The 40,636-nt window shown below is 39.0% G+C and carries 34 protein-coding genes and 1 pseudogene; 27 read left to right on the top strand and 8 right to left on the bottom strand.

What is annotated here, in order from left to right:
* The coding region (locus ATS71_RS05485) for a hypothetical protein (protein WP_235591415.1) at window positions 1-459 on the top strand (459 nt) is incomplete at its 5' end.
* Between the two features lie 67 nt (window positions 460-526).
* Here the strand turns inward: ATS71_RS05485 and ATS71_RS05490 are convergent.
* Window positions 527-865, bottom strand: coding sequence for a zinc ribbon domain-containing protein YjdM (locus ATS71_RS05490; protein ID WP_058403907.1), 339 nt, complete (start codon window positions 863-865; stop codon window positions 527-529).
* Window positions 866-1,182: 317 nt separating this feature from the next.
* Here ATS71_RS05490 and ATS71_RS05495 point away from each other — a divergent pair, with 317 nt between their 5' ends.
* Genes ATS71_RS05495 through ATS71_RS05505 form a run of 3 tightly spaced genes read left to right on the top strand, consistent with a single transcriptional unit; the run spans window position 1,183 to window position 4,221 of the window.
* Window positions 1,183-2,577 (top strand): RimK family protein, encoded by a 1,395-nt coding sequence (locus ATS71_RS05495; protein ID WP_058403908.1) that lies wholly within the window; start codon window positions 1,183-1,185, stop codon window positions 2,575-2,577.
* A 4-nt stretch (window positions 2,578-2,581) separates the two neighbouring features.
* Window positions 2,582-3,691 (top strand): GNAT family N-acetyltransferase/peptidase C39 family protein, encoded by a 1,110-nt coding sequence (locus ATS71_RS05500; RefSeq protein WP_058403969.1) that lies wholly within the window; start codon window positions 2,582-2,584, stop codon window positions 3,689-3,691.
* 17 nt (window positions 3,692-3,708) lie between these two features.
* Window positions 3,709-4,221 carry an MgtC/SapB family protein gene (locus ATS71_RS05505; RefSeq protein ID WP_058403909.1) on the top strand — a complete coding sequence of 171 codons (513 nt, stop codon included), beginning with the start codon at window positions 3,709-3,711 and terminating at the stop codon, window positions 4,219-4,221.
* Between the two features lie 18 nt (window positions 4,222-4,239).
* Here ATS71_RS05505 and ATS71_RS05510 read toward each other — a convergent pair whose 3' ends face one another.
* Entirely contained in the window at window positions 4,240-5,250 is a 1,011-nt protein-coding gene (locus ATS71_RS05510) for a GlxA family transcriptional regulator (protein WP_058403910.1), read from the bottom strand.
* A gap of 124 nt (window positions 5,251-5,374) precedes the next feature.
* Here ATS71_RS05510 and ATS71_RS05515 point away from each other — a divergent pair, with 124 nt between their 5' ends.
* From ATS71_RS05515 to ATS71_RS05520, 3 genes are all read left to right on the top strand, one after another.
* Entirely contained in the window at window positions 5,375-7,282 is a 1,908-nt protein-coding gene (locus ATS71_RS05515) for a beta-ketoacyl synthase (RefSeq protein ID WP_058403911.1), read from the top strand.
* Between the two features lie 163 nt (window positions 7,283-7,445).
* The gene (locus ATS71_RS18825) at window positions 7,446-7,589 is read left to right on the top strand and encodes a hypothetical protein (protein ID WP_235591416.1); all 144 of its coding nucleotides are present in this window, start codon (window positions 7,446-7,448) and stop codon (window positions 7,587-7,589) included.
* Window positions 7,590-7,606: 17 nt separating this feature from the next.
* The gene (locus tag ATS71_RS05520) at window positions 7,607-8,464 is read left to right on the top strand and encodes an energy transducer TonB (RefSeq protein ID WP_235591417.1); all 858 of its coding nucleotides are present in this window, start codon (window positions 7,607-7,609) and stop codon (window positions 8,462-8,464) included.
* Between the two features lie 63 nt (window positions 8,465-8,527).
* On the opposite strand, the pseudogene ATS71_RS05525 reads toward ATS71_RS05520, so the two are convergent.
* A pseudogene (locus tag ATS71_RS05525) lies at window positions 8,528-8,930 on the bottom strand (MgtC/SapB family protein).
* Window positions 8,931-9,174: 244 nt separating this feature from the next.
* On the opposite strand from ATS71_RS05525, the gene ATS71_RS05530 reads away from it, so the two are divergent.
* Entirely contained in the window at window positions 9,175-9,552 is a 378-nt protein-coding gene (locus ATS71_RS05530; protein WP_058403912.1) for a hypothetical protein, read from the top strand.
* Here the strand turns inward: ATS71_RS05530 and fghA are convergent.
* Both fghA and ATS71_RS05540 read right to left on the bottom strand, forming a co-directional pair.
* On the bottom strand, window positions 9,506-10,348 hold the full coding sequence (gene fghA, locus ATS71_RS05535; RefSeq protein WP_058403913.1) for an S-formylglutathione hydrolase: 843 nt from the start codon (window positions 10,346-10,348) through the stop codon (window positions 9,506-9,508). The genes ATS71_RS05530 and fghA overlap by 47 nt on opposite strands.
* Before the next feature lie 68 nt (window positions 10,349-10,416).
* Entirely contained in the window at window positions 10,417-11,538 is a 1,122-nt protein-coding gene (locus tag ATS71_RS05540; RefSeq protein ID WP_058403914.1) for an S-(hydroxymethyl)glutathione dehydrogenase/class III alcohol dehydrogenase, read from the bottom strand.
* Between the two features lie 131 nt (window positions 11,539-11,669).
* On the opposite strand from ATS71_RS05540, the gene ATS71_RS05545 reads away from it, so the two are divergent.
* From ATS71_RS05545 to ATS71_RS05570, 6 genes are all read left to right on the top strand, one after another.
* Window positions 11,670-12,542 carry a LysR family transcriptional regulator gene (locus ATS71_RS05545; protein ID WP_201020858.1) on the top strand — a complete coding sequence of 291 codons (873 nt, stop codon included), beginning with the start codon at window positions 11,670-11,672 and terminating at the stop codon, window positions 12,540-12,542.
* Between the two features lie 137 nt (window positions 12,543-12,679).
* Window positions 12,680-13,897, top strand: coding sequence for a lipoprotein-releasing ABC transporter permease subunit (locus ATS71_RS05550; protein ID WP_058403916.1), 1,218 nt, complete (start codon window positions 12,680-12,682; stop codon window positions 13,895-13,897).
* A complete protein-coding gene (gene lolD, locus ATS71_RS05555; protein ID WP_058403917.1) occupies window positions 13,890-14,588 on the top strand; it encodes a lipoprotein-releasing ABC transporter ATP-binding protein LolD in 699 nt (232 codons plus the stop codon). The genes ATS71_RS05550 and lolD overlap by 8 nt, the downstream gene beginning before the upstream one ends.
* A complete protein-coding gene (locus ATS71_RS05560; RefSeq protein ID WP_058403918.1) occupies window positions 14,578-15,822 on the top strand; it encodes a lipoprotein-releasing ABC transporter permease subunit in 1,245 nt (414 codons plus the stop codon). The genes lolD and ATS71_RS05560 overlap by 11 nt, the downstream gene beginning before the upstream one ends.
* A gap of 106 nt (window positions 15,823-15,928) precedes the next feature.
* Entirely contained in the window at window positions 15,929-16,390 is a 462-nt protein-coding gene (locus ATS71_RS05565) for a DUF1456 family protein (protein WP_058403919.1), read from the top strand.
* Between the two features lie 228 nt (window positions 16,391-16,618).
* Complete coding sequence (locus ATS71_RS05570) at window positions 16,619-17,704, top strand: GGDEF domain-containing protein (RefSeq protein WP_058403920.1); 1,086 nt, start codon at window positions 16,619-16,621, stop codon at window positions 17,702-17,704.
* 43 nt (window positions 17,705-17,747) lie between these two features.
* Here the strand turns inward: ATS71_RS05570 and ATS71_RS05575 are convergent, their stop codons facing one another.
* Both ATS71_RS05575 and ATS71_RS05580 read right to left on the bottom strand, forming a co-directional pair.
* Window positions 17,748-19,481, bottom strand: coding sequence for an AMP-binding protein (locus tag ATS71_RS05575; protein WP_058403921.1), 1,734 nt, complete (start codon window positions 19,479-19,481; stop codon window positions 17,748-17,750).
* Window positions 19,482-19,660: 179 nt separating this feature from the next.
* Complete coding sequence (locus tag ATS71_RS05580) at window positions 19,661-20,833, bottom strand: zinc-binding metallopeptidase family protein (protein WP_058403922.1); 1,173 nt, start codon at window positions 20,831-20,833, stop codon at window positions 19,661-19,663.
* Between the two features lie 1,489 nt (window positions 20,834-22,322).
* Between ATS71_RS05580 and ATS71_RS05590 the strand changes: the two genes are divergently transcribed.
* From ATS71_RS05590 to ATS71_RS05610, 5 genes are all read left to right on the top strand, one after another.
* Window positions 22,323-25,634, top strand: a complete 3,312-nt coding sequence (locus tag ATS71_RS05590) for a transglutaminase family protein (protein WP_082653591.1) — start codon at window positions 22,323-22,325, stop codon at window positions 25,632-25,634.
* Between the two features lie 118 nt (window positions 25,635-25,752).
* Complete coding sequence (locus ATS71_RS05595) at window positions 25,753-28,272, top strand: circularly permuted type 2 ATP-grasp protein (RefSeq protein WP_058403971.1); 2,520 nt, start codon at window positions 25,753-25,755, stop codon at window positions 28,270-28,272.
* Complete coding sequence (locus tag ATS71_RS05600) at window positions 28,269-29,147, top strand: transglutaminase family protein (RefSeq protein WP_058403923.1); 879 nt, start codon at window positions 28,269-28,271, stop codon at window positions 29,145-29,147. The genes ATS71_RS05595 and ATS71_RS05600 overlap by 4 nt, the downstream gene beginning before the upstream one ends.
* 42 nt (window positions 29,148-29,189) lie before the next feature.
* Window positions 29,190-30,644: a circularly permuted type 2 ATP-grasp protein gene (locus ATS71_RS05605; RefSeq protein WP_058403924.1), complete on the top strand. Its 1,455-nt coding sequence runs from the start codon at window positions 29,190-29,192 to the stop codon at window positions 30,642-30,644.
* 1 nt (window position 30,645) lies between these two features.
* Window positions 30,646-31,575, top strand: coding sequence for an alpha-E domain-containing protein (locus tag ATS71_RS05610; RefSeq protein ID WP_058403925.1), 930 nt, complete (start codon window positions 30,646-30,648; stop codon window positions 31,573-31,575).
* 76 nt (window positions 31,576-31,651) lie between these two features.
* Here the strand turns inward: ATS71_RS05610 and ATS71_RS05615 are convergent, their stop codons facing one another.
* Window positions 31,652-32,098 carry a DUF3010 family protein gene (locus ATS71_RS05615; RefSeq protein WP_058403926.1) on the bottom strand — a complete coding sequence of 149 codons (447 nt, stop codon included), beginning with the start codon at window positions 32,096-32,098 and terminating at the stop codon, window positions 31,652-31,654.
* A 358-nt stretch (window positions 32,099-32,456) separates the two neighbouring features.
* On the opposite strand from ATS71_RS05615, the gene thrS reads away from it, so the two are divergent.
* The 8 genes from thrS to ATS71_RS18830 all read left to right on the top strand — a co-directional run.
* Window positions 32,457-34,367 carry a threonine--tRNA ligase gene (gene thrS, locus ATS71_RS05620; protein ID WP_058403927.1) on the top strand — a complete coding sequence of 637 codons (1,911 nt, stop codon included), beginning with the start codon at window positions 32,457-32,459 and terminating at the stop codon, window positions 34,365-34,367.
* Between the two features lie 59 nt (window positions 34,368-34,426).
* Window positions 34,427-34,987 carry a translation initiation factor IF-3 gene (gene infC, locus ATS71_RS05625; protein WP_006794470.1) on the top strand — a complete coding sequence of 187 codons (561 nt, stop codon included), beginning with the start codon at window positions 34,427-34,429 and terminating at the stop codon, window positions 34,985-34,987.
* A gap of 212 nt (window positions 34,988-35,199) precedes the next feature.
* Window positions 35,200-35,400 carry a 50S ribosomal protein L35 gene (gene rpmI, locus ATS71_RS05630; RefSeq protein WP_002960713.1) on the top strand — a complete coding sequence of 67 codons (201 nt, stop codon included), beginning with the start codon at window positions 35,200-35,202 and terminating at the stop codon, window positions 35,398-35,400.
* 15 nt (window positions 35,401-35,415) lie between these two features.
* Complete coding sequence (gene rplT, locus ATS71_RS05635) at window positions 35,416-35,775, top strand: 50S ribosomal protein L20 (protein WP_002960711.1); 360 nt, start codon at window positions 35,416-35,418, stop codon at window positions 35,773-35,775.
* A gap of 814 nt (window positions 35,776-36,589) precedes the next feature.
* The gene (locus tag ATS71_RS05640) at window positions 36,590-38,407 is read left to right on the top strand and encodes a M14 family metallopeptidase (RefSeq protein WP_058403972.1); all 1,818 of its coding nucleotides are present in this window, start codon (window positions 36,590-36,592) and stop codon (window positions 38,405-38,407) included.
* A 2-nt stretch (window positions 38,408-38,409) separates the two neighbouring features.
* On the top strand, window positions 38,410-39,051 hold the full coding sequence (locus tag ATS71_RS05645) for an MBL fold metallo-hydrolase (protein ID WP_058403928.1): 642 nt from the start codon (window positions 38,410-38,412) through the stop codon (window positions 39,049-39,051).
* A 115-nt stretch (window positions 39,052-39,166) separates the two neighbouring features.
* Window positions 39,167-39,625, top strand: coding sequence for an Lrp/AsnC family transcriptional regulator (locus ATS71_RS05650; protein WP_002960703.1), 459 nt, complete (start codon window positions 39,167-39,169; stop codon window positions 39,623-39,625).
* 114 nt (window positions 39,626-39,739) lie between these two features.
* The coding region (locus ATS71_RS18830; protein WP_268801445.1) for a SulP family inorganic anion transporter at window positions 39,740-40,636 on the top strand (897 nt) is incomplete at its 3' end.

Here is a 40,636-nt window from a genome sequence, read left to right on the forward strand (position 1 = left end):
ATTTTCACTAAGTTTCAAATGCCCGCTGAGCTAGGCAGCAGTAAACAAGGAAGTATTTTGATTTATAGATTTTTATCAATATTCGCAGTGCTCTTTTTATTATCAGCTTGCACAACAGGAAAGCTTTATTACACGAAGGCTTCTGGCGAACGTGTTTTAGGGTGTGATGTGGAGTTTGTTGGTTTACCAAGTGTAGACAAGTTTGCGGTTGAATATGCACTAAGCCTTTGCGCAAAAAGCTCTGTTAAAAAAGGGTATTCCATAGATAAAGAAAAGGAATATCTACTTAACCTAGATCTTCAAATTCCAGAGCCAAAATGTGGTCAATCTTGGAACCATAAGTCGGCAAAAGAGCTGTATAAAACTGGCAAACTGTCAAAGAAGGAATATGGCTATATTGTCGCTCACATAGACTTGGGTTTAGCGGTTGTTAATGAATGTTCACCTTTAGCTCAATAAACTTAATCATTTGGAGTGTTTGGGCGAGACATGCAGGATGGCTTCGCCACTTATCCGACCTACCCAACTAGTTAGCCTTTTTCACAAACTTCGCTGTTACCATCATTTCGCCAATGCCATCTACTTTACAATCTAGCTCGTGATCTTTTTTATCAAGCACACGCCTTACGACCGCTTTGGTGCCAATTTTAATAACTTGCGAGCTGCCTTTTATTTTTAAATCTTTGGCTACGGTTACTTTATCGCCATCATTAAGTTGGGTGCCGTTGGCATCTTTAACTAAAATTGCGTCTTCATCGCTTGTACTATTTGGGTTCCATTCATAGGCGCATTCAGGGCAAATAAGCATTTGTTGGTCTTCGTAAACATATTCAGATTGGCACTGTGGGCAGGCAGGATGTGACATTTATAACGCTCATAAAATAGTAATTTTGCGTATTTTAATCTGCATTAATAGGAAAATATAGTTAATCAATATTTTTTATCTTCACGCTAAAAATATCTCGTTTGTGTGGTTTTTAAAAAGGGCATATAAAGCAGATGTCGCTTAAGCAATTTAAGCGCTAACACTTACAGTAGGTATTTGTTAAAGCACCCATCGGATTAAGTGATACGCGCAATGCACACTTAGTACGATGGGTGTTTCTATTTATAGTGCGATAATTTAAAGATCGCACGCATTTATATTTGGCTTACTACCGATTGGTATAACTAGGAAAAGTCGTGTTTAAAACCTTAATAGTGGTTGATAACAACGAGCAAACACTTGCTCAATATTTCGAAAATGTAATTACGTTTAATAGTTACTTGCGTGATTACCCAAAACATAATGAACCTAAAACCCGCATTATTAATTTATGCGACTCAAGCCAATACTTGAGTAAGGGTTACTATTGCTCATTGCTTGCTGAGGCGCGCAAACACCAAGTATTACCAAGTGTAAAAACAATAAACGCGCTTCGAAGTGGCCAAGCACCTATGTTAAATGTGGGGCAAATTGATGGTGAAATTTACTTTGGTAATGCGCTAAACGAATTACAAAGTAAAGCGGCTAAATCGGTATTTAAACAATACCCAGCGCCTATTTTATATGTCGATGAGCAAGGTTTGTTACAGCAAGGTTCGCTTAGCTCTTTAAACGAGGAGCAATACAGCAATTTTGTAGCTAAATTAAATATGTTTACCCAAACTCAATGGCGTATTGGTAATGTGCAGCGCCGTTTTAGATGGGATATGGCAATACTGGTTGATCATAACGAAAAAGTACCACCGAGTGATAAAGACGCCATTGCCCGTTTTATAAAAGCAGCAGCTAAACATGGTATTAATGCGCAAGCACTCAGTTTTGATGAAATTGACAACATTGCCCAGTTTGATGCGTTATTTATTCGCCAAACTACAGCGATTGACCACCCAACGTATCGCCTTGCAAGCAAAGCGCAAAGCCTAGGTTTAGTGGTTATTGATGACGCCGAGTCTATTTTACGTTGTTGTAATAAAGTGTATTTACACGATGCGTTTAATTATCAAAAAGTGCCCAGTTTAAAAACGGTTGTAGTGGCTGATCAATCAGCGCAAACGCTTGAGCAATTAGAAGAGGCGTTTACCTATCCGCTTGTGTTAAAAATGCCTGAAGGGTCTTTCTCAAAAGGGGTGTTTAAAGTTGCAAACCGCAGTGAGCTTGAAGCTAAATTAACTGAGCTGTTTGAATATAGCGCATTGGTACTTGCGCAAGAATATATGTATACAGAATACGATTGGCGAGTAGGGGTATTAAATGGCCGCGCTATATATGCGTGTCGCTATTTAATGGCGCGCAACCATTGGCAAATTTATAACCATGACGCTAAGCGGTTTTTCTCGGGTGGCTTTGAAACGCTACCTACCTTTGAGTTACCAAAAGCCGTATTAGATGCCGCATTAAAAGCATGTAAAACAGTGGGTAAAGGATTATATGGCGTAGATGTTAAAGAGCAACAAGGCAAAGCATACGTGCTTGAAGTAAATGACAATCCAAGTATTGATCACAAAGTAGAAGACGGCTATTTAGGCGACGAGCTATACATGATCATTATGGACGAATTTAAACAACGTTTAGAAGCCCGAGGCCGTGGTTAACAACATGAGTAACCTTGTTATTCGTAAAGCACTTAGCAGAGATTTAAACGCATTGATTGACGTTGAAAATGCGTGCTTTAATAACGATAAATTGAGCCCGCGCAGTTTAAAGCGCTGGTTAAGTGCTAAGCACGGTATTTTGCTAATTGCAGAAAATGGCGAGCAAGTATGCGGCTATGGGCTTGTGTGGTGCCATAAAGGTACACGTTTAGCGCGTTTATATTCGCTAGCTGTAAAACCCACAATGCAAGGTAAAGGCATTGCCAAAATGCTATTAGCTGCGCTTGAAAAACAAACCTGTGAGCGTGGGCGTATTTACTTGAGATTAGAAGTGGCCGTAAATAACGACAGTGCAATTGGGCTTTATAAAAGTTTGGGTTACAGAGTCTTTGGTCAATATAGCGATTATTATGACGATCACAGTGATGCGCTGCGAATGCAAAAAAATATTCGCCAAACGAGTGAGCTAAAAGTAGCGCGATTAACGCCATGGTATCAGCAAACTACCGAGTTTACCTGTGGGCCTGCGGCGTTATTAATGGCAATGGGGGCACTTAAGCCAACAACGGAGCTTAGCCAATCACACGAGCTGGCACTGTGGCGTGAAGGCACCACCATTTTTATGACCTCAGGGCATGGTGGTTGCCATCCGTTTGGTCTAGCACTTGCCGCTAACAAACGCGGCTTTAAAAGCGAAGTAATGGTTAATACCACAGAGCCTTTGTTTTTAGATGGCGTACGCAATGAGAACAAAAAATTGGTACTAGCTACTGTTCATGAACAATTTGTTGATGGCATTGCACAGGCAAATATACCGCTGATGCATAAAGATGTAGAGCTTGAGCATATTGAACAGTGGTTAAGCCAAGGCTTTAGCGTACTGTTATTGATTAGTACATACAGTTTTGATGGTAAAAAATCACCGCATTGGGTGTGCGTTACCCACCTTGATGAGCACTGCGTGTATGTTCACGACCCATTTTGCGAGCCAGGAAGCGACAAACAACTCGCAATAGATTGCCAGTACGTGCCTATAGCGCGCAGTGATTTTAGTAAAATGTCAGCATTTGGTGGCCAACGGCTAAGAACCGCAGTGGCCATTGCTAATAATTAATAGGTATTTATTAAAGAGTGACTTTTTTAGATTTAATTGATGTAGCCCCTTATTCGTGGGCAGCCATTGGCACCGCCGCTTTTTGCGGTGCCATAATTGGTATAGAGCGCCAGTTACGAGGTAAACCTGTGGGTATTCGTACCTCAGCGTTAATAACGCTGGGCACGTATTTGTTTTTATCGACCGCGTTTAACTTACAAGGCGATGTGATTGATCATTCTCGTGTAGTGGGGCAAATAATTACAGGCATAGGCTTTTTAGGCGCTGGGGTCATGCTTGCAAAAGACGGCGCCGTAGTAGGGGTTACTTCAGCTGCAACCATTTGGGTGCTTGCCTCAATTGGCGTAATGATAGCCACCGACAATTTAGGCGCTGCTATTAAACTTTCAGTGCTGGTGGTTGGTATTTTATATGGTGTAGATGTACTTGAGGCTAAATTTAAAAGTTTAAGTAAAGGCGTACACGCTAAAGTAAAAAACTATCAAAAGCGTTACTACCGAAAAGACTTTAACGACATAGAACGCCACTAATTTAGTGGCGTTTTTGCATTAGCCAAATAATTTTCTTCTTACTACTTTTCTGTACTCGCTTGGCGTTTGGCTTAGCACTTTTTTAAACACGCGAGTTAAATGCCCTTGGTCGTTATAACCAACCTCAAGCGCCACTTCTTGAATAGTTAAATTAGACGACGCTAATAATTCTTTAGCACCTTCAACCCGTAATTGCTGCCAATATTCTATAGGGCTTTGATTAGTTGCAAGCTTAAAACGCCGTGTGAAGGTACGGTAGCTTAAACTAAATTGTGTAGCTACTTCTTGCAGGTTTAACTCGCTTGCTAAATTAGTTTTAAGCCAAAACTGAATTTGCGCTATGAGTTCATCTGGGTGGCGGTCAACCGCGCCTTCAAGGTAGCGCTGATCTTCGTACGGTTTACGTACTTCGTGCGAAAAGTTACGTTCTACGTGCTGCGCAGCGGCTTTGCCGTAATATTGGCTAATAATATGTACGATCACATCGGCAAGGGCATTTAAGCTTGCCACCGTATACATGCGCTCAGATTGGGTTATAAAAAAGTCAGGTTTTAGGCTTACTAATGGGTAGTCGTGGCTAAATTGTTTTGCATAATGCCAGTGGGTTGTTGCAGGGTGCCCATCAAGTAACCCTGCCTCTGCAATTAAGCAGTTACCAGTGCCCACACCAATTATATGGCTGCCAGTTTCAAAGCTTTCTTGTAGCCATTCAACAATTTCTAAATTAGTACGAACGACAGGGCGAGGGTTTCGCCAAATGCCGGGGACTATAATTAAATCGTTATATGGTGCGTTGGCAGTCGTGAAGTCGGGAACTATAGCAAGGCCTGTACGGGTTTGTATTGGCTCATTATTTTTAGCAATTAAATTTATACTAAGTGGTCTAAAGTCAGCTGGGTTTAAGTGGCCTTTTGCATAGGCTTCGCCCGCTCTCAGCATTTCAATGGGGAGCGTTAAACTGGTAATAAGTAGGTGTGGGTACACAGTGATTGCAATGTTTAGCGCGGGGTTAAGCGATTTTTTATTCATTTCAATGCTCCGACCAGTACTTTTTGGCCTTTTATGCAGAATATTTGGCTATTAAAGCATAAAGGGTTGTTATTAATCCAATTAAACTGTTTGCTTCTCCAATAACACGCATTAAAGGTTAATAATGACAGCATTACCCGTAATAGTAGGCATGGGCGGTATAAACGCCGCAGGCCGAACTTCTTTTCATCAAGGTTACCGCCGTATCGTATTAGATGCATTAAACGCACAAGATCGTAGTGAAACATTTTTAGGCCTCGCCACATTAATGAACTTGGTAAGCGTTGTTGATGGTAACCTTCAAGATTCAAATGGTAATAATGTTGAGCAAAGCGACATAGAAGCACGCTTTGGTGAGCAAATTATTGCTGGCACACTTATTCGTAAAATTGAAAAAGAACATTTTGATGCAGATGCCACGCCTTGGCAGCAAAAAATGACGTTAAAGACATCTGATGAAAACGCAATTGCATTTGAAACTCGCGCACGTGATTTACCAACCCCTGTGCCTGCAAGCTGGAATGTGCAAGAGCTTGACGGCAAAAAAGTAAAAGTAACCATAGCCGCAGAGCTAGACGTAAAGCTTGATTCTACCCGTGACAACCCAATTAAATCGGCGGGGCAGTTTCCTACTGGGTTTGATCCATCAATTATGTATAACAGCCGTTATCAGCCTCGCGGTTTGCAAGCCACTATATTTGCTGCAAACGACGCGATTAAATCAACAGGCCTTGACTGGCAACGCATAATGAATAGCGTAGAGCCAGATAAAATTGGTACCTATTCAGCCTCTGTTATTGGCCAAATGGACGACAAAGGATTAGGTGGTTTAGTTAAAGCGCGTCAGCAAGGGGATCGTGTTAGTACTAAGCAATTAGCACTAGGTTTAAACACAATGTCGACTGATTTCATAAACGCATACGTTACCGGTAATGTAGGTACTACGTTTTCTACCTCGGGGGCATGTGCCACTTTTTTATATAACTTACGCGCTGCAGTAAACGATATTCAAGCTGGGCGCACCCGTGTTGCGGTTGTTGCAAGTGTTGAATGCGCTATTACGCCAGAAGTAGTTGAAGGGTTTGGTAATATGAGCGCCCTTGCAAATGTTGAAGGCCTGCGCCGTTTAGATAACTTAAGTAGTGAACAAGAGCCCGATTACCGTAAAAGTAGCCGCCCATTTGGCGAAAACTGTGGTTTTACATTAGGTGAAGGCGCACAAGTCACTATTTTAATGGATGATGCATTAGCACTAGAGCTTGGTGCAGACATTATGGGCTCAGTACCTGATGTATTTGTAAATGCCGATGGTATTAAAAAATCAATCACCTCACCGGGCCCGGGTAATTACATTACCATGGCTAAATCTGCGGCATTGGCAACAAGCTTATTAGGTAAAGACGCGCTACAAAACCGCAGCTTTATTTTAGCGCACGGTTCAAGTACGCCGCAAAACAGAGTAACTGAGTCACTTATTTATCACAAAGTAGCGCAAACCTTTGCTATTGATAACTGGAAAGTAACGGCGCCAAAAGCTTATGTAGGGCATACAATTGCTCCTGCCAGTGGCGATCAGTTAGCGATTGCGCTGGGTGTATTTAGCCATAATATTATGCCGGGTATTACTACCATAGATAAAGTTGCTGACGATGTTTATGCAGATCACTTAGATATACGAAACAGTCATTACGATTGCGGCGATATGGACATAGCCTTTATAAACTCAAAAGGCTTTGGCGGTAATAACGCCACAGCGACTGTACTTAGCGCAAAAGTAACAATGCAAATGCTTGCTAAGCGCCATGGTGAAAAAGCGATGAGTGATTACGCTGATAAAAATACATCTGTTGTTGCTGCGCAAAATACCTATAAAGCGCAAGCTGACCTTGGTAAGTACGAATTAGTATATCGTTTTGGTGATGGCGCCATTGACGATAACGACATTGTAATTGGAGAAGACGGTATTGAACTACCAGGTTTTGATAAAGCCATCTCGTTTAGTACAACCCACTCCTATCAAGATATGTTTTAAGCACACATACTTGAAACCCAAGGCGCTTTATTAAGCGCCTTTTTTATATTTATGAGTTTATTAGTCTATAGTTAAATTTTGGTTAGTTATAAATATAAGCTTGCATCTTTTTATAATGTTTGTTTCTATAATAGCTACTTTGCTTTCTAGGATGGATAATCAAATGAAAAAACTCTCTATAGCTCTTTCTATAATACCTGCATTAACTTGTGTGCCAGTAATGGCAGATTTTGTGCCAGCTGAAGTTGTTAAAGATAACTACAATAAACAAATACATCTTCTCGTGTGTCACGCTTTGAAGGCTTAAATTTAAGTAGTTATGTTGTGAATGAAAGTGGTCAAGTTAGTGATATTGAAATTGTTGCATCTATCGGGCAAGGCAAATACAAAAGAGAAGTTGTAGAGTATGTGTCAAAACTAAATTACAAAAGTGCTCAGGTCGATGGTAAATCAGTGCCAAGTGCAAAGCTTATTACTGTAATGTCTCAAAATTTACACTTGGGGTACACTAATGACAAAGCAAAACATGGCTTTTTTAATGATTATGAAGCGGCAAGTAATTTAATTAATGAAAAAAAACTAGACGAAGCGCAAAGTAAAATAATAGAGCTAGAACGCGATCATGCTAAAAATACAGTTGAAATAGTATTACTTTCATGGTTAAAAAGTCAGCATAGCTATTTTACGAAAGATTGGAACGGCTTTGATAAACACATTAACAATGCATTTTTGTTCAGAGATAATTTACCAGATCAGATAAAAGTGCGAGTGGTAAAAAATGCTTTGCAATGGTTTATTTCTAAACAGGACTATGTGCGTGCCTATGATGCAATTGATGCCCTAGGAAATATTAAAGCCTTTGTTTTTACAGATGAAAATAAACAACAGTTGTTAACTCAAGTTAATGATATTTATAAAAACTCAGGCGATATAAACCAGCAGATAATGATTGAAACAGAACAAGCCGTTATACCTTTATTGTCTAAAAGTGAGGTTGTGCTTGAATCAACAATGCCACTTAGCAAGGTTCAACTGCGCTGTGAAAATAAAGTGGTAAATTACAACACAAGCGCTATTGATAAAATTACTATTTCTAAAGACGATTTACGCTGTGGATTATTAATTAAAAGTGCGCAAGCACAAACGGTCACTTTAAAACAAAGTGGTTATGCTTTTTTGTAAATAGCTAACAACATAGTCTTAATAAAAACCCCAATAATTGGGGTTTTTTATGCTTAAGCTATATTACTTTAATTTTTTTACATACCTGAGCGTTATAAAGTTAATTATAGCCAGCAAAATGGTTATTTGCCACAGCAATACCAATTAAACCCATGTTCCATATGCTCGCTGCGGTTGCAGTACCTGATGTTGACTGGTTATTCTTCAAAATTGCGCCACCACCAATAAATCCGATCCCGGTAATAATTCCTTGTAACATTTTAGATTGTGCTTCAGATGAGTCTAACACCGACATAGCTATAAGTGCGTACCCGCACGATGCAACCGCGACTAACGGAAATGTTCTTAGCCCAGCCCCATCTTTACTGCGCTCTCTGTCGTATGCCATCGGCAATGCGAGAGCGTAGGCAATGCCTAAGTGAATTAAGTTATCTAAGATTTCGTTCCACTGTAAATCAAATTCCATTGCTATTCTCAATTAAATAAACTTAAGTTACAAAAGCAAGTGCCGCGCCAAATATAAAAACATTAAAAATCAATGCGTTGCTTTTTACATCAGGTTAGTTGAGTGCATATTTAGTAAAATGTACACATTGGTTTATCACTTTTACTTCATGTGTTTATAGGTGTATTTAAATTGGTTTTACAACTTTTTACAGTCTTAATTTTATAATCGTTTAGTATTTATAAATATTTTAGAGGAGGGGATTATGAAATTATTAGTAACTATTTTAATAAGTGTGTATTTAAGTGGTTGCACGGTGGCAGGAGTTTTAATAGATGGGCATGCTCAAAATAACGAAAAAGTAAATCAAAATATGAATAGCACTGCTCGTTCAGATCCTTACAAAGATCCCTTTAAACCCATTGCAAAAGATAGAGAAGGGTTTTCTTTTACAAAACTAGGTTTAAAAATTGATTCTGCATTAGTCGACTTTGTCAGTGTGGAGAATAATCAACAGCGCAAAGTGTGTAGAAAGGTAGGTAAAAGTTTAAAAGAGTGCGTAGAACTAGAGAATCAAGAACTACACACTAGCGAGGCTACGCAGTTAAAAACTGACTATGAAATAATAAGTGTTGGTCAATAAAGCTACTGATGAAAAAGTAACTATGGTCGTAACCTTCTTGCATTTCAAGCGTTAACGGGTAACCCTTATCGTGAGCAACTGCCACTAGGTTTTGTGGTTTGAGTTGCTCTTCTAAAAAACTATCGGCACCCCCTTGAGATACCAGCATAGGTAGGTAATCCGCTTGCGTTGCTAGTTTCATAAGTTCGCAGGTATCGTATTGCGCCCAAAGTGATTTATTGTCACCTAAATAACCAGTAAATGCTTTTATCCCCCAAGGGCAATTTATTGGGTTAACTATTGGGCTAAACGCAGAGGCACTTTCATAGGCTGTTGGATTTTTAAGTGCAAGCATTAAAGCACCGTGCCCACCCATAGAATGACCACTAATGGCTTTTGTGCTGGTTACTGGGAAATGCTGTTCAATAAGCGCAGGTAGCTCATTAACCACGTAGTCGTACATATTAAAATGTGTGTTGTAAGGTGCTTGCGTTGCATTAACATAAAAGCCAGCACCTTGCCCAAAGTCGTAATTATCATCGTTGGGTACATTATCGCCACGCGGACTCGTATCGGGTGCCACTATTGCAAAACCCAGCTCGGCGGCTTTTTTAAAAGCGCCTGCTTTTTGCATAAAATTTTCGTCGGTGCAGGTTAAACCCGATAGCCAATAAAGCACAGGTACTTTGTTTTTTTCACTTGCATCAGGTGGTAAAAATACTGCAAAACGCATAGTGCAATGGGTACTTGTTGCAGCATGGGTATATTGCTTATGCCAACCACCGGCTACTTTTGTACTTGATATATTCTCTAACATAATAATCCTTAAAAGCCGTAAACTTTTTGGTTTTATGGCTTTTTATTAAGTCGTTTACTAAGTGCTTATTAGTAATGAATTACGGTACGAATACTTTTACCTTCGTGCATTAAATCAAACGCGTCGTTAATTTCCTCAAGGCTCATTGTGTGGGTAATAAAGTCGTTTAACGCAAATTCACCCGCCATGTAGCGCTCAACAATTTCAGGAAGTTGCGAGCGGCCTTTAACACCACCAAATGCGCTACCACGCCATACTCGGCCAGTTACCAGTTGGAAAGGACGTGTAGAAATTTCTTGGCCAGCACCGGCTACACCAATAATTACAGATTCCCCCCAACCTTTATGACAACACTCAAGTGCAGAGCGCATTACATCAACATTACCAATACATTCAAACGAGTAGTCAACACCACCGTCAGTCATTTCAACAATTACTTCTTGAATTGGTTTGTCGAAGTCTTTAGGGCTTATTAAATCAGTTGCGCCAAGTTTAGTGGCAAGGCCAAATTTACTGGTGTTAATGTCTACACCAATAATACGACTCGCGCCTGCCATTTTTGCACCAATAATTGCAGATAAACCAATACCACCCAGGCCAAATATAGCAACGGTATCGCCTTCTTTAACTTTGGCTGTGTTAGTTACCGCACCCATTCCGGTTGTTACACCACACCCTAATAAACAAATTTCTTCTAAAGAAGCTTCTTTGTTTACTTTGGCTAATGAGATTTCTGGAAGTACTGTGTACTCAGAAAACGTTGAGCAACCCATATAGTGGTAAATTGGCTGGCCGTCTTTAAAAAAGCGTGTTGTGCCGTCTGGCATAAGGCCTTTACCTTGGGTTTCACGTACTGCTGAACACAAGTTAGTTTTGCCAGATGTACACATTTTACACTCACCACATTCGGCGGTATAAAGTGGAATAACATGATCGCCCACTTCTACACTCGTTACGCCTTCGCCAACTGCGTATACAACGCCTGCGCCTTCGTGACCTAAAATAGCGGGGAATATACCTTCAGGATCTTCACCCGATAAGGTAAATGCATCGGTATGACAAACACCAGTAGCGGTAATTTTTACCATTACTTCGCCTTTTTTAGGCATCATCACATCAACTTCTTCAACGCTTAAAGGTTGGTTTGGGCCCCAAGCAATCGCCGCTTTTGATTTAATAAATTCAGACATGTGTTTATCCTTTGTAGTGGTATTAAATATCAATTGTAGACCCAATTTGTTTGGGTGATGCGACTATTGTATTTGTTTCTCATATAATGATAATCTCTGATTTATTAAAACACTTTTACAGTATGGTAATAATGGCACGTTGGGACGGGATTGATGAATTTATAGCAGTCGGTGAAGAGGGGAGCTTTACTGCTGCGGCAAAAACGTTAGGGCTTTCGGTTGCGCATATTAGCCGGCATGTAACCACCCTTGAGCAACGTTTAAATACCCAGCTTTTAACGCGTACTACCCGCAAAGTGGTTCTTACCAAAGAGGGTGAGATTTTTTTACATCAAATAAAGCACTTACAGCATGCAATGGACGATGCTACGCAAGGCCTTGCAACACATCAAACTACGCCTAAAGGAAAAATTAAGTTAACGGCCCCTGTCATGTATGGGGAGACATTTATTATGCCTATTGTGCACAATTTTATGCACGATCACCCTGAAGTAGAAGTTATTGCCACCTTAAGTAACGAACAAGAAGATTTATTAGATGGAGGGTTTGATTTAGCAATACGGTTAGGGCATTTAAAAGATTCAAGTTTAAAAGCTCGAAGGTTAAGTGCTCGGCGCTTTATTATGTGTGCATCGCCTTTATATTTAAGGCGCTTTGGTGAGCCACATACGTTGGGGGAATTAAATAATCACCAGTGCTTAATAGGTAATAGCAGTTATTGGCGTGTAAACGAAAATGAGCGTGAAAAACACATTAAAATTGCTGGTAGGCTACAGTGCAATAGTGGGTGGGCACTTGTTGATGGTGCTAAAAAAGGCTTAGGAATTGTACAACTGCCTGACTACTACATAGGGAACGAGGTTAAAAGTGGGGAGCTTGTGCCTATTTTAACGTCATACCAACCTAAGCAAGAAGGTGTGTGGGGTGTTTACCCGCCGCGCCAGTTTGTAGCTACTAATGTACGTGTATTGCTAGATTATTTAGTTGCTGACCTCAAAGCGTAAATTGCGCTAAATAGATTGCTGAAAAATCAGCCAAGTCTCAGATTTATAAATTATTTCTTACATTTATGGTCATATTCAATTGCGCTAACTTCGTGCTACTATAGCCGAACACTTTTAACACAAATGTTTTAAATAATATGTTTCAACCGGTTAGCCTATTTATAGGACTTAGATACAGCCGCTCCTCTAAAGGGAACGCGTTTATATCGTTTATTTCTTTTTTTTCTATTGCCGGTATTGCTATTGGTTTAATGGCTTTATTTACTGTAAGCAGTGTAATGAACGGCTTTGAGCACAGTTTAAAAACCAATATGTTAGGCCTCATTCCTCATATTGAAGTTGAATCTGGAAAGCATAAACCAGATGAAATGTCGGCTCTTAAATCAAATCTAGCTAAATCTCCTTACGTGGAACACGTTAATTTATATCGCCATGGCGAAGCTATTTTACAAACCAATAAAGATCTTCACGGCGTATTGCTGCAAGGCTTATATGACAATAACGGTGCGTTATACAAAGTGACTGACAAAATAGTGCAAGGTAATTGGCAAACAGTACTAAGTACAAACTATAACATTGCTATAAGCCGCTATTTAAGTCGAAAACTGGGCATTGGTTTAGGTGATAAACTCCGTGTGATCATGCCAAATGCATCTACTTACACGCCTTTGGGGCGTGTGCCTAGCCAGCGTTTATTTAAAGTTGCAGCAATATACGAAACAGGCTCTGAAATAGACATGGCACTTGCCTTTACAAGTGGGGCATCGCTTCAGCGTGTTTTAAAGTTAAATAAAAATGTTGCCCCAAATTTAAGCGTGTCACTTTATGAACCTTTCGAATTAGATGAATTTACAGACGCGAGCAAACTTATTTTAAAGGGTTACAACTATTCAGACTGGCGAAGCACCCAAGGTACTTTATTTGCCGCAGTAGCAATGGAAAAGCGGATTATGTCTATGCTACTTGCACTTATTGTGCTGGTGGCTGTATTTAATATTGTATCAGCCTTAACAATGATGGTGAGTGAAAAACAAGGGGAAGTTGCGATACTGCAAACTCTTGGCCTTACCCCATCGCAAGTACAAAAAGTATTTATGGTTCAAGGGCTTTATAACGGAGTTATTGGCACATTAATTGGGGCTTTTGTGGGTGTACTACTGAGTTTATACATTAATGAACTACTTGAATTAGTTGGCTTGAATCTACTTGCTGGCATTGAATTACCTGTGAAATTTGATGTGATTAGTTTAGCAATAATTGCGTTTGCCAGTATTGCTATGAGCTTTTTAGCTACCTTATATCCTGCGCGCAAAGCCGCAAAAGTTAAACCAGCAGAGGTGTTGCGTTATGAATGATTTAGTAATTAGTTGTGAAAATTTAAGCAAAGTATACCAAGACGGTAATAACCCAGTAGAAGTGTTAAAAGGCGTTGACTTATCACTTCAACAAGGTGAAATGCTGGCTATTGTAGGTAGCTCTGGCTCGGGCAAAAGTACGCTTTTGCATGTACTCGGTACACTTGATACTGCCACTGCAGGTATTGCTAAAATCAAAAATCAAGAAGTGGCTAAGTTATCTCGCACTGAACAAGCAGCATTTAGAAATAACAACCTAGGGTTTATTTATCAGTTTCACCATTTATTGATGGAGTTTAGTGCTGTTGAAAATGTAGCAATGCCACTATTAATAAAAGGTTTAACTGCAAAAGAAGCCAAATTACAGGCGCTCGACATGCTCGAAAAAGTTGGCCTTGCGCATAGAAGTGCGCATAAACCTTCAGCACTTTCAGGAGGAGAGCGCCAACGTGTTGCCATTGCCCGTGCTTTGGTAACCAAACCTGCGTTGGTTCTTGCTGATGAGCCAACCGGTAATTTAGACAAGCAAAACGCAATTAAAATTTATGATTTAATAAACGAGCTAAACCAAAGTTTAAACACCAGTTTTGTAGTGGTAACTCACGACTTGGAGCTTGCTGATAAGCTAGGTAAAATTGCGTATTTAGATGACGGTAAATTAGCAGTAAAAGAGTCTAGCCATGTTGCTTAGTGCATTTTTAAGTAAACGGTTTAGAGCATACTCTGGCCATAAAGACGAAAAAAACGGGTTTGTTAGTTTTATTGCTAAGGCCTCTACTATCGGTATTTTATTGGGGGTAGCTGTATTAATTGTCGCACTTTCAGTAATTAATGGCTTTGAGCAACAATTAGTCCATCGTTTATTAAGTGTAGTACCACAGGTTGAATATGTAGCGCCAAGCCGTCCTATTGCTAACTGGCAACAAAAAATAGCTAATTTAGAAAGTCAGCCGCATGTCACTGGGGCTGCTCCATTTATAGCGGTGAATGGTATGGCACAGTATAAAAGCCAATTAAAAGCGGTTGAAATACGGGGTGTTAGCCCTTTGTTTGAGGGTAAGGTTTCTGCAGTGAATCAGTTTGTAACAGGCAAGTTGGTGAGCCAACTATCCACTGAAGAGGTTATTTTAGGCCAGCAAATAGTAAAGCAACTTAATGCAAAAGTGGGTGATAATATTACTTTGCTAATACCTCAAGTTGGACAAACGGGAGGTCAGTTATTAGCACCTAAACGCGTTACATTGAGCCTTGCTGGTGTTATTGAAATGGGTGGCCCCATTGATAGCACGGCTGCGTTTATACATTTGACAAAAGCACAGCAAACACTTGGCTACGACGAAACCCAAGTAACAGGTTTAAGATTAAGTGTTGATGACGTGTTCTCGGCGCACCAGATAGCGCTTAATGTAGGGCAAACCATTAGCGATTATGTGTATATTTCTAGTTGGTTTAGAACACAAGGCAGCTTATACCAAGATATACAAATGGTTCGTACCATTGTGTATATTGTTGTGTTTTTAATAATTGCTGTTGCGAGTTTTAATATTGTGTCGTCGCTAGTCATGGAAGTGCGTGAAAAAGAAGGCAATATCGCCATTTTAAAAACCATGGGCGCGAAAGACAGCACTATTTTAGCCACCTTCGTAATGCAAGGGTTAACGCAAGCGTTTGTAGGGGTATTGCTCGGTACTTTTATAGGTGTTGTATTGGCATTAAATATAAGTGAATTATTTGCTTGGCTAAGCCAGTTAATGGGGGCTAATCCTCTTGAGGGCGTTTACTTTATTGAGTTTTTACCTAGTAAACTTGTACTCGAGGACATAGGAATTACAGTAATAGCGACCTTTATACTCGCAGTTTTTGCGACTATTTACCCTGCCTGGCAAGCTACACGAGTCGATCCCGCAAAGGTGCTTGGTAATTAACCTCATTAAAATAATAGGGTCGGGTTTGTAAAGCTGCTAAACTACGCGTTTATATAATGTTGAGCGCTATTGCTTAGCTTTACAATCCCTTACTCAGGAAATTACTTTGACAAATAACGATATTTTACGCCGCCTTCGCTACACTTTTAATTTAACAGATACTGCCATGGTTGATATTTTTGCTGCAGCAGAGGCCACAGTAACCACAGATCAAGTCTTTGCATGGTTAATAAAAGAGGGCGAGCAAGGCTTTGTTGAAATTTCAGACACTGAGTTTGCATCGTTTTTGAACGGTTTTATCAACACTAAACGTGGTAAGCGTGACGGCGAACAACCAATACCAGAGAGTAAGTTAAATAATAATATTATCTTTATGAAGTTACGCATTGCTTTAAACATGAAGGCAGAAGATGTAATAGCCACGCTTGCATTGGTTGATTTTGATTTAAGCAAACACGAATTAAGTGCGTTTTCTCGTAAAGTAGACAACAAGCATTACCGAGTGTGTAACGATCAAATACTGCGTTTATTCTTAACAGGCGTTCAGCAGCAATACCGCCCTGAGTAATTACTAATAAATATTTTGTCCAAAAACGTTGTAATAACCAACGTTTTTTAGACAGTCATCGTTGAGTGTTTACTAATATTGTAATTAATCAAACATAGCGATAATATTTAAAGGCTAATTTTACTAGACCAATTTAAATGGCTTAAAAAGCAACCATCATATAAATACAAAAATAGCGGCTTTTAAGTACATTATTTCAAGCCAACGAAAGTATAAAAGGAATTTAAAATGCAATTAATACCCGCAACATTTTATTTTCCGCCTGACAAAGAAAAAGACTTCCAGCATCAACTTAATAAAAGCACCGTTCACTTTGCTAATATAGCCTTGTATTTAGCTGCTTTATTTTTAACGATTTTGGTTATTCTTTCGTGGTTAAACGATGAACAATCTATATCCTCTGTTATTAATATTCTTAGGCTTTCGATGGTTTGTTTGTCGTTTGTATTGATTTATGTAAACAATAAATTAAAGGCAAAATACTTACATTATCGTTGTTTTGCTTATGGTATTTTATTTTGCGTTTTATTTGGGTATTTATTTTGGTCCTTTGTTGGGCTATATGGTTATTTAAACGAGGGAGGACCTATGCTTGTAGTGGCTTCCTTTTCTGCAATACCCATGCTTCATTTAGGCCATAAACTTATTTTATGGACAATTACGGGGCTAAGCCTTTTAAGTGTTCATTTGTTTTCATCCACGCCAATAATATGGAGTATTTACTTTTACATTAGTATTGTAATTGTGATGGCGTGTATTCAATATCAACTTGATATACTTTTACGTAAACAATATGAAGCAGAGCTCGTGGAAACACAAAAAGCGAATGTAGATCAGCTAACAGGGTTGCATAATAGACACAGTTTTGACTCAGAATGTAAACGCTTAATGAATCAAATTAAGCCATCACAATCGCTAGCCCTTGCTATGATCGATATCGATGATTTTAAAAAATACAACGATAATTACGGTCATTTAGATGGAGATAAAATACTCATTGATGTTGCAAGCAGATTGCAAAATTGCGAGGCAGATATCGTTGTCAGGTTTGGCGGCGAGGAGTTCATTTTAGTTAAAATTTTAGGCCAAAACAACTTAGACTGGCTTGATGACTTACCTATTCGCTTTGCCTCAAGTCCGATAAGCCACGAATACTCAACATTTAAACGTATAACAGTTTCTGCTGGCGTGGTTGTAGCTGATTTTTGCTCCCTTCGTCCGGATATGAAAGTATTACTAGCATCTGCCGACAAAGCGATGTACGCAGCAAAAAATACAGGGAAGAATAAAGTAATTAAAGATTATATATCATAGCGTTGCCCAACATCTGTATTTTGTGGTGTTGGGCAAGTATATGTTATGAAAATGATTTACCTAATAATATTTCGTGCATTTGCTCGCGCATTTTAAATTTTTGTAGTTTGCCTGTGACTGTCATTGGGTAGCTCTCTACAAAACGAATATACCGAGGCATTTTGAAGTAGGCTAACTTGTCTTTTAAAAATGCACGAATTGCCTGTTCATCGAGCGTTGTATTTTCTTTTGGCTGAATCCACGCACACACTTCTTCACCGTATTTTTCATCGCTAATACCAAATACAGCGGCGTCTTGTACGCCGGGGTATGTATAAAGCACCTCTTCAATTTCTCGAGGGTAAACGTTTTCACCACCACGAATAATCATGTCTTTAATTCGCCCAACAATACTTACAAACCCTTCGCTATCCATAACACCTAAATCGCCTGAATGAAGCCAGCCGTCACTATCTATTGTGGCTTTTGTTTTTTCTTCGTCATTCCAATAGCAGCGCATTATGCCTGCACCTTTTGAACATACTTCACCAGGTAAACCTATTTTTTGAATATTGCCCAGTTCATCAATAATTTTAACCTCAGTATGAGCAAGGGCGCGCCCAACAGTGGTTACTTGGCGCTCTATTGATGAGTCAGTTTCAGTAATATTATTTATAGGGCTACATTCAGTTTGCCCATAGGCAATTAAAACCTGATGCATATTCATTTGGGTTTGAACTTTACGCATGACTTGTTCAGGACAAGTAGAGCCTGCCATAACACCGGTTCTAAGTGACCTTAAGTCATATTTATTAAAACTACTGAGCTCAAGTTGGCTAATAAACATAGTGGGAACACCGTGTAGTGCTGTACAGCCTTCTTGTTCAACTACATCAAGTGTTGTTTTTGCATCAAATGAATCACTTGGATAAATAGCTGCAGCACCTTTGGTAATGCACAAGAGGCTCCCCAAAACCATACCAAAGCAATGATAAAGAGGAACAGGAATGCAGAGTTTGTCTTTATGTGTAAACCGCATAGAGTCGGCAACAAAAAGCGCATTATTTAAAATATTTTTATGAGTCAGTGTAGCGCCTTTGGGGTTGCCCGTTGTGCCTGATGTAAATTGTATATTTATGTCCTGATCGGCGTTTAAATTAGCCGCTATAGCGTGTAACTCGATCTGATGCGCGGGTGTAGCTAACTGCATAATATGTGAAAACGAAAACATACCAGGGATGGGATCATCACCAATACTAATAACGTTTTTAAGGCTCGGTAGTACTTTTGACTCAAGTTTACCTGGGTCGGATTGGTTAAGCTCTGGCGCTAAACTAGTTAGCATCTCTATATAATTACTGCCTTTAAAACTGTTTGCAGTAATTAAAGTGGAACATTCTACGCTATTTAGCGCATAAGTCAGTTCGCTCGGGCGATATGCAGGGTTTATACATACCATAATGGCACCAATTTTTGCGGTAGCAATTTGAGTTAGGCACCACTGAATGTTATTAGGTGACCAAATTCCTACCCGTTCACCTGGTTTAACGCCTATGGCTAATAGCCCCATCGCGAGTTGATTTACTTCTTTTTGAAACTCTCTATAGGTTAAACGGATGTTTTGATGATTGACTACTACCGCGAGCGAATTAGGGTTTTTGTCGACAATAAAATCAAAGTAGGCCCCAATGGTTTTATTGGTTAAAGGTGTATTTTGTGAGCCTTTAAAATAGCTTTGTGACAACGGTAATATGTTTATAAGTTCTACTTCTTTAACCGCTTTATGTTGTGTGTGCATTTGTTTTCTCCGTGTCGATGTGTGTGACGTACATAAACTAAAGTTTAAATAAACATATATTGTCGACAAAGAGAAGGGTGGTTAGACTAATGTATTAGTCATAATTGTGAGGTAGTATATAAGGATTGCATCTAAAGCGAGGCATAAGTATCTTAAAACCTTATGCCAAATACGCTAAGTTAGTCAGTAGATGTGTTAACTAAATTGGGCATTAAGTTAAGTCTGTTATGAATTGCATGATGAATAAATTCAAGCTTTGTTCTTACTGCTTGCGTTAACACAAACGGATAGGCATCGGCTAAACCCATGCTGCGGTTAAGAGAATTTAATATAATCGAAAACTCCATCCAACTATCTAAAATTGATGTTATTGAAGTTTGCCCATAAAAATAGTGTGAATTTTGTGGCAGTCTTAGCTCATTGGCTTCATCTATCTCGTATTCACTACCGGTAATAGAGCCTGTAATTGAAAAGTTTTTTGCAGTCTCTAGTGTGTCAATAATATGCATGTAGTGAGCCCATGTTTCAGCCCAGTCTTCAAATGGGTGCATAGTGGCATACTCGCTAATAAAGTTTTCATGCCAATTAGCGGGTGCACCATTTTTATAATGTAAGTCGAGCGCTGCTTGATAATCAAGCGCATCATCGCCAAAGTATTGCTTACATAAAGCGTGTTTTTCTGGTGAGTTGGCTATGAGTTGATCAAAATAATAATGGCCTAATTCATGTCGAAAATGACCAAGTAACGTACGGTAGCGCTCACCCATTGCATGTTTTGTATGTGAGCGCGCTATATCATCTGCTTCGGCTAAATTTATAGTGATATGCCCACAATTATGTCCGGTAAAAACATCCTCATGCCCAGCGAGCTTTGTAACAAAGTGATCGTTTACGTTTCTGTCTGTTATAAAGTCAAAACTTAAACCATTTACAGGGTCTTGGTTTAAGTTATTAAGCGGAACACAAAGTGCCTTTAAAGTATATAAAGCACGGCGCTTAGCCGTTTCCATATTGCGCCAAAGCGGAATATGTTTGTCTATAGTTAAATCGGGAACTGTTTCATTAAAGCGACACGCAAAACAGAGCGTTTCGTCTTTATCTACGGGGGGGTCAAACGTATTTAAATTAACCATGCCATTACATGCGCCAAAGTGTGCGTTGTTATCGCATTTTTGATAAGGCACAGTGGGTTGCTCTGTCTTGAAATATAACCCTGTTTTCTCGTTAAATTCGTAGGGTTCAACAAGGTTAAAATTGTCGTCAATTCCTAAAGTACGACCACAGGCTAAACAATGACTACTTTCAAAAAAAATGGTGAGGTTATCTTTACAGTTACATTTAAAGGTTTTCATATTTTTACCGAACTAGCAAAAAAGGGCATAAACAACAAAATGGGTTATGCACGTGAACAGTCGCAAAGTTACGCATTATATGCGTTGTAATAATTCAGTCTTTTTAGTATTAAACTCACTTTCACTTAGCGCACCTAACTCTTTTAAATGCGCAAGCTTTTCGATTATTTCGAGAGTTTCAGTTACCGAAAATGGCAAAACATTCCCTTGTGAATTTATTATATTATTTACCGCTTTTTGTTGCGTTTGCTGAGCTTGTTGATCACTTGCTGGGTTATTTACAGGTTGCTCAATAGGGACTTGTGTTGCTTGTGCAAAATTTTGTTGCTCAGGTTGAATAATAGTATTTGTTGGTTGTGAAATTAATGGCAAACTATTTACGCTAATGTTTCCCCACTGGCTGTTAAACGTAAGAGAAGTATCGCTACCTTGTTGCTGGCTTACACCACTAATTTGGTGATCAAGCGTATCGTAAATAGTTATTTGGCCATTTAGCTCAATGGCTAACCTGTTTTGGAATACCGCATAACGGATATTATTTTGCGCGCCACTACTAAAAGGGCTTCCTAAATCAGTTGGCCACCATTGATCGTTACCTGTTGTACCTGCTGGTATTACAGGAAATACCTGATTAGCACTTAAAAGGTTAGCTAGTTCATTACATAAGTTATCGACGGTATTTTTTAACCCGTTATTAAACATATCACCAACCATGGTCATACCACCTCGCATCCATTGACCCGNCCACCAAGCTCAGGGCAATTAAACTGAGCCATTGAGCCGCCACCATGATTTACTGCTATTAGCATATGCACTACGGCATCGTAGCTAAGGCCATAACGCGCAGATATATCTTTTACTAAATTATCGCCAGTATCAGTTAGCGTTTGCATAAATAGGTGTCCTTTAATTAAGGGTGTGTCATTTGCACATTTCCATGGTGCATTTGATGATAATAAAAGCGTGAAGATTAATATTACTTTAATCGTTTTGCTTTAATCTGAGTTTGACTAATTCTTAAAACATAAATGGTTAAAAATCGCTCCACTATAACAGCTTTATAAATTTAAATAGCAGTATTTAGTATGAACTATTTTTTAATGCTCGGCGTGCTTATTTAAAGTGAAATAATTTAAATCAGTTGTTTTTTATTTAGCCATTAATGGTTTTATAGAATACAGTTAGTAAAACATTAATGGATATTTTTCTTTGTTAATATTCAATATTTTAAATTGTTGTAATTTAATAAAGACTAAATTTTAGTCTTTATTGGTGCAGCGTTTGCACCAAAACAAAGGCAAAATTTTTTTAATTACGTAAATTTGTGAAAACTAATATCTATGTGAATGGCCAATGTGTGTTTTTTAGCAGTTTTTAAGGCCTCGTATAAGTAAAAATTTTATGGAATATAAATTGCACAATATTGCTTAGGATAAGTCATATTTTGTAATACCTAACTGGCTATACATTATTAAAGGGGAATTAATCAATGACAATTACTGTTGGTATAGCGCACCATACTCAATACAAGTACGACCGAGCGGTAAACATGGGGCCACATATCTTTCGTTTACGTCCTGCTCCGCATAGCCGCACAAAAATAAAAAGCTACTCGATTAAAATAGTCCCTGAAGATCACTATATAAATTGGCAACAAGACCCTTTTGGCAATTATCAAGCAAGGGTTGTGTTTAATAAGCCTACAACGGAGTTTAGCTTTACGGTTGACCTTGTTGCTGAAATGACCGTAATTAACCCTTTTGATTTCTTTTTAGAAGAATACGCAGAAGAGTTCCCTTTTGAATACGATAAAGTGTCAAAAGCAGAGCTTAATCCTTATTTAAAAAAGCGAAAGCCAAGCCCTAAATTCGTCGATTTAATTGAGTCTTTACGCCCTGAAAAGCCTATTAGAAGTGTTGATTTTTTAGTAGCGGTTAACCAAGCTATTTATAACTTGGTAGGGTATGGCATTCGTTTAGAGCCTGGCGTTCAAACGGCAAATGAAACACTAACTAAAGGTACTGGTTCGTGTAGAGATTCTGCATGGTTATTAGTGCAACTTTTTCGCCATTTAGGCTTAGCTGCTCGCTTTGTTTCTGGTTATTTAATTCAACTAACGTCAGATCAAAAATCATTAGATGGTCCAAGCGGCCCTGAAGAGGATTTTACCGACTTACACGCATGGACCGAGGTTTACATTCCTGGTGCTGGTTGGATAGGGCTTGATCCAACGTCAGGCTTATTTGCAGGCGAAGGGCATATCCCGCTTGCGTGCACGCCTGAGCCAAGCTCTGCTGCACCGGTATCGGGTGGTATTGATGAATGTGAATCTGAATTTAGTTTTTATAATAAAGTGACGCGTGTTCATGAAGACCCGCGTGTAACTAAGCCATACTCTGAAACACAGTGGAGCGCTATAAACCGTTTAGGTTTACAAGTTGATGATATTTACAATCAAGAAGGGATCCATTTAACAATGGGCGGTGAACCTACGTTTATTTCAATAGACGATATGGAGCACCCGCAATGGAATACAGAAGCAGACGGCAAAGAAAAGCGCGTACTTGCCCAAAACTTATTTGTTGCTATGAATAAGGTATATACAAAAGGCGGCTTTACACATTACGGACAAGGCAAGTGGTACCCAGGCGAACCATTACCTCGTTGGCAATATGCATGTTACTGGCGCAAAGACGGACAAGCGCTTTGGAAAGATACAAACTTACTCGCTGATCCTAATAAAAACTATAAATTAGATCACACAGACACTAAGCGCTTTACCGAAAAGCTCTGCGAGCAAATAGGCTTAGAAACAAAAGCAATTACAACTGCCTATGAGGATATTTTATATCATTTATGGCAAGAGGCTTCGTTACCTAAAGAGGTCGGCCCAAAAGAGCCTGAGTTGTTAAATGCCATGAGCCGAAAAGGCTTTTTAGCAAAAATGGAAAAAGGAATAGAAAACCCTGTAGGTTATGTGCTGCCATTACAATTTAATGAAGGTAGACACTGCTGGCAATCCTGCCTGTGGGAATTTAAACGTGAACACTGCTTTTTACTACCCGGTGAATCACCGCTGGGCTATCGACTACCACTTGATAGTTTACAGTGGAGCGGCAATATAATTGACCGTGACCCATTTGATATACCAACAAGTTTTGAGAAAACTAAAAAACTTAAAAAAGGCTTTATTGGTAGCGAAATGATCAAAACGGCTATGGCACTTGAAGTGCGAGAAGGGCGTTTATATATTTTTATGCCGCCAACGAGTCATTTTGAACATTACATCGCATTATTAAATGCAATAGAAAGCACGGCTAAAGCGCTTTCAATACCCGTTGTTATAGAAGGCTACAGCCCACCTAAAGACAGCCGTATAGAAAAATATGCAGTCACACCTGACCCAGGTGTTATTGAAGTAAATATACATCCTTCAACCTCATGGAAGCAGCTAGTTGATAGAACAACAACACTGTATGAGCTTGCTAAACAAACGCGCTTAGGTACCGATAAGTTTATGGCAGATGGTCGCCATACAGGTACTGGTGGTGGTAATCATGTAACACTTGGAGGCGAAACGCCTGATCAAAGCCCATTTTTACGCCGTCCAGATATATTAAGAAGCTTTATTACCTATTGGCAGCATCATCCGGGGTTATCTTATTTATTTTCAGGTTTATTTATAGGCCCTACAAGCCAAGCACCCCGTGTAGATGAAGCGCGTGATGAGCTGCTTTATGAACTTGAAATTGCCTTTTCGCATATGCCTGAGGGCGAAGTGCCTGAGCCATGGCTAGTGGACCGACTACTACGCAATTTATTGGTCGATTTAACAGGTAATACGCACAGAGCAGAGTTTTGTATTGATAAACTGTATTCACCTGATTCGCCAACGGGGCGCTTAGGTATTGTCGAGTTTAGAGGTTTTGAAATGCCGCCGCACTCGCGAATGAGCCTGGTGCAAATGTTATTACTGCGTACCTTACTTGCTTGGTTTTGGAAAAAACCTTACCACAAACCATTGGTACGGTGGGGTACAGAGCTTCATGATAAGTTTTTACTGCCTCAGTATGTCGAAGACGACTTAGCTGAAGTAACGCGTGACTTACAAGAAGCAGGTTTTGCGTTTCAATTAAGCTGGCTTAATCCATTTTTTGAATTTAGGTTTCCGGTTTGTGGCACACGCGAACTCGATAACGTAATCCTAGAATTAAGAACCGCAATAGAGCCTTGGCATGTTCTAGGTGAAGAGGCTAGTGCATCAGGTACTGCACGTTATGTAGATTCATCCCTTGAGCGTGTACAAATAAAAGTAAAAGGCGCTATAAGCGATAGATACATTGTTACTTGTAATAGCCGTAGAGTGCCGTTAAAAGGGGTTAAAGGAAAAGGGCATGATGAACTTGTAGCGGGGATTCGCTACCGAGCTTGGCAGCCACCTACAGCACTACATCCTACTATTGGCGTACATGCCCCCTTAGTCTTTGATTTAATTGATACGTGGGAAGGGCGCTCACTAGGCGGATTTGTTTATCATGTAAGCCATGCTGGAGGACGCAACCCTGAAACTTTACCTGTTAATGCATTTGAAGCTGAAGGGCGCAGAGTTGCACGTTTTTGGGAACACGGTCATACGCCATCGTTGTTAGCATCCGATCAACCAAGTTGGAGCCCTTCAGCGGCAACGCGTACGTTTACGAGCGCAGAAACGGTGAGTGACTTTGTTGTACCTGATGAAGAAAACGTTAATATGGATTACCCAAATACGCTTGATTTAAGACGTCAACCACGATTCAAATAAAGCATAAATAAGCTTAATAATGATGTTATTCCACTTTTAAATTAATTAAAGTGGGATAACCTATATTCAATCCTAGCTTTAAAGTTAACGATATAACTTTAAGATGGAGCACTTTAATTTGTATATAAATAATAACGCAATGCCTGAGTTACCACAGTGGTTGTCTGTGTATCTTGAAAAAGGCCACGGGCATGACGAGTTAGCAAATCACAGTGGTTTGAGGCCTGAGCATTGGGATACATTATTTAATCGTTTATCAAGCTTAACGAGCGAAGACTTAAGCAGCCGAGCAATTGAAATTCGTCAGCTTCTGCAAAATGGCAATATTAAAAGTGAAAACAATCAACAATGGGACTTAGATCCACTGCCATTTATGTTCTCCGGCAATGATTGGAAAGCCCTTGAAAAAGGGATCAAGCAACGCACCTCACTACTTAACAAAGTTCAAAATGATATTTATTCTGAGCAAAAGCTACTTTTAAATGGGCACATTAGTGCCGAAAACCTGTATCAAGACAGTCACTTTATGCGTGAGGGCTTTAGTTTACCTAAAGACGAGCTTAAACTATTTTTTACGGCACTTGATGTGTATCGAACGCCTTCTGGCGAATTTAAAGTATTAAAAGATCACTGCCAATGCCCACTTGGGCTTGGGTTATTACTAAAAAGTAGGATTATTGCGCGCCGTGTAATGGCTGAAGAATTTGCCGAATGCAATGTGCAGCAAATAAAAGACTTTTTAAACCTATTTCAAGAGGGTATTAATGAATATATTCATTATATGGATGACCCTCGAATTGTTATTTTAACCCAAGGTATAGACGATCCAAACTATAATGAGCATGCGTTTTTATCAACCTACTTTGGCTATACTTTAGTACAAAGCGCCGACTTAACGGTAAGAAACGGCGAAGTGTGGCTAAAGTCATTGCAGGGGCTTGGAAAAATCAACGTGATTTTGCGTTGGATCCCCGACAATAGTATTGACTCATTGGAACAAACTGAATATTCATTACACGGTATTGCAGGGTTATTACAAGCTGTACGCGAGGGCACCGTTAAAGTTTTAAATCCGTTTGGTAGTGGTGTATTGTCATCTGCAGCTATTCAATTTAACTTAAATAAGCTATGTGAGCAGCTTTTGGGTGAGCCATTATTAATTCCAGGGGCTAAGTATTATAAAGCCACTGAAGCTGATGATTTAGATTGGAGCACACTTGAATTCACAAGCTTCAAAAACCCCGATTTTAAGCTCGATGGTGTATTAGACGAAAAAAAAATTAAACAACATATTCAACAAAATCCAGATGCGTACTACTTTCAAGAAAAGCCTGTATTTAGTAGTGCCCCCTTTTGGCAAGACGGTAAGCTAATAGCCAAACCTGTTATTTTTAGATGCTATGCGTTAACAACAGAGCAAGGTATAGAGGTTCTGCCTTCGGCGTTGTGTTTATCTACACAGGCACGAAATTCAGCTGGTAAATCAGGGGGCCTCAAAGATACATGGGTAAACACGGTCGATAATATTGAATTAGAAGAACAAAATGCACCGGTACCTATTCGTAAAAGAATGGACGTTACCCTACTAGAAGGAATTATTTCAAGTAGGACCGCTGAGCATTTATTTTGGCTTGGACGTTACTTAGAACGCTGTGAAAATACTATTAGGATCCTACGTATTTTTATCGACCGCTATACAGAACTTGCTATATATCCCGATTTAATAAGGCGTAATATTGTTACTAGGTTACTCACTGCTATTAAGTCGCAACATATTGTATACCCGTATATTGAGCAAAGTATTACAAATGAGGAATTTGAAACCCGCGATGCTAAGCAAAGTGCTTTTGTGTTACTTGCAGATGAGCAATGTGCTGGCAGTATTATTAATACGCTTAAATATTTAGCTAATGCATCGGTACAAGTACAAGAGCTGTTATCACATGATAGTCGTCGTATTATTGATGAAATGAACGAGCAAATAAAAATACTTAAGCACGTTAATATCAATATATCTACGCGCACCATTCAAAGTATTTTAGATAAAGTGATTGGCCTTATTATGGCTTTTAACGGCTCTCTGGCAGATTGTATGCCAAACAGTAATGGTTGGTTTTTACTTGAGATAGGTAGGCGCATCGAGCGCAGTCTTCAAATAATCTCTTTGGGAAATACATTACTCACCCAAAAACTAGATGAACCTGAAGAGCTAGGTTTATTAGAGGCCGTACTAAGCAGCCAAGTGAGTTTAGTAACTCATAAACGCCGCTATAGAATGTATCAAACAATAGGTACGGGGCTTGAGTTACTATTATTAGATGCAGAGTATCCTCGCTCACTATTATTTCAACTTGAGCAAATAAATCAGCTTTGCCAACATTTACCCAATAAACGCAGGCAAGGCGTAATTGCAGCTCATGAAAAAGCTATTTTACTCTCCAAAACGAGTTGTTATGTAACCGAAAAAGATTATCTACAAACAACAGAAAGCGGACAGCGCAAACATTTAATTGAATTTAACCATAACATAAGAGTAAACCTAGATACTTTTTGTGATGTATTATTAATGCAGTATTTTTCTCACACACAAACGGCTAATAAATTGAATTGGACCAATATTGAGCAAGCTCAATCGTGAAATATAAAATTAAGCACTCGACAACCTATAACTATACTGATTTTGTAAGTTTGTGCCAAAACCAAGCACGTTTAACACCTAAAACTAATCGTGGGCAAATTTGTCATAGTAGCCGCATAGAGATAGAGCCTATTGCTAACTATGTTCAAGAATTCATAGATTACTTTGATAATAAAGTCACTACGTTTGAAATAGTAACGCAACATAAAAAACTAACAGTGACTATGATAAGTGAAGTTGAACTAATTACGACTGCAAATAAAAACTTAAATACTGCTGTCATTAGCTGGGAAGAAGCGCGTAATTTTTTAGCAAGACCAAATACAGCACAATTATTAAAAATATCTGAATTTATTTTGCCCTCTCAGCTTACACCCATTGAAGAAGCCTATAAGGATTATGCGTTAGTGTCGTTCTTACCTAATGCTAATTTGATAGATGCCTGTAAGGATTTAATGGCACGAATATTTCATGAGTTTCACTATGATCCCGGTTTTACAACTATAAGCACACCTTTAAGTGTTGTTTTTGCACAAAAAAGGGGCGTCTGCCAAGACTTTGCACACTTTGCACTCGCGTGTTTACGCAGCATTGGCTTAGCTGCTAGGTATGTTAGCGGCTATATAGAAACACTACCACCTGAAGGTGAAGAAAAGCTTGAAGGCGCAGATGCAACCCATGCATGGTTTGCACTGTTTGTTCCTGATTTTGGTTGGGTAGACTTTGATCCAACAAATAATATTTTACCAAGTGGGCAACATATAACACTTGCAGTAGGGCGTGATTTTTCTGATGTAACACCGCTTAAAGGTGTTGTATTTGGTGGGGGTTCTCAACTACTTGACGTAGCTGTAGATATGATTCGATTAGAATAAATTAACAACTTCATAGTTATTATGGATAAGACGGAAGGGTGTATGAAAATTGATTGGAAAACGTACCAAACGAATGGCTTTTTTGATGAATTAATAGACGCACAAGGTAATATTCGATCGCATGGCAAACAGCTTGCGCAATTTTTTGCTGGTTTATCTGAAGAAGAACTCATAAAAGCTAGAGCGGTTGCTGATTTAGCGATTAAGGAAATGGGTATTACCTTTACGGTTTACAACGAAGGTAACATGATCGATAGAGCGTGGCCGTTTGATATTATCCCACGCACTATTGGTAAAAAAGAATGGCAAAGTGTAGAGGTTGGTTTAAAACAGCGCGTTGAGGCTTTAAATTTATTTATTGATGATTTATATCACGATCAAAAAATTATAAAAGATGGGATTTTCCCAAAAGGACTCCTAGAAAAGTCCGTTAACTTTAGGTCTCAGTGTGTAGGCATTAACCCACCTAATAAAATATGGGCACACATTTGTGGCTCTGATTTAGTGCGCGATGGCAACGGCACTATGTATGTACTTGAGGATAACCTGCGTGTGCCTTCTGGCGTATCCTACATGCTTGAAAACCGCTCTGTAATGAAGCGGGTTTTTCCTGAACTATTTGAACAAACTACTATTTTACCTGTTGATGATTATCCATCGCAATTATTTGATATGTTAGCGGCTATGTCTCCACGTAAGCAAGATAAACCCGAAGTGGTTGTACTAACACCTGGCGTATTTAACTCGGCATATTTTGAGCATTGTTACCTTGCTCAAGAGATGGGGTGTGAGCTGGTGGAAGGTAGAGATTTAGTCGTCGAAAAAGACGACTGTGTATACATGCGAACCATAACTGGATTACAACGAGTTGATGTAATTTACCGTCGAATAGATGACTTATTTTTAGACCCAGAAGCATTTTTACCTGAGTCCCAATTAGGTGTCCCTGGTTTGATGCGTGCATGGTCTAAAGGGAACGTAGCCCTTGTGAATGCACCTGGTGCAGGTGTTGCCGATGATAAAGTTGTTTATGCATATGTACCTGAAATAATAAAGTATTATTTGGGTGAAGAAGCTAAGCTTGAAAACGTACCGACCTTTAAATGCCTCGATCCTAAAGAGTGTGACCATGTCATTCAAAACATTGATAAGCTTGTTGTGAAGCCAGCTAACGAGTCTGGCGGTTATGGATTATTAATTGGCCCTAAATCGACTAAAAAAGAACAACAAGAAACGATTGCTCAAATCAAAGCGGATCCGCGCAACTGGGTAGCACAGCCAACACTTGATTTATCAACTGTCCCCACGCTTGATGGAACGCAGGTAGATGGGCGCCACGCTGATTTAAGGCCGTTTATTTTATCATCAGGTAAGGACACACAAATAACGACAGGCGGTTTAACGCGAGTTGCGATGGTTAAAGGCTCTTTAGTCGTTAATTCATCACAAGGCGGTGGCAGCAAAGATACATGGATTGTGGACGAGGAGGCTAAATAATATGTTATCAAGAGTAGGTGAAACTTTATATTGGGTTGCTCGCTATGTTGAACGTGCTGAAAATGTGGCTCGTTTAATCAACGTAAATAATATGCTAATGATGGACTTACCAAAAGGTGTTTGTACTGGGTGGGAGCCGTTAATAGATATTATTGGCGCGCGAAAAGCATACCAAGAAAACCATACCGATTATAGCGAGCAAAAAGCGCTGTGTTATTTATTGGTAGGTAGTGATAATAACTCCTCGATATTAAATTCGATTATTAGTGCTCGCGAAAGCGCACGTACCATTCGTGACGTGATCCCGCGTGATGTATGGGAAGAAATTAACTCTTTATATTATTATGTAAAAGATAACCAAAAAGAAGGGTTAACAAAGCGCGGTCGATTTGCTTATTTAAAACAAATCATTGAGTCAGCTCATTTAATTTTTGGTGCGTTAGATGCGACAATTAACCACGATCATGGATTTACTTTTATACGCTTTGGCTCATTAATAGAGCGCGCAGATATGACCTCGCGAATTTTAGATATTCGCTCAGAAACACTTATTACTAGCGATGAAGCAAAACCATTTGAAAATATTCAATGGATAAGTTTATTACGTTCACTCAGTGCGTACCAAATGTACCGACAAGAGATGGGTGTACGCGTGCAGCGCTCAGATGTGCTTGAATTTATAATGCACAGTAAAGTGTTTCCTCGCTCTATAATGTTTTGTTTAATGGAGTTAAAAAAGCAGGTAAGTGTTTTACCAAATTCAAAAGGTATTATCGATTTAATTGAGATTGCAATTAAAGAGTTAAAATCAGAAGAAGTAAGGCAATTAAAAAATGGTTTTTTGCATAAATATATTGACCAAATACAAATTGAATTAGCGGGTATTCATAATGAATTTGCACACACTTATTTTTTAAAGCCAGCTGAGTAACTACAATTAAAATCATTCGGTTTTATGCATAAAAAACGCGCCATTTAGGCGCGTTTTTACTTTAAAGCTTGTTAAATTACATTTCGTCGCTACGGTACGTTTTTTTCATTATGTATACGTAGGCATTAACAAACGCATTTTCTTGATATTTTTTAAGGCCGGTTTCTTCAAAAGCAATAGGGATAGGGTTACGTTTCACTTGTTCTTTAATTTCAGTTGTTGAGAACACGCGAACATCTAGGTTTTCAATTAACTGAATAGCGGTTTCCATTTTGAAACCTTTAGCGCTGCCTGCAAATTTACCTTTGGGTTGGCGTTCGCGAATAGCCACAGAGTCAATTTGGTAATCTTGCATTAGTTTTGCAAAATCAAATTGAAATTTGCGCATTACTTCAGTGTCGTTACCATTACCTAAGGTAAAACGTGTTTGGCGCACATCGCGAATGTCAAAAACGTCGTTATCTTTACTTAAAATACAAAGTAGTACGTCACTACCGGTAATTTCTACACCACATGTTCTCATTGCTGTTCTCTAATAAAACTTAATTGTTGTGTATTATACGCAACATCTATTAAATTGCGAGAATAAGCAATAAGACGAAATTTTATTACGCATTTCTCAAAATTGTCATTGTTTTTATCTAAATTTACAAACTTAAGCAAAATAACACCTTTAACAGAGCCTTTAAACTTGTAATTGTTTCTCGCTCACGCGACAATATATTTTTGTAGTTGAGCAGACTCAGCATCTACATCAGCCTGTTAGGCGAAAAATAGTCAATGCTTATTCGTAAGAGCGTTGTCGAGTCATTCTCATTTAATTTTATTTAAAAATACACGTGATACATTGTAGGTGTCACCACTGTATGTAAGGATTTATAATGCCAGTTATTACTCTTCCTGACGGCAGTCAGCGTAGTTTCGAAAACCCTGTAAGTACTCTTGATGTAGCAAATGATATTGGCCCTGGTCTTGCTAAGGCAACCATAGCAGGTCGTGTTAATGGTGATCGTGTTGATGCGTGTGACCTAATTAGTGAAGATTCTCGCCTTGAAATCATTACTGCTAAAGATGACGACGGCCTAGAAATTATTCGCCACTCTTGTGCTCACTTGATTGGACATGCAGTTAAGCAACTTTTCCCTGAAGCTAAAATGGCGATTGGTCCTACTATTGATAACGGTTTTTACTACGATATCGATATGGAACATTCTTTGTCACAAGATGACTTAGATGCTATTGAAAAGCGTATGCTACAACTTGCAAAAACAAACTACGACGTAGTGAAAAAAACAGTAAGCTGGCAAGAAGCTCGCGATACGTTTGAAGCGCGTGGCGAAACATACAAAATTGAAATTTTGGACGAAAACATTGCAAAAGATGATCGTCCAGGGTTATACCATCACGAAGAATATGTAGACATGTGTCGTGGTCCTCACGTACCAAATATGAAATTCTGCCAAAACTTCAAAATAATGAAAGTAGCAGGTGCATATTGGCGTGGTGATTCTGAAAACAAAATGTTACAGCGTATCTACGGCACAGCATGGGGTGATAAAAAGCAACTTAAAGCGTATTTAAAGCGTTTAGAAGAAGCTGAAAAACGTGATCATCGCCGTATAGGAAAAGCTCTAGATTTATGGCACTGGCAAGAAGAAGCGCCGGGTATGGTATTTTGGCATAACGATGGTTGGAGCATTTACCGCGAGCTTGAAGAGTTTGTGCGTGAAAAATTACGTGAGTACCAATACGAAGAAGTAAAAGGTCCGATGATGATGGACCGTTCGTTATGGGAAAAATCAGGTCACTGGGAAAAATATTCAGACGCCATGTTTACAACGGAATCTGAAAAGCGTGAATATGCAATTAAGCCAATGAACTGCCCAGGTCACGTACAAATTTTTAACCAAGGTTTAAAATCGTACCGCGACCTACCATTACGTATGGCCGAGTTTGGCTGTTGTCACCGAAATGAGCCATCAGGTGCTTTACACGGACTAATGCGTGTACGTGGTTTTACACAAGATGATGCTCACGTTTTCTGTACAGAAGAGCAGGTAATGGACGAAGTGTCAGCGTGTATTAAGATGGTTTATGATACCTATGAGACATTCGGTTTTGAAAAGATTGTGGTTAAGCTTTCAACTCGCCCGGAACAACGCATTGGCGACGATGAAATTTGGGACAAAGCTGAAGTTGCATTAGCCGATGCACTTAAAGCAAACGACATTGAATTTGATTACCTTCCTGGTGAAGGGGCGTTTTATGGCCCTAAAATTGAATTTACTTTGTACGATTGTTTAGACAGAGCGTGGCAGTGTGGTACAGTGCAACTAGATTTTGCATTACCGGGTCGTTTAGGTGCTACTTATGTAGCAGAAAATAACGAACGACGCACACCTGTTATGATACATCGTGCTATTTTGGGCTCAATTGAGCGCTTTATCGGTATTTTGACTGAAGAGTATGCTGGTTTATTCCCAACGTGGCTTGCACCAAAGCAAGTAGTGATTATGAATATCACTGATAAACAAGCACCTTATGTGCAGGAAATTGTACAAAAATTAAATAAACTTGGAATTAGAGCCGCTGCTGACTTGAGAAATGAGAAGATTGGCTTTAAAATCCGTGAACATACATTAAAGCGTATACCTTACTTACTAGTTGTTGGCGATAAAGAAGTTGAACAACAAGAAGTAGCAGTACGTACGCGAACAGGTGAAGACCTGGGTAAATTTAATGTCGATGATTTTGTAGCTAAAATAAGCGAAGAGATTAAAAATCGACAGTAAAAATCGAGCGTGTAGGGCGATTACTAAAAGCCATCTACACGCTTATATTATTGATATTCTTGGAGGAACGTACCATTAGAGGCGGCAAGAAAGGGCAACAAACAGCTCAAAAAAATCGTATTAACGAAGAAATTACAGCTCAAGAAGTTCGTTTAATCGACATCGACGGCGAACAAGCTGGCATTCAGTCATTAAAAGACGCACAAGCTATGGCTGATGCAGCGGGTGTTGATCTTGTAGAGATTAGCCCTAACGCTGAGCCGCCTGTTTGTAAGGTTATGGACTACGGTAAGTTCATCTTTGAAAAAAGCAAAGAACTGAAAGAGCAGAAGAAGAAGCAAAAGCAAATCCAGATTAAAGAAATCAAATTCCGTCCTGGTACGGATGAAGGTGACTATCAGGTTAAGCTTCGCAACTTACGTAAGTTCTTAGAAGCTGGCGATAAAGCTAAAATTACCATCCGCTTCCGTGGCCGTGAAATGGCTCACCAAGAAATTGGTATCGAACTATTAAACCGCGTTAAAGGCGATTTAGAAGACTTAGCAGTAGTAGAGTCTTTCCCAAATCGCGTTGAAGGCCGTCAAATGGTTATGATGATGGCACCTATTGCTAAAAAGTAATTTTTAAGTAATAATGCTCACCGAATTTAGCTCAGGTCTGCAAGCAATATGTAAATATTCACCTGAGTTAACCGGTTTTAAAGTAAAGTTGCATCATTTTATGTTGGGCTTTCACCGGAACATGGCAGTAAGTTAGGCCTAAAAGTGGAGCTATAGAAATATATCTCACGCCTGCTTACTAATTTAAAAGCAATACAATTGGAGTTATTGCAATGGCTTATAAGCTAAAAAGTCACAGTGGCGCTGCTAAGCGTTTCAAAAAGACTGCTTCTGGCGGTTTCAAGCGTAAACAAGCGCATCTTCGTCATATTCTGACTAAGAAAACTTCTAAGCGTAAGTTACACCTACGTCCTAAGATGATGGTTCATAAAAATGACCATGGTCTAGTTTCACGTATGTTACCGTTCGCTTAATAGGGGTTTTTAGAAATGGCAAGAGTTAAACGCGGCGTTGTCGCACGTGCACGTCACAAAAAAGTTTTAAAACAAGCAAAAGGTTACTACGGAGCACGTTCACGTGTTTACCGCGTAGCTTTCCAGGCTGTTACTAAAGCGGGTCAATACGCTTACCGTGACCGTCGTGCGAAGAAACGTACTTTCCGTCAATTATGGATTGCACGTATCAATGCTGCTTCACGTCAAAATGGTCTGTCTTACAGCCGTTTTATCAATGGTCTTAAAAAGACTTCTGTAGAAATCGATCGTAAGATCCTTGCAGATATCGCTGTTTACGACCAAGTTGCATTCGCAGCGCTTGTAGAAAAAGCTAAAGAAGGCCTAGCCGCTTAAGCTTTTTTATAAGAACTGAAAAGGAGCCCATTGGCTCCTTTTTTTGTGCCTAAAATTTGATATAAAAACACCACGGTATAATACCGATCCACAATAATACCTAATTATTTTGCGGGGCTAAACGTGTCACTACCAGCGTTTGAAATTTTCATTTAGAACGACTAAATAGCGAGTTTTTTGCCTAACTATTAACACGTTTTTTTCAGTTTAAAAAACTCATTTAATTAAACGAATTAGTATAAGAGGGATTCTAAGCTGCTGAGTATAATATGCCGTGATTGATTTAAATGGCGAGGGTTTATTGGTTTGTTAATGTTAAATTGACGAAAGTCTGTTTAATCTTTAGGCAAGGCAGAGGCTATTTTGTGTAGTTATTCTCTATGAATTGGCGATTACGTAGCATTAATAGCAAATAGGCGGTGTCCATAGGGTTCTTCCTAGGTGCCATTTACACTCTGTTGCCTAAATGTATTTGGCTTATGGGCATGAGCAGAGCACGGTAGCTTTGATTTTACTTATTAATACATGGATGTAAGCCAAAAAATATAACCCAGGAGCCGTTATTGAGTTCACTAGGTTATAAACCTCGTGCCGTGATTATATAGCCCCTAGTTTAAATAAACTTTTAAACGCAAAGCTCAACATGTCCTAGTGTATTTAATTGGATGCTAATTATGCTTTAATCTCAATAAAACATTCCTGATACATTATTAACTTACCTTAGGCTGTGTTTTTTGTTGAACTACCGCAGTTTTTTCGTAACGATTGGTTAAGTTGTTATAATTTGGCTATTAAAGCGTTTTTTGAGAATAATATGTTAGCCAGCTTAGTCTTTTTAACTGCAAGTATGACTTACGATAGCCATTTACCCCCTTTGCTACCTTGGGAAGGAGAAAGTTTATCGCTGATACAACAGGCGGGGCCTCTGACAACGGATTTTGAGCTTTCAGATGGTTATATATCTCCTGATTACAACAACACAATGGCTTTTGTAGAGCGTTTAGTTGCTGCAAATCCGACTCAATTTAAATCGCAAATAATAGGTTTTAGTAATAGTAAGCGTGCTATTAAAATGGTGGTAGCGACTGAGCAAGGTTTTTTTGATGCAGATCAGCTTGCCAATAGCACTAAGCCAACAGTGCTTATTCAAGCGGGAATTCACGCTGGCGAGATTGACGGTAAAGACGCCATGTTTATGTTGTTACGGGACATAGCTACAGGCAAACGTAGAGATATTTTAAAGAAAGTAAATATTTTATTTATCCCAATCTTAAACGTTGACGGACATGAAAGAAGCAGCCATTTTAATCGCATTAATCAACGCGGCCCGAGTAAAATGGGTTTTAGAACCAATGCAAATAATTTAAATTTAAACCGTGACTTCACAAAACTTGAAACACCCGAAGTTAAAAGTGTTTTAAAGGTTATTAATGACTATAACCCAAACCTGTATATTGATGTGCATGTTACTGACGGTGCCGATTATCAATACGATGTGACCTATGGATATAATCCGGTGTTTGCAAGTGAATCTCCTGCTATTGCTGATACGTTAGATAGATACTTTAAACCGGTTATAGATAATAAGTTAGCATCGCAAGGGCATATTCCTGGGCCTCTTGTATTTGTTATGAATAAGCGCAACTTTAAAGAAGGGCTTGCGGGTTGGGTTGCTACACCCCGTTTTTCGAACGGTTGGGGTGACTTAAAATCATTACCTACAATTTTAGTCGAAAACCACTCATTAAAACCCTATAAGCAGCGTGTATTGGGCACTTACGTGTTTATTGACGGAGCAATTGATGCTTTATCAAAGCATGGACATGAACTAGCTAATGCAGTAAAAAAAGAACACGCATTTGTACCAAAGCAGCTTATTGTTCAACGAGGCTATAGTAAAGACCCTGTAGAAATTGCATTTAAAGGTATTCGTTATACGTCAAAAGTGAGTACATTATCGGGTCAAACAGAAGTTCAATATATTGGTGAGAAAGAAGACTATACAAATTTACCGGTATATTGGCAAAAAGATGTACAAAAACGTATTGAAGTACCTAAGGCATTTTTTATACCACCTGTTTACACCGATTTAATTGAAAAACTGTCGCTTCATGGTGTGTCTGTGAATAAATTAGTTGGTGAAAACACACAACCATTAAAACAGGCAAAAATAAATGAGCACTCGTTTGCTAAGTCACCGTTTGAAGGAAGATTTAGGGTAACGGCTACTTTCGATTATAAACCTGCTATTAATGTAAATTTAGACGGTTGGTTTGAAGTTACAACTCAACAAAAAGCAGGGGAATTGGCTGTCCACCTTCTGCATCCAGAGGCGCCTGACTCGTTTTTTTCATGGGGAGAATTTAACACGATTTTTCAGCGCACTGAGTATATGGAAAATTACGCACTGATCCCTTTTGCTCGTAATATGTTAAAAGAAAAGCCAAAATTTGCTTTGCAATTTGACCAAAAATTAAAAACTGAAAAGTCATTTGCAAGTGATGCTGATGCTCGCTTAGATTGGTTGTATCAGCACAGCCCATTTTATGATGAAGCATATCTAAAGTACCCAATACTTATGTCGTTTGAAGAAGAAATAGCAATACCAGATCAAAAAGATAAAGAAATATAGTGATGAGAATTATAACAATACCAGTGACTCCTTTTGCACAAAATTGCAGAATAATAGCTTGCGAAAGTACCCAAGAAGCAGTCGTTGTTGATCCTGGCGGTGACAGCGATAAAATAATTGCAGCTTTAAAGAGTAATAATTTAACCCTTAAAGCTGTTTGGTTAACCCATGGGCACTTAGACCACGTTGGTGGAGCAGACGTACTTCGTAAGCAGTTTAATACTAAGATTATTGGCCCACACAAGGATGAACATTTTTGGTTTGAAAATTTATCAATGCAAGCTCAAATGTTTGGTTTTTCACCTATTAAACCATTTTACCCTGACGAATGGTTATCGCACGGTGATACTTTGAGTCTAGGCAAGTTAACATTTGATGTATTTCACTGCCCAGGCCATACACCAGGGCATATTGTATTTTACGAAAAAAATGAACAATGTGTCATTGTTGGTGATGTTATATTTAAAGGATCCGTAGGACGTACTGACTTTCCTAAAGGGAATAGTCAACAACTTATAGAGTCTATTAAGGCTCATATACTAACCTTACCTTTACAGACCGCGATTTTGTCTGGTCATGGCGGTGAAACAACCGTTGACCATGAAATTAAAACGAATCCTTTTGTAAGTGGGCAGTACGGCTAGTGAGTTAAATGTATTAATTATGAGTAATTTATACATAGAAAAATTAAAAATAAGCAGACTGTTTTTAAAAATGGTTGTATAATTTAACCAGTTTATTTGATAAATAAGAAATAAAATGTCTCTAAATCACGTAGATCGCCAAATTTTGGCACTTTTGCAACAAGACGCAAGTCTATCAACTGCTGAAATAGCAGATAAAGTCGGCTTATCTCAATCACCTTGTTGGCGTCGAATTGCTAAACTAGAGCAAGACGGCTACATAAAAAGCAAAGTGGCATTGTTAGATGAGAAGAAACTTGGCTTTGATATGTTGGTGTACGCACATGTGCGTTTATCTAATCACGGTAAAAAAAATCTAGCTGAATTTGAAAAATTGATCATGAGTTACGATGAGGTCACTGAGTGTTATACAATGGCAGGCACAATGGATTTTATGTTGCGAATAATCTCACAAGGGATAGAAGGCTACGAACATTTTGTTCGAGATAATTTATTAAGTTTAGAGTACGTACAGGAAGTGCATTCAAACGTGACAATGACATGTGTAAAACGCAGCACATCTCTACCTTTGTAAACAGATAACTTTTTAAAGCTATTTAGTTTAAAAACACAATGTAATTGTTAAATGAGCGCTAATTTGCTAAAATTTAGCGCTTTTTTTATACCCAAAATACACCTGAGGATCTCAATGTTTAACTTACTAAGCAGGGCGCCAAGCTCAGCTAAAAACGATATTCTATCTGGTTTAACTGTGGCGTTAGCCCTAGTGCCAGAAGCTGTTGCGTTTGCCTTTGTTGCAAATGTAGAACCTTTAGTTGGTCTATATGCCGCGTTTATCGTAGGTTTAATTACGGCTATATTCGGTGGCCGCCCAGGCATGATCTCAGGTGCAACCGGTGCTTTAGCGGTTGTAATGGTAAGTTTAGTGCTTGATCATGGTGTTGAGTATCTCTTTGCAACCGTGCTTCTGATGGGTATTTTGCAAATACTCGCGGGAATATTCAAGCTCGGTAAGTTTATACGTATGGTACCGCATCCTGTAATGCTGGGGTTTGTAAACGGCTTAGCTATTGTTATATTTTTAGCCCAGTTAGGTCAGTTTAAAGTACCTGATGGTATGGGCGGTCAGCAATGGATGACAGGTGAACCATTGTTTATTATGTTAGGGCTTGTTGCGTTAACAATGGCTATTATTCATTTCCTTCCAAAGTTAACAACGGCTATTCCTTCATCTTTGGTTGCGATTGTAACGGTGACAGGCTTAGTTATTGGTTTAGACCTTGAAGCACATACCGTATTAGATTTTTTAAAAGGGATGACAGGTGATGAAGCAGCAACAATCGCAGGTGGGTTGCCAGAGTTTCATATTCCTATGGTGCCATTTAATTTAGAAACACTGCAAATTATCTTCCCTTACGCACTTATACTTGCTGCTATCGGCCTGATAGAGTCATTATTAACGCTTAGCTTAATTGATGAAATTACTGAAACACGTGGTCACAGTAACAAAGAGTGTATTGGCCAAGGCGCTGCAAATATAACGTGTGGTTTTTTTGGAGCAATGGGCGGTTGTGCAATGATTGGC

Source organism: Pseudoalteromonas sp. H71 (assembly GCF_001468485.1).
Lineage (GTDB): Bacteria > Pseudomonadota > Gammaproteobacteria > Enterobacterales > Alteromonadaceae > Pseudoalteromonas.

Coding starts and splice junctions, on each gene's coding strand:
- ATS71_RS05490 (WP_058403907.1), bottom strand. CDS start 865: ATGTCACATCCTGCCTGCCCACAGTGCCAATCTGAATATGTTTACGAA.
- ATS71_RS05500 (WP_058403969.1), top strand. CDS start 2,582: ATGAGTAACCTTGTTATTCGTAAAGCACTTAGCAGAGATTTAAACGCA.
- ATS71_RS05510 (WP_058403910.1), bottom strand. CDS start 5,250: ATGAATAAAAAATCGCTTAACCCCGCGCTAAACATTGCAATCACTGTG.
- ATS71_RS05515 (WP_058403911.1), top strand. CDS start 5,375: ATGACAGCATTACCCGTAATAGTAGGCATGGGCGGTATAAACGCCGCA.
- ATS71_RS18825 (WP_235591416.1), top strand. CDS start 7,446: ATGAAAAAACTCTCTATAGCTCTTTCTATAATACCTGCATTAACTTGT.
- ATS71_RS05530 (WP_058403912.1), top strand. CDS start 9,175: ATGAAATTATTAGTAACTATTTTAATAAGTGTGTATTTAAGTGGTTGC.
- fghA (WP_058403913.1), bottom strand. CDS start 10,348: ATGTTAGAGAATATATCAAGTACAAAAGTAGCCGGTGGTTGGCATAAG.
- ATS71_RS05540 (WP_058403914.1), bottom strand. CDS start 11,538: ATGTCTGAATTTATTAAATCAAAAGCGGCGATTGCTTGGGGCCCAAAC.
- ATS71_RS05545 (WP_201020858.1), top strand. CDS start 11,670: ATGGCACGTTGGGACGGGATTGATGAATTTATAGCAGTCGGTGAAGAG.
- ATS71_RS05550 (WP_058403916.1), top strand. CDS start 12,680: ATGTTTCAACCGGTTAGCCTATTTATAGGACTTAGATACAGCCGCTCC.
- lolD (WP_058403917.1), top strand. CDS start 13,890: ATGAATGATTTAGTAATTAGTTGTGAAAATTTAAGCAAAGTATACCAA.
- ATS71_RS05560 (WP_058403918.1), top strand. CDS start 14,578: ATGTTGCTTAGTGCATTTTTAAGTAAACGGTTTAGAGCATACTCTGGC.
- ATS71_RS05570 (WP_058403920.1), top strand. CDS start 16,619: ATGCAATTAATACCCGCAACATTTTATTTTCCGCCTGACAAAGAAAAA.
- ATS71_RS05575 (WP_058403921.1), bottom strand. CDS start 19,481: ATGCACACACAACATAAAGCGGTTAAAGAAGTAGAACTTATAAACATA.
- ATS71_RS05580 (WP_058403922.1), bottom strand. CDS start 20,833: ATGAAAACCTTTAAATGTAACTGTAAAGATAACCTCACCATTTTTTTT.
- ATS71_RS05590 (WP_082653591.1), top strand. CDS start 22,323: ATGACAATTACTGTTGGTATAGCGCACCATACTCAATACAAGTACGAC.
- ATS71_RS05605 (WP_058403924.1), top strand. CDS start 29,190: ATGAAAATTGATTGGAAAACGTACCAAACGAATGGCTTTTTTGATGAA.
- ATS71_RS05610 (WP_058403925.1), top strand. CDS start 30,646: ATGTTATCAAGAGTAGGTGAAACTTTATATTGGGTTGCTCGCTATGTT.
- ATS71_RS05615 (WP_058403926.1), bottom strand. CDS start 32,098: ATGAGAACATGTGGTGTAGAAATTACCGGTAGTGACGTACTACTTTGT.
- thrS (WP_058403927.1), top strand. CDS start 32,457: ATGCCAGTTATTACTCTTCCTGACGGCAGTCAGCGTAGTTTCGAAAAC.
- rpmI (WP_002960713.1), top strand. CDS start 35,200: ATGGCTTATAAGCTAAAAAGTCACAGTGGCGCTGCTAAGCGTTTCAAA.
- rplT (WP_002960711.1), top strand. CDS start 35,416: ATGGCAAGAGTTAAACGCGGCGTTGTCGCACGTGCACGTCACAAAAAA.
- ATS71_RS05640 (WP_058403972.1), top strand. CDS start 36,590: ATGTTAGCCAGCTTAGTCTTTTTAACTGCAAGTATGACTTACGATAGC.
- ATS71_RS05645 (WP_058403928.1), top strand. CDS start 38,410: ATGAGAATTATAACAATACCAGTGACTCCTTTTGCACAAAATTGCAGA.
- ATS71_RS05650 (WP_002960703.1), top strand. CDS start 39,167: ATGTCTCTAAATCACGTAGATCGCCAAATTTTGGCACTTTTGCAACAA.